This is a genomic window from Aliivibrio fischeri (genome assembly GCF_009727955.1).
GTDB lineage: Bacteria > Pseudomonadota > Gammaproteobacteria > Enterobacterales > Vibrionaceae > Aliivibrio > Aliivibrio fischeri_A.
Map to the genome: position 1 here is coordinate 57,672 of NZ_WOBR01000011.1, position 57,671 is coordinate 115,342.

General features: G+C 36.8%; 44 protein-coding genes (1 of these 44 only partly in view). 25 read left to right on the forward strand and 19 right to left on the reverse strand.

Annotation, left to right across the window (positions count from 1 at the left end; translation table 11 throughout):
- Window positions 1–132, forward strand: the 3' end of a protein-coding gene (gene mlc, locus GNP81_RS15870) for a sugar metabolism global transcriptional regulator Mlc (RefSeq protein WP_005422660.1). 1,083 nt of this gene lie to the left of the window's left edge; only the last 132 of its 1,215 coding nucleotides appear in the window; its start codon lies beyond the left edge, outside the window; the stop codon is at window positions 130–132.
- A 77-nt stretch (window positions 133–209) separates the two neighbouring features.
- Here mlc and ltaE read toward each other — a convergent pair whose 3' ends face one another.
- Entirely contained in the window at window positions 210–1,214 is a 1,005-nt protein-coding gene (gene ltaE, locus GNP81_RS15875) for a low-specificity L-threonine aldolase (RefSeq protein WP_063646392.1), read from the reverse strand.
- A 282-nt stretch (window positions 1,215–1,496) separates the two neighbouring features.
- Here ltaE and GNP81_RS15880 point away from each other — a divergent pair, with 282 nt between their 5' ends.
- Both GNP81_RS15880 and viaA read left to right on the forward strand, forming a co-directional pair.
- On the forward strand, window positions 1,497–3,146 hold the full coding sequence (locus tag GNP81_RS15880) for an ATPase RavA domain-containing protein (RefSeq protein ID WP_155674362.1): 1,650 nt from the start codon (window positions 1,497–1,499) through the stop codon (window positions 3,144–3,146).
- An 18-nt stretch (window positions 3,147–3,164) separates the two neighbouring features.
- On the forward strand, window positions 3,165–4,613 hold the full coding sequence (gene viaA / locus GNP81_RS15885; RefSeq protein ID WP_155674361.1) for an ATPase RavA stimulator ViaA: 1,449 nt from the start codon (window positions 3,165–3,167) through the stop codon (window positions 4,611–4,613).
- On the opposite strand, the gene GNP81_RS15890 is transcribed toward viaA, so the two are convergent.
- Window positions 4,614–4,856, reverse strand: coding sequence for a DUF2960 domain-containing protein (locus GNP81_RS15890; protein WP_005422664.1), 243 nt, complete (start codon window positions 4,854–4,856; stop codon window positions 4,614–4,616).
- A gap of 43 nt (window positions 4,857–4,899) precedes the next feature.
- Complete coding sequence (locus GNP81_RS15895) at window positions 4,900–5,337, reverse strand: DUF3069 domain-containing protein (RefSeq protein WP_005422665.1); 438 nt, start codon at window positions 5,335–5,337, stop codon at window positions 4,900–4,902.
- A gap of 208 nt (window positions 5,338–5,545) precedes the next feature.
- Here GNP81_RS15895 and GNP81_RS15900 point away from each other — a divergent pair, with 208 nt between their 5' ends.
- A complete protein-coding gene (locus tag GNP81_RS15900) occupies window positions 5,546–6,172 on the forward strand; it encodes an OmpA family protein (RefSeq protein WP_155664689.1) in 627 nt (208 codons plus the stop codon).
- A gap of 54 nt (window positions 6,173–6,226) precedes the next feature.
- Here GNP81_RS15900 and GNP81_RS15905 read toward each other — a convergent pair whose 3' ends face one another.
- Window positions 6,227–6,697 carry a CreA family protein gene (locus GNP81_RS15905; RefSeq protein ID WP_155672762.1) on the reverse strand — a complete coding sequence of 157 codons (471 nt, stop codon included), beginning with the start codon at window positions 6,695–6,697 and terminating at the stop codon, window positions 6,227–6,229.
- 373 nt (window positions 6,698–7,070) lie between these two features.
- Here GNP81_RS15905 and GNP81_RS15910 point away from each other — a divergent pair, with 373 nt between their 5' ends.
- From GNP81_RS15910 to GNP81_RS15920, 3 genes are all read left to right on the forward strand, one after another.
- A complete protein-coding gene (locus GNP81_RS15910) occupies window positions 7,071–7,493 on the forward strand; it encodes a DUF3010 family protein (RefSeq protein ID WP_054775757.1) in 423 nt (140 codons plus the stop codon).
- Between the two features lie 42 nt (window positions 7,494–7,535).
- Window positions 7,536–8,021: a hypothetical protein gene (locus GNP81_RS15915; RefSeq protein ID WP_155674360.1), complete on the forward strand. Its 486-nt coding sequence runs from the start codon at window positions 7,536–7,538 to the stop codon at window positions 8,019–8,021.
- Between the two features lie 151 nt (window positions 8,022–8,172).
- A complete protein-coding gene (locus tag GNP81_RS15920; RefSeq protein ID WP_236798273.1) occupies window positions 8,173–9,789 on the forward strand; it encodes an HD domain-containing phosphohydrolase in 1,617 nt (538 codons plus the stop codon).
- A gap of 86 nt (window positions 9,790–9,875) precedes the next feature.
- Here the strand turns inward: GNP81_RS15920 and gltS are convergent, their stop codons facing one another.
- The 3 genes from gltS to GNP81_RS15935 form a co-directional block, all read right to left on the reverse strand.
- Entirely contained in the window at window positions 9,876–11,099 is a 1,224-nt protein-coding gene (gene gltS, locus GNP81_RS15925; protein ID WP_005422679.1) for a sodium/glutamate symporter, read from the reverse strand.
- A 220-nt stretch (window positions 11,100–11,319) separates the two neighbouring features.
- A complete protein-coding gene (locus GNP81_RS15930; protein WP_155653432.1) occupies window positions 11,320–12,315 on the reverse strand; it encodes a Solitary outer membrane autotransporter beta-barrel domain in 996 nt (331 codons plus the stop codon).
- 176 nt (window positions 12,316–12,491) lie between these two features.
- Window positions 12,492–14,318, reverse strand: a complete 1,827-nt coding sequence (locus GNP81_RS15935; RefSeq protein ID WP_155657922.1) for an ABC transporter ATP-binding protein — start codon at window positions 14,316–14,318, stop codon at window positions 12,492–12,494.
- 190 nt (window positions 14,319–14,508) lie between these two features.
- On the opposite strand from GNP81_RS15935, the gene GNP81_RS15940 reads away from it, so the two are divergent.
- Window positions 14,509–15,477, forward strand: a complete 969-nt coding sequence (locus GNP81_RS15940; protein ID WP_155657921.1) for a CobW family GTP-binding protein — start codon at window positions 14,509–14,511, stop codon at window positions 15,475–15,477.
- Window positions 15,478–15,543: 66 nt separating this feature from the next.
- On the opposite strand, the gene ylqF is transcribed toward GNP81_RS15940, so the two are convergent.
- The 4 genes from ylqF to GNP81_RS15960 form a co-directional block, all read right to left on the reverse strand.
- On the reverse strand, window positions 15,544–16,479 hold the full coding sequence (gene ylqF / locus GNP81_RS15945; RefSeq protein ID WP_005422686.1) for a ribosome biogenesis GTPase YlqF: 936 nt from the start codon (window positions 16,477–16,479) through the stop codon (window positions 15,544–15,546).
- A gap of 140 nt (window positions 16,480–16,619) precedes the next feature.
- Entirely contained in the window at window positions 16,620–17,069 is a 450-nt protein-coding gene (locus tag GNP81_RS15950) for a hypothetical protein (protein ID WP_155674359.1), read from the reverse strand.
- Between the two features lie 12 nt (window positions 17,070–17,081).
- A complete protein-coding gene (locus tag GNP81_RS15955; RefSeq protein WP_155674358.1) occupies window positions 17,082–19,193 on the reverse strand; it encodes an LruC domain-containing protein in 2,112 nt (703 codons plus the stop codon).
- A gap of 302 nt (window positions 19,194–19,495) precedes the next feature.
- A complete protein-coding gene (locus tag GNP81_RS15960; protein WP_155657918.1) occupies window positions 19,496–20,296 on the reverse strand; it encodes an EAL domain-containing protein in 801 nt (266 codons plus the stop codon).
- 394 nt (window positions 20,297–20,690) lie between these two features.
- On the opposite strand from GNP81_RS15960, the gene GNP81_RS15965 reads away from it, so the two are divergent.
- The 3 genes from GNP81_RS15965 to GNP81_RS15975 are packed head-to-tail and all read left to right on the forward strand — an operon-like array spanning window position 20,691 to window position 35,263.
- Window positions 20,691–30,776 carry a DUF11 domain-containing protein gene (locus GNP81_RS15965; RefSeq protein WP_155674357.1) on the forward strand — a complete coding sequence of 3,362 codons (10,086 nt, stop codon included), beginning with the start codon at window positions 20,691–20,693 and terminating at the stop codon, window positions 30,774–30,776.
- Between the two features lie 20 nt (window positions 30,777–30,796).
- Window positions 30,797–34,333, forward strand: coding sequence for a TonB-dependent receptor (locus GNP81_RS15970; RefSeq protein ID WP_155674356.1), 3,537 nt, complete (start codon window positions 30,797–30,799; stop codon window positions 34,331–34,333).
- Window positions 34,334–34,342: 9 nt separating this feature from the next.
- Window positions 34,343–35,263, forward strand: coding sequence for an OmpA family protein (locus tag GNP81_RS15975; protein WP_005422695.1), 921 nt, complete (start codon window positions 34,343–34,345; stop codon window positions 35,261–35,263).
- 40 nt (window positions 35,264–35,303) lie between these two features.
- Here the strand turns inward: GNP81_RS15975 and GNP81_RS15980 are convergent, their stop codons facing one another.
- Complete coding sequence (locus GNP81_RS15980) at window positions 35,304–36,131, reverse strand: DUF2797 domain-containing protein (RefSeq protein WP_155674355.1); 828 nt, start codon at window positions 36,129–36,131, stop codon at window positions 35,304–35,306.
- 145 nt (window positions 36,132–36,276) lie between these two features.
- Between GNP81_RS15980 and GNP81_RS15985 the strand changes: the two genes are divergently transcribed.
- On the forward strand, window positions 36,277–37,659 hold the full coding sequence (locus GNP81_RS15985) for a DEAD/DEAH box helicase (protein ID WP_012534711.1): 1,383 nt from the start codon (window positions 36,277–36,279) through the stop codon (window positions 37,657–37,659).
- A 144-nt stretch (window positions 37,660–37,803) separates the two neighbouring features.
- Here the strand turns inward: GNP81_RS15985 and ppnP are convergent, their stop codons facing one another.
- From ppnP to GNP81_RS16000, 3 genes are all read right to left on the reverse strand, one after another.
- A complete protein-coding gene (gene ppnP, locus GNP81_RS15990) occupies window positions 37,804–38,085 on the reverse strand; it encodes a pyrimidine/purine nucleoside phosphorylase (RefSeq protein WP_005422703.1) in 282 nt (93 codons plus the stop codon).
- Window positions 38,086–38,146: 61 nt separating this feature from the next.
- Window positions 38,147–38,959: a phosphate ABC transporter substrate-binding protein gene (locus tag GNP81_RS15995; protein ID WP_155674354.1), complete on the reverse strand. Its 813-nt coding sequence runs from the start codon at window positions 38,957–38,959 to the stop codon at window positions 38,147–38,149.
- 62 nt (window positions 38,960–39,021) lie between these two features.
- Window positions 39,022–39,822: a helix-turn-helix domain-containing protein gene (locus GNP81_RS16000; protein WP_155672771.1), complete on the reverse strand. Its 801-nt coding sequence runs from the start codon at window positions 39,820–39,822 to the stop codon at window positions 39,022–39,024.
- A gap of 126 nt (window positions 39,823–39,948) precedes the next feature.
- Between GNP81_RS16000 and GNP81_RS16005 the strand changes: the two genes are divergently transcribed.
- Window positions 39,949–41,661: an SgrR family transcriptional regulator gene (locus GNP81_RS16005; protein WP_155674353.1), complete on the forward strand. Its 1,713-nt coding sequence runs from the start codon at window positions 39,949–39,951 to the stop codon at window positions 41,659–41,661.
- A 47-nt stretch (window positions 41,662–41,708) separates the two neighbouring features.
- Here GNP81_RS16005 and GNP81_RS16010 read toward each other — a convergent pair whose 3' ends face one another.
- Window positions 41,709–42,674, reverse strand: coding sequence for a coproporphyrinogen III oxidase (locus GNP81_RS16010; protein WP_155674352.1), 966 nt, complete (start codon window positions 42,672–42,674; stop codon window positions 41,709–41,711).
- Window positions 42,675–42,775: 101 nt separating this feature from the next.
- Between GNP81_RS16010 and GNP81_RS16015 the strand changes: the two genes are divergently transcribed.
- The 7 genes from GNP81_RS16015 to mog all read left to right on the forward strand — a co-directional run bounded on the left by GNP81_RS16015 (window position 42,776) and on the right by mog (window position 48,285).
- Window positions 42,776–43,027 (forward strand): hypothetical protein, encoded by a 252-nt coding sequence (locus tag GNP81_RS16015; protein WP_054775761.1) that lies wholly within the window; start codon window positions 42,776–42,778, stop codon window positions 43,025–43,027.
- 128 nt (window positions 43,028–43,155) lie between these two features.
- A complete protein-coding gene (gene vxrA, locus GNP81_RS16020) occupies window positions 43,156–44,601 on the forward strand; it encodes a sensor histidine kinase VxrA (RefSeq protein WP_155672775.1) in 1,446 nt (481 codons plus the stop codon).
- On the forward strand, window positions 44,576–45,232 hold the full coding sequence (locus tag GNP81_RS16025; protein WP_011263415.1) for a response regulator transcription factor: 657 nt from the start codon (window positions 44,576–44,578) through the stop codon (window positions 45,230–45,232). The genes vxrA and GNP81_RS16025 overlap by 26 nt, the downstream gene beginning before the upstream one ends.
- Window positions 45,233–45,237: 5 nt before the next feature.
- Window positions 45,238–46,146, forward strand: coding sequence for a DUF2861 family protein (locus GNP81_RS16030; RefSeq protein ID WP_155672776.1), 909 nt, complete (start codon window positions 45,238–45,240; stop codon window positions 46,144–46,146).
- Window positions 46,143–46,307 (forward strand): YoaH family protein, encoded by a 165-nt coding sequence (locus tag GNP81_RS16035; RefSeq protein WP_176694937.1) that lies wholly within the window; start codon window positions 46,143–46,145, stop codon window positions 46,305–46,307. The genes GNP81_RS16030 and GNP81_RS16035 overlap by 4 nt, the downstream gene beginning before the upstream one ends.
- Before the next feature lie 166 nt (window positions 46,308–46,473).
- Entirely contained in the window at window positions 46,474–47,670 is a 1,197-nt protein-coding gene (locus tag GNP81_RS16040; RefSeq protein ID WP_155672777.1) for a conjugal transfer protein TraF, read from the forward strand.
- A gap of 78 nt (window positions 47,671–47,748) precedes the next feature.
- A complete protein-coding gene (gene mog, locus GNP81_RS16045; RefSeq protein WP_005422732.1) occupies window positions 47,749–48,285 on the forward strand; it encodes a molybdopterin adenylyltransferase in 537 nt (178 codons plus the stop codon).
- Between the two features lie 31 nt (window positions 48,286–48,316).
- Here the strand turns inward: mog and GNP81_RS16050 are convergent, their stop codons facing one another.
- Window positions 48,317–48,541, reverse strand: a complete 225-nt coding sequence (locus GNP81_RS16050) for a hypothetical protein (RefSeq protein ID WP_155672778.1) — start codon at window positions 48,539–48,541, stop codon at window positions 48,317–48,319.
- A gap of 308 nt (window positions 48,542–48,849) precedes the next feature.
- On the opposite strand from GNP81_RS16050, the gene GNP81_RS16055 reads away from it, so the two are divergent.
- Window positions 48,850–50,814 carry a diguanylate cyclase domain-containing protein gene (locus GNP81_RS16055; RefSeq protein WP_155674351.1) on the forward strand — a complete coding sequence of 655 codons (1,965 nt, stop codon included), beginning with the start codon at window positions 48,850–48,852 and terminating at the stop codon, window positions 50,812–50,814.
- Between the two features lie 301 nt (window positions 50,815–51,115).
- Here the strand turns inward: GNP81_RS16055 and GNP81_RS16060 are convergent, their stop codons facing one another.
- Window positions 51,116–53,794 carry a bifunctional acetate--CoA ligase family protein/GNAT family N-acetyltransferase gene (locus GNP81_RS16060; protein ID WP_155672780.1) on the reverse strand — a complete coding sequence of 893 codons (2,679 nt, stop codon included), beginning with the start codon at window positions 53,792–53,794 and terminating at the stop codon, window positions 51,116–51,118.
- Window positions 53,795–54,018: 224 nt separating this feature from the next.
- Between GNP81_RS16060 and GNP81_RS16065 the strand changes: the two genes are divergently transcribed.
- Window positions 54,019–54,579, forward strand: coding sequence for an SPOR domain-containing protein (locus GNP81_RS16065; protein WP_155672781.1), 561 nt, complete (start codon window positions 54,019–54,021; stop codon window positions 54,577–54,579).
- A gap of 51 nt (window positions 54,580–54,630) precedes the next feature.
- The gene (locus GNP81_RS16070) at window positions 54,631–55,623 is read left to right on the forward strand and encodes a D-alanine--D-alanine ligase (RefSeq protein WP_155674350.1); all 993 of its coding nucleotides are present in this window, start codon (window positions 54,631–54,633) and stop codon (window positions 55,621–55,623) included.
- A gap of 32 nt (window positions 55,624–55,655) precedes the next feature.
- Here GNP81_RS16070 and GNP81_RS16075 read toward each other — a convergent pair whose 3' ends face one another.
- Entirely contained in the window at window positions 55,656–56,570 is a 915-nt protein-coding gene (locus GNP81_RS16075) for a tyrosine-type recombinase/integrase (protein WP_155674349.1), read from the reverse strand.
- Window positions 56,571–56,712: 142 nt separating this feature from the next.
- Here GNP81_RS16075 and GNP81_RS16080 point away from each other — a divergent pair, with 142 nt between their 5' ends.
- Both GNP81_RS16080 and yciH read left to right on the forward strand, forming a co-directional pair.
- Window positions 56,713–57,063, forward strand: a complete 351-nt coding sequence (locus GNP81_RS16080; RefSeq protein WP_155672784.1) for a DUF3319 domain-containing protein — start codon at window positions 56,713–56,715, stop codon at window positions 57,061–57,063.
- A 39-nt stretch (window positions 57,064–57,102) separates the two neighbouring features.
- A complete protein-coding gene (gene yciH, locus GNP81_RS16085) occupies window positions 57,103–57,414 on the forward strand; it encodes a stress response translation initiation inhibitor YciH (protein ID WP_005422748.1) in 312 nt (103 codons plus the stop codon).
- Window positions 57,415–57,671 lie beyond the last annotated feature (257 nt).

Here is a 57,671-nt window from a genome sequence, read left to right on the forward strand (position 1 = left end):
TTGCCACTATATGCAAAAGACACGCAATTGGTTGAGAGTCGCTTTTATACTCAAGCAACCATGCCTGGAGCCGCACTGGTTAAGCAAGCAATGTGTGATGGTTCATTGCTAATGAAGGTGATAGAAGGTTAATACTTCACCGTAAAGTAATAAAAAAGAGCAGCGAATTTGGCTGCTCTTTTCTTTTTATATTGATGGAATGGATAAGATTAGTTCTGTTTTAAGAACTCAATTAAGGTATCAATATTTTGTTTTGTGATGTCTTTATGAGTCACAAAGCGAATAGGGTTGCCAGCAGAAAGTAAAATATCCTGTTCAAGTGCTTTATCACAAATGGTTTTGATATCTACTTTGTTGTCTAATTTAGCAAAAACAATATTAGTTTGAATATGCTCAACATTTACTGAAAATCCATTTACCGTATTTAACTGTTCAGCTAAATATTTAGCATTGGCATGGTCCACGGCCAGTTGTGGCACTTGCTCGGTTAATGCGAGTTTTCCAGCAGCAGCAAGAATGCCCGTTTGACGCATACCGCCCCCCAGCATCTTTCTAATACGGCGAGCTTTTTTGATGTATTCTTTTGTCCCAAGTAGCAAAGAGCCAATTGGTGCTGATAGGCCTTTTGATAAACAAATCGTCATACTATCAAAATGTTGAGCAATCTCTTTTATATCAACATCTAACGCAACTGCGGCATTATAGACGCGAGCCCCATCTAAATGCAGAGCAAGTTGATGTTTGTTCACAAATTCTCGAGCTTGAGCTAGGTAGCTTAACGGAAGAACCTTGCCATTAATGGTGTTTTCTAAGCTCAATAGTTTGGTTCTGGCAAAATGGAAGTCATCCGCTTTTATTGCAGCAGCCAGTTTTTCAAAGCATAAAGTACCATCGGGATTATTTTCAATTGGCTGTGGTTGGATTGACCCTAATACCGCTGCGCCACCAGCTTCATATTTATAGTTATGGGCTTGTTGGCCACATAAATACTCATCGCCACGTTCACAGTGAGACATAAGCCCTAATAGGTTTGCTTGTGTTCCTGATGAAGTGAACATTGCCGCTTCAAAACCATGGCGCTCAGCAGCCCATTGTTCTAATTCGTTTGTGGTTGGATCATCTCCATAAACATCATCACCAACCAGAGCATTAGCGATAGCTTCACGCATATTTGGTGTTGGGCGAGTAACCGTATCAGAGCGAAAATCAATCATGGTATATCCTTTACTGCACTTATTTTTATATAGATAGATAACCTAGCACACAGCTTGTATCCATGAAAACAATGTTATTTGGGTTTTACAAAAAAATAACGAGTATGGTGATTTATATATTAAGAAGAGTGCAATTTATTACCTCTAAAGTAGAGGGATTCGACTAATTGATGAGTGTATATGGTTATTAATCAAACAATTGAGGCAATATGTAACTATAACGACTCTGAAATTTACATTATACTCAAGAGAAAGCAGTTATCTTAAGTGTAAGGGAATGTAATGCAAGGAACCTCAACGAGAACAAGCGCTGCACGTGCGCTGCTATCTGAACGAATTCAAAAACTCACTACCGCATTATCTGATGGTGTGTATGAACGTGAAGATACAATGCGACTATGCTTACTTGCCGCTTTGTCTGGTGAAAGCGTATTTTTATTAGGTCCTCCTGGTATTGCAAAAAGCTTAATAGCAAAACGATTAATTAAAGCGTTTGATAACAGTCGTTATTTTGAATATCTAATGACACGCTTTTCGACACCAGAAGAAGTGTTTGGTCCTCTCTCAATTCAAGAATTAAAAGATAACGGTAAATACGTTCGATTAACTCAAGGTTACTTACCTGATGCTCAAGTTGTTTTCTTAGATGAAATTTGGAAAGCCGGTCCAGCAATTCTTAATACATTGCTGACCGTTGTTAATGAAAAAACATTTAAAAACGGTAATGAAGTTTCTCCTGTCCCAATGCGACTTCTTATTTCGGCATCAAACGAATTACCCGATGAAGACAGCGGTTTAGATGCACTCTATGACCGAATGTTAGTACGCGTATTTGTTAACCGTATTCAAAATAAAAATAACTTTAAATCCATGTTGATGACAGGGACGATTCAAGAAACAGAAATCGATCCATCATTAGTAGTAACGGACAGCGAGTACCATCAATGGCAAAAAGAACTGGATGGATTAACCTTATCCGATCAAGTTTTTGAAAAGCTATTTGAATTAAAGACTATGCTTGAGCAAAACAATACGGCTTATGATGAAGATCTGTATGTATCTGATCGACGTTGGAAAAAATCCGTTAAATTATTAAAGGCATCCGCTTTCTTTAGTGGTCGTGATGAAATTAATCCGATGGATTTGTTATTACTTCAAGATTGCTTATGGACGACTCCTGAGAACAGAGAACAAGTACGTGAAAGTATTCGAGTCTTTGCATCAGAAAAAGCGTTTGATCAACAAGCGGTATTAATGAATATCGATATGATCTTAACGGATATGGCGGAAATGGAAGCGGAGATCTTGGCAAAGCACAGTGTTGAGTTGCATATGGAAACGGCCGGTAACCGCTTAATGAAAAAAGAAAGCTATGAGTTCGATTTTCAAAAAGGCAAACGCTTTAGTGTTGGCAACGCGCATCAATTAATAAAATTAGTGATGCTTCAATCTAATATGTCAGTATCCGAAGGTGAAAAAGGCGATAGCCGCTGGGTTTATGTTAACCCTGATGACATCGAAAAACAGATGAAAGAAGGTAAGGCATCGGTATATGGTTACGTAAACCAGAACCCAAGTCTGTGTATGCTTAATTTTGAATTAGATGCAGATTCCAGATTAGTAATCAAAGATATCGCAAATCGTTCTGTTCTTGTCGGTATGGTTGGTCATAATGATCCAACTGAAAGTCAATTTGATGCGTGGGCAGAGCAAGTTTCTGTAAATCAAAAGAAATTAGACGAAGCTGAACATCAATTACTAAAAAGTCGAACACAATTTCACGCAGCGCTACCACATAACTTTATTGAAGAAAGTTTGCCTTCAGTGATTGAAAACAGTCTACAGTTATTAACTCAGCGTATTGAGGGATGTAAAACTCAATTTAATAACTCTAGTCGACGAGTAATGAAATTTAGCGATTATTATTCTTAATAAGTAATAGGGACAAATATGTTAGGTGCTGATGCCTTAAATTTGGTAATGATGGTAGCAGAATCAGGGATGATTGATTCATCGATCGCTGAGATCCTTTCACGTCCGCAATTTCTGACCGCTGCTAAATCAAACCCTAATATAAAACCAACCATTAAGAATCATATTTTGAAATGGCGTGGCAAAGTTAAGCATAAAATGACCAAAGTATGCGAAACAGAGCGTATTCAAGATGAACTGGCTTTATATCAGGATGTGATTCATTGGAGCGAGAACGAGTTTTATCAACGCATTGATGAGATTGTATCTAAGCTCAAATGGCATTCTGCATTTTACGTTGAAGCAAAACAATTAGCTAATGATAACAAAGGGTTAATGAATCCAATGTTCCCTCGATTCTTTTGTGAACGTTGGTATCAAAGTTTATCGGATGCAATCAAAAAAGCGCAGTTAAGTGAATTAAAAGAAGATAAAGAAAAACTCCTTGCTGATTTGTATCAACGAATTGAAACATTAAAAACCATGGAGTCTGTTACTGCTGAAGGTGATGAAGCTCAAATCGGTAAACTGTGGGATATGGCATCAGCAAAACTGACCAAATCTAATGTTGATATCATGAAACTACATGCACGATTTCTGAAGAAAAATAAAGGATTACAAGACATTGCTTCTAAGCTTGGACGTATGGCTAATGAAGCAGAACACCTTGATAAATCACAAGCAATGGCTGAAGAAGTCAAAGTGGTGGAAGAGAAGAGTGATTTTGTAACTGACGATATTGTTGGTGTTCATGAAGGTGACGATTTAAGTCGTCTACTTCCTAATGAAACCTTATTTTTATCGCATCCAGAACTTGAAGTTATTTTTTATCAGCACCTTATTGATAAACGTTTAATGAACTATCGTATGCAGGGTGCTGATCGTAAGTTACGCAAAGTCACAACTCAATCGAGAGCTGCAAGTAATGCGCTTATTGAAAAAGGGCCGTTTGTTGTTTGTGTCGATGCATCAGGTTCTATGAGTGGATTCCCAGAGCAATGTGCAAAAGCGTTAGCTTATGGATTAATGCAGATCGCATTGGCAGAAGAGCGAGATTGTTATGTCATTCTGTTTTCGACTCAGCAAATCACATATGAATTAAGTAAACAGGATGGCTTGAAAGAAGTCGCTGATTTCTTATCGTATAAATTTCATGGTGGTACAGATTTAGAGCCCGTGTTGGAAAAATCAATTCAAATGATGCATGGGGATAAATATAAAAACGCAGATTTAGTGGTATTGTCTGATTTTATTGCACCAACGCATTCAGAAAAAATAGATGCAATGGTAGGGGATTTGAAAAAACATCAGAACCGATTTCATGCGGTGTGTTTATCAAAATATGGAAATCCAGCATTAATGGCGATGTTTGACCACACATGGGCATATCATCCATCAATGCTAGGGAGACTAACGCAAATTCGCTAATTAGTCTTCTTTCACGAAACGTACTTTTGAAAAGCCAAGCTTTGTAAAGTAGCTGTGACGGAAATCTTTAACCGCACCAGGATTATTTGAGGCCATTTCAACTTGCTTTAACATAGTATCGAAATCTGAGATATCAATACCTTCAGCAGCCGCTGCAGCTTCAAATGGGCCGTGAAATTCACGAAAAGAGAAAGGGATCTCTTTTGTTTCAGACTTGTAAGTATAACGAACGATACGAGCCATTATTTCTCCGAAAATGGATGGCGTTAACACCATCCATTATTAATTATTTTTTGAAGATTTCAGCAAGCTCACGCTTCATGATTGGGTCACGGCGAGCTTTTTTGATTTGCTTAACTAGATCTTTCACACAGTTATGTAAAACTTGATCAAGAAGTTGTGAACGGTATTCAGCTTGAGCATCTTCGTCCATGTTTTCTGGTAGGTCTAAGTTTTCGAACTCAGCCATGAAATCATAACCAGCGTAGCTTTGGCTTAGAGAAACTAATGCGTGGAATTGCTCAAAGTTATCTAGAACTTTTTGAGCACTAGCTGGCATTGCATCCCAAGATTCACGAACGGCGATTTCAGCTACTTCGTGCACAGAAACAAGCATGTGCCACATTTCTTCAGGAACGTTTTCAAATTCGATAACTTTTTTAAGTTCAGGAGAGATCGTTTCTAGATCGATAGCTTCTTTTTGTGTGTTTTCAACTTCAGACATGGGAATTTCTCGTCATATAAAAGGGAAATGGTAACTAGACCATCAGAAATGTCAATTTTATTCATTCCTATAAGGGACATTTGATAAGAAATCGTGGTTTTAATAAGCGAAAAGCAGGAATCAACATCACATTTATCACCGTTTTTCATTAAAGAAACGATTATAAACGTCGATATCAAGAGTAGGAATTATATTACTCGGATTGATCATGCTAAGACTTTTACCATTATTTGCTTCATTACTATTTGTTGGGTGTGCACCACAAGGAAGTAGTTTATTAGATACCGCACCAAAGACGAAAGAAGATGCACCGTTCCCTGATTTTGAAAATCCTGAAACCGCACCTGTTGAAGAAGTGGAAACGTCAGAAATGACACGTGCATTGACTGGACCTAATGGTGAGTTAAAAGACGATGACATGCGACAAGTCGCTCAACAATTAACGAATATGGGTATTCAATATCACAAAGTAGGTAATGACCAACTGGTGATAAGCATTCAAGAAAAAGTGCATTTTTCTAGCGCTAAAGCGGAATTAACGCCTCTAGCACGCTCACTACTTAATAAATTAATTGTCGTTATGGCGAGTAAACCAGAGTTAGCTCTAGTACTTGATGGGCATACTGATGTAACTGGTGATCCGATTAAGAATCAGAACTTATCTGAACAACGCTCTAACGAAGTACGTCGCTATTTACTAGCGAATAAACTAAATGCGAGTCAATTATACTCTCGAGGTTTTGGTGAATATCTGCCGTTATGTGATAACGATACGATTCTAGGTCGCAAATGTAACCGAAGAGTGGAAATCACCATCTTAAAAATTCACTGGTAACAGTATAAAAAATGGCCCTCATTATTCGAGGGCCATTTTGTAGATATTTGTTAATTAGTTAGCAGTAACAGGTTGTTCTACGTAAGCCTTTGTTCCCCACAATGGCACCGTTGATAAACTATGCTTAAAGCTGCCTTCTGTTTCTTTTGTTGTGTATGACAAGTACAGTAATGTTTGGTTTTCAGCATCGTAAATACGTCTAACTTTCATTGATTTAAAGAAAATACTTTTAGATTGCTTGAAAACAACCTCACCAGATTTACTTCTGTCAATTTGAGCGATCATTTCAGGTGTGATTTCACCTGTTTGACGACATGAGATAGAGCTGTCACTTGGATCAGAAAGACTTAAATTTGCTTCAACTGATGCGATGTGGCAAGTAACACCAGGGATCTTTTCATCATCCAAGTTTGAAATTTTAATGTCTTTCATGGTGAACATACCTAGTGATACATCACCAACTTCGTTATCAGAACAAGCGCTAAGCATAGTTGTGATAGCAAGTGCAAAAATGATTTTTTTCATTAAAGATTCTCTGATTTTAAACGATATAGAAGAGTGTAGCATAAGGATGTCATCACTTTAGCATAAAGTAAGTAACCTTATGCATAAAAGCATTAATTGGATTTCTGAATTTAGGTGATATGTATTAGTATGCGTTGGATAAAATATATGAGTGGAGATATAACTTGAAAAAACAAATGATTACTGTTGCTTTAATGGTTCTTTTATTAAGCGCTTGTAGCTCTCCATCCCAACCACGCATGTGCGTTCCTGATTTTTGCAATATATGGGGTCAATGATTCAAGTTAGATTGCTTTTATCTTCGATTCAACGTATCAATCTCATCAATTTAAGCCTATAATCAACGGGTTCAAGACATTGTTAGGATTTTAGAATGAAAGTATGTGGCGTAGAGCTTAAAGGTAATGAAGCAATCATCTGTTTAATCAATAAATCAGATGGCATGATCGACTTACCTGATTGTCGAGTAGCTAAATTTGATATTGTTGAGCCATCAAAAACGGAATCAATCCGTGATTTTCAATTTAAATTTAAAAAATTAATGCAAGATTACCAAGTTGAAACGGTTGTTATCAAAGAACGTTTAATGAAAGGTAAATTTGCAGGTGGTGCTGTTGGCTTTAAATTAGAAGCTGCAATTCAACTTATTGAAGATGTTGAAGTAGAAGTTCTTAGCGCTGCTGATCAAAAAGCAAGCCTGAAACGTGCACCAGAAATGATTCGCGTAAAAGAAATTGGCCTAAAAGGCTACCAGCAAGATGCCTACGAAACAGGTTATGCATTTTTGAATTTCTAATTTAAATTAAAGGATGGGGTACCATCCTTTTTTGTAGGTGATATGAGTAGCGAAACATTCAACAAGAACAAGTTATCTTGGTTGGCAGAACAGGTAAATGTTGATTTCCCAACGCCTGAAAGTCTTAGAGGTAAAGATATCTATCTAAGTCAAAATCCATGTGTACCAACTAAGCTTGAATTTGTTAATTCAAATATCTCTGATGGTGTATTTGTTTTACCTGTTACAGAACATAGGCTTACTATTCGTTGGGCAATGATTGTTGCAAAACAATGGGATAAAGAATATGACGATGTACTTGAGTTTTTGACTCAAATCGAATTGTCAGAAGAATATCAGTTATTTGTTGCTTTAAATGGAATGATGCCAATTGCTGCGTGTTTATCGCAAGTTATTGATGGCGAACTATTTATTTCAGATATCGTTATTACGGATAATACCCTTGATGTTGATGGATTCTTAGGATCTGTAATGGAGCAACAATCAAGTTTACATGGGACTACTTTTACAACTTGTATTAAAGCCTAATACATCTTCAGAGTCTTGAAACATGCGTCATTACCTATCTCTAGTTTGTGGTTTTGTTTTTTTATTTGCACCAATTAGTTTGTTTGCACATGAAATGAAACCACTGAATATACTTGTGTTGCATTCATATAGCCCATCTTATGAATGGACAATGAATATACAACAGGGGATTTCAGAATCCATTGCTAAAGTTGATAGGAATGTTCGACTTTCTGTTGAGTACATGGATTCTAAGCGTGTAAACGGTAATGACTACAAAGCGCAATATTTAACATACTTGAAGCACAAATACTCGGAAGGGTATTTTGATGCGATCATTGCCTCGGATGATAATGCACTTAATTTCTTAATTAAAAACGCAAACAAAACTTTTCCTAAGTTACCTATCGTTGCTGTAGGTATCAATAATCTGTCAATCGATTTAGCTGATATAGAAGATAGAACAACTGTCTACTATGAACGCGATCATATTGTTAAAAATTTAAAACTTTCACAATCTCTGTTTCCTGATAGAAAAACTGTTTATCTGTTTAGCGATAACAGCTTGACCTCCCAACTAGTAAGACAACAATTCATAGAAGATGCTAAGGTATTTCCTAACCTTACAATTAAAATTATTGATGATTTATCTTTAAAAGAAGCTGAGCAGTTTTTGGAAAAAGCGGGCGATGACTCGGTTGCGTTTTTAACTCATTTTAATACTGAATTAAAAAAAGGTAATTACTATGACTACGGTGCCATTGCTTCTATTTTATCTAAAAAAAGTAATATTCCTATTTTTGTATTTTGGGAACACTACATTGGATATGGCGTATTAGGTGGTTATGTTAACCGTTCATATGCTTTAGGGATCCAATCCATTTTATCGCTATCAAATAAACTTCATTTTACGGTTAACGAAAAAGTATCAGCATATCCTGTAGCATGGGAAGGTTATGTATTTGACTATGGGATAGTAGATAAATTTAATATAGATAGAGACGATCTACCTTATGCTTCAAGCATTGTTAATGAGCCTGAATCATACTTATATAAAAACAGAAATATCATATCCGTAACAGCTCTGCTTATCATTATGATGTTAGGGATAATTGTTACTCAGTATATTGCGATTTTACGTAAAAAAGAATTAGACGAAAATAAAACACATATTCTCAAATTACAAAAGAAGACATTGAACGTCCAAAAAGAGATGATCAACGTCCTTGGAGAGGCAATTGAAACTCGTTCTGGTGAAACGGGAAATCACGTAAAGCGTGTCGCAAAAATGTCTTCCTTGCTTGGACGTTTATATGAACTACCACAATCAGAATATAAATTACTTGAAGTTATTAGCCCTATGCATGATGTGGGTAAAATAGGGATTCCTGAAGCTATTTTAGATAAACCGGGAAAGCTCACTTTAGAAGAAAGAACAATTATCGAGACTCATACGGTTATGGGATACAAACTATTGATGTCTGGTGATGGAGAAATAATGCAATCAGCGGCTCGAATTGCATTAGAACACCATGAAAGATGGGATGGAAAAGGGTACCCAAACCAGTTAAAAGGTGAAGAAATCCATATTTTTGCAAGAATAACAGCCATTGTTGATGTGTTTGATGCTCTTATGAGTAAACGTTGTTATAAAGAAGCATGGCCATTAGAAAGAGTTATTGAGTTGTTTAAACGAGAACGAGGCCGACAATTTGATCCGGACTTGTCTCAATTATTTCTAGATAACATATACAGTTTTATTGATATTCGACTTGAATACCCAGACTAAAAATAAAGTTAACAAAAGCAAGTTAACTTCTTGGCATAAAAAAAGCCCTAACTCCATGAGAGCTAGGGCTTTTTTCTTGGTTTTTCTTACCCGATAAAACTGATGTAAGTTTGTAAAATAATCAAATTTACGATATCAATAAAGAAAGCACCAACAATTGGAACGACCATAAATGCTTGTGGAGAAGGGCCGAAGCGAGAAACTAATGAACCCATGTTCATTACCGCTGTAGGTGTAGCTCCAAGACCAAAACCACAATGACCACCAGCCATAACCGCTGCATCATAATTTGAACCCATTACTCTGAAGGTCACAAAATATGAGAATAATGCAAGTACAACAGTTTGAATAGAAAGAATGATAAGTAATGGAATTGCTAAGTCAAAGATATTCCACAGCTTAAGACTCATCAAAGCCATTGCTAAAAACAGCGCTAATGAAACTGTACCTAAAATATCGACTGTTTCAGTATCTATTTTATGCACTTTAGTGACTTCGGTAATATTTGTAATGAACACACCAATGAATAGAGCGTATACAAAATCAGGTATTTTTAACCATGCGATGTCAAATGTTGCGATGAAATCACCAAGATGACCAGCACCAACTACACAAAGCAGTAACACAAATAATGTCTCGATCACTTTTTTTGCGGTTACTTTTTCTTCTTCACGTTCATTGTAGGTAACAACTTCAGGGAAGCGTGAATGTGTATCAACGCCAGTGCCGTATTCTGATTCTAAATTATGCTTATGAATTAATTTTTGTGCGATAGGGCTACCAATTAATCCACCCATGATTAAACCAAATGTAGCTGAAGCCATTGCAAGCTCAAGCGTATTTAAATGGTATGTCTCAGCAAATGTATGTGACCAAGCTGCACCTGTACCATGACCGCCAGATAGTGTAATTGAACCTGCGATTAAACCCATAAGAGGGTCAAGTCCCATTAAGCTAGCAAGGCTGACGCCAATACCATTTTGAATAATGATATAAACAGAAGCTACAGCAAGGAAGATAAATACTTTACTTCCGCCTTTAATTAATTGTTTGTAGTTTGCAGCAAGTCCGACTGTACTAAAGAACATCAACATGAATGTGCTTTGTAATGGCAGTGAGAACTTTAAGTTGATCCCTTGGAAATGTAGGATCGTAATGAAAAAAGCTACGATTAACCCACCTACAATTGGCTCTGGGATATTGTATTTTTTGAATAGTACGACTTTTGAATTGATCAAGTGGCCGAGGAATAACACGGCAATTGCAATTAAAAATGATTCAAGCGCACCAATAGATAGAGTGTGTGACATAGTACTCCTAAGTTGAAATATCTAATTTATAGTTTCGTCCACAATTTTAAATTATGCGAAAATAAATGAAGAATACATGTATTTTAATGCATTCTTAATCTAGATATTGTCTGATTTCAGGGACTGATAGTATCATTTTTATTAATAGAGTTGGGTTAGCGCATGGTAAAACATATGAATGCACTGTTAATATTGAAAATAAGTATGAAAAATTTGGTTGCTATTCATCGTAAAAAAGTACAATGCTGCCGCCGCGTAGGGCGCTACCCACGTTAAATGTGAAGCCGATTCCAACATTATCAACTAAAGAAATCCACTTTCTCGTATCGATTAACCATGCAATATTGAACTCATAATAAAAGTCGGTTCCAAGTGGTTCATTTGCGTCTCCACCAAGATCAACTCGTTTGGCTTTTAGGTATAAAACTTGTGCTAAACGATTCCAATGTGCCATGTTATATCGCAGTTGAATGCTGTTTACGAAACGCCAAACCTCAGGATTTGCATCAGAGCTGTAATCTGATGAGCCACCAAAACCTTGTCCATAAGCATAGTGGTAACTATTGTTAAAACGCCATTCACCCCAATCGGTTTCTTTTTTATATTGGAAGGTAATTTTGGGTTCAATAATGAACGCATTACTTGATACGTTGTAGTACAAACCGTCTAAAACGGGAGCGAAACTCTGACTGAAATCAGAATTGTAAGTATGAGTGTTTCTATAATGCATTAAATGAAACGCATTACCGACAGAAATGGTCCAATTCTCATAGAAATCGTAGTTTTGTGCGTATTCTGCATATAAACCAAATATTTCATCTAAATCAGAATCAGGGGAGCTTTTATCTTTGAACTCGACATCAATATCTGTATTAACATATGAAGCTCTTACTGTGAGTTCATGTGACCAACGAGAGTCAGGATCTTCAGTGAGTTCAAAAGTATAAGGTAAAGAATATACCGTCATTTGGTTACGCAGCTGAATGGAATCATTGCTGCCTAAGCCATTATCAGGGTTATTTTCATCTTTAGATAAATAGCGGTTTGGGTTGAAGTCAGCAATACCGAAAGTGATCATATTACTGTCTGATAAAACTAATGATGTAGCGAAGGCTTCTTCAAATTGGCTTGCAGGAGTAAAGTTACGGGCTTCCGCTTTATCGTATGCTAAATAAAGCAATATCATAACAAGCAGTGAAGGACGTAGCCTTATCATTCGTTTATAACCTTATATCGTTAATTTATAAATATCTAGATACAATTTAGTTCAAAATCAAGTATTAATCTACTTTAAATCAGTATCTTAAATGATAATCGAGATAAAATTATTCCAGGTAAGATAAACACGCTACATGAACGTTAGCAGCGTGTTTATTTATCTTAGAACTTATGTTATTCGCTAATGAACCCACCTGTTTGATGGTTCCAAAGTTGAGCGTAAATGCCACCTAATGCAACGAGCTCTTTATGTGTGCCTTGCTCAACAACTTGACCTTTATCCATCACTAATAAGCGATCCATTGCTGCAATGGTAGATAAACGGTGTGCAATTGCGATAACAGTTTTGCCTTGCATTAGTTCATCAAGACTATCTTGGATCGCTGCTTCAACTTCAGAATCTAATGCTGAAGTTGCTTCATCTAAAATTAGTAAAGGTGCATCTTTTAATAATACACGCGAGATAGCGATACGTTGGCGTTGACCTCCCGATAATTTCACACCACGCTCACCAACTTGCGCATCATAGCCTTTGCTACCAAAAGAATCCGTTAAGGTTTCAATGAACTCGTGAGCTTGCGCTTGTTTAGTTGCTGCGAATAGATCTTCATCCGTAGCATCTGGACGGCCATACTTTATATTATCGCGAATAGAACGATGAAGTAGGGAGGTATCTTGGCTTACCATACCAATTTGACTTCTTAATGAGTCCTGCGTGACATCTCTAATATCTTGACCGTCAATAGATATCGAACCTGACTCAACATCATGAAAACGCAGTAATAAATTAACAAGAGTAGATTTGCCAGCACCAGAACGACCCACTAAACCAATTTTTTCGCCTGGTTTAATTTCTAAGTTCAAATCATTAATTACGCTTTTGTTTTCACCATAATTAAAGTTTACGTTGTCGAATTTAATGGTTCCTTTAGATACGTTTAATTCTGAAGCGTTTTCTTTATCTGTAATTTCAATAGGTTTAGAAAGAGTATTAATACCATCTGTAACGGTACCAAGATTTTCAAAGAGAGAACTGATTTCCCACATTATCCAGTGCGACATTCCGTTTACACGCAAAGCTAAACTAATCGCAATTGCAATGGCACCCACACTAAGTACATTGTCTAACCAGAGCGCAATAGAAACGGCAGCAATTGAGAAAACCAATAAGTAGTTAATGATCTCAACAGAGATATTAATCCCTGTTGCTAAACGCATTTGCTTATGAACAGTACCTAAAAATTCTTCCATGCCTTCTTCAGCGTATTGAGTCTCTCGTTTACTGTGGCTAAAGAGTTTGACGGTGTTGATGTTGGTGTAACTATCAACCACACGTCCTGTCATTGTTGAACGTGCATCAGCTTGTTGTTCTGAAATGGCTTTCAGTTTAGGTACAAAATGAAATTGAATCGCTACGTAAGCTGCAAACCAAATGAGCATTGGTAGCATTAATCTCCAGTCTGCTTGACCAACCATGACAACCATGGAAGTAAAGTAAACAGAAACATAAACCAATACATCTAATAACTTCATTACCGTTTCACGAACAGCTAAAGCCGTTTGCATTACTTTTGTTGCAATACGACCAGCAAAGTCATCTGAGTAAAATGAAACACTTTGTTTTAGTAAGTAACGGTGTGCTTGCCAACGAATTGCCATAGGGTAGTTACCTAATAACGTTTGGTGCGTTAGCAAAGAATGTACAAATAAAAGGATAGGAACAATAACAACAATTAAAAAACCAAGTAGTAGTAATGTTTGTCCTTCTTGAGCTAAAAAGGTCTCTCGATCATGAGTTGATAGCCAATCAACGAGCTGTCCCATAAAGCCAAATAATGATACTTCGATCATGGCAATAATGGCACTTAATAGTGACATGCTAATTAATGGAACTTCAAAGCCTTTAGTATAATGACGACAGAATGCATACAAACCTTTGGGTGGTTGGTCGGGCTCTTGTTTTGGAAAAGCAGTCGTTAACCGCTCAAAGAATTTAAACATAATTAAACCTTAAAATTATTAACCAACATTCACTGTGGTGAAGTTGTTTGTACATATTATTAACATAACCTAAATCAAGCGCTTATTGTAATGTTTTTATAGGATAAGTAGAGCTGTTTATTAAAAAAATTAGTAGGTTGAGACTCAGTAGAGGTATCATAAAAAAATACCATCACAACAGAGTAAGAAAATGAAAAAAATACCAACCAATATTATTACAGGTTTTCTTGGTGTAGGGAAAACGACGACCATATTACAATTATTAAAAAACAAACCAGAAAATGAATCTTGGGCTGTTTTGGTTAATGAATTTGGTGAAGTTGGTATTGATGGTGCTTTTCTTGCTGAGGGCGGTGCTATGGTGAAGGAAGTTCCTGGTGGCTGCATGTGTTGCACCGCAGGCCTTCCTATGTCTGTTGGTATTAATGCATTACTGAGACAAAAACCGGATCGTTTAATTATTGAACCAACAGGGTTAGGGCATCCTAAAAAAATCATTGCTATTTTACAATCAGAGAACTATGAAAAGTACATTGATTTGAAAGCAACGATTGGTCTTGTCGATCCTAGAAATCTATCTGACGATAAGTATGTGTCTAATCAGAACTTTAACGATCAATTGGGTATTTCTGATGTCGTTGTCGCGACTAAGATGGATATGGCTTCAGATTACGATGAGTGTTTATTTGATTCATGGGCAAAAGAACTGCCAACTCAACCTAAAACGACGAAGATAAATCATGGTGAGCTACCGCAATCTTGGCTTGATCAAGAGCGTAATATTGAACTAACAATTGAAGAACACCACCATCATCATGCAGAACAAGATATTGTCGAAATGGCTCTTGAACCTGGTCAGAAGTTTTGCAGAAAAGAGAATAAAGGCCAAGGCTATGTAAGTTGTGGGTGGTTCTTTGGTGCAGAGTCAGTGTTTGATTTTGAAGAGTTGTTTTCAATGTTATCAGATTTGAATGCGGAACGAATTAAAGCGGTAATGAATACTGATAAAGGGTGTTATGCATTTAATGTGGCTAACCGTGTTGTCTCTGTTAATCAATTAAGTATTGAAGGAATGGAGTCGAAACTTGAAGTTATCGATACTCAATTGCTTCCATGGGATCAATTAGAAACAATATTGCTAAGTTTGATCATTGAATAATCGATATTGATATATGAATAAAAAGGGGAGCGTAAAGCTCCCCATTTGCATTTTTGTAATGGAAAATTAGCGTTTGTTTTTCAGATAACGTTTACGACGCTCTTCTTTTTTCTTTGCTTTTTCTTCTTCTTTACGAGCGGCATCAATTTCAACTTGAATTAACTCTTCTGTGATCATTTCTGGTAATTCAAGAGTCACTTGACCAAGAACTCCTGAACGTAATTCGTGAAGTAAAATCTCAGACGCTTTGTAAAGGTTGATTCGACCACCAGCTTGTAAACAACCACGGCTGCGACCAATCGCTTCCATTAGTTCTAAATCATTGTCTGGTAGTTCATCTAATTTGTAACGCTCTTTTAAACGCTCTGGGTATTGTTTAGCAAGATATTCAACGGTGTAGAATGCAACTTCGTCATATTCCATTGCTGTATCTTTTACTGCACCAGTTGCCGCTAGACGGAAACCACTGTGTGGGTTTTCAACTTTTGGCCATAAAATTCCTGGAGTATCAGAAAGCACCACACCATTTTGAAGATTAATGCGTTGTTGACGGCGTGTAACTGCTGGTTGGTTACCAGTAACAGCGATAGTTCGGCCTGCAAGGGTATTGATAATTGTTGATTTACCAACGTTAGGAATACCCATGATCATAGTGCGAACGTTTTTGCCCATTGCCTCTCTGTGAGGAACAAGTTTACGACATACTTCCATGATCTTATGAATTTCTTCAGGGTTTTCGGTTGTAACCGCCATTGCAGTTACGCCTTGTTCTTTTTCTAAATGCTCAATCCAAAGTTGAGTCACTTCTGGATCCGATAAATCACGCTTATTAAGTACTTTTACACACGGTTTGTCTTTACGAATAGAAGAGATAAGCGGATTTTCACTACTAAAAGGAATACGGGCGTCAAGAACTTCAATGATAACATCGATTTTTGGCACAACTTCTTCAATCTCTTTACGAGCTTTGTGCATGTGTCCCGGGAACCATTGGATGGACATGGCGTGAATCCTTTAAAAACGAAAAGGGTTATTTTAACGGTAAAGTGGAAAGTGTAAAGAGCTCCTTGTATTGCTTGGCCATTTTGTATAAAAAACGGCCTAAATAGGCCGTTTAAATTAAGACTTAGTTTTAATGATGTTTATAAAGTGGCAACAACAGTATTATCAACGATATCTATCATCTGTTTAATTTCACTACCTAGTGCTGAAGGGTACCAAATTTCCACCCAAACCTTATCAACGTGGTTTGGAAGCATCATGCTGCTTTTAAATTCGGTACTGTCATTCATTGGAGTTAGAATGATTTGAGAAGTATAGTCTACGGCACCTTCATTAAATTCAGTGTAGATAGACATAAAACCTCGATCGCTTTGAGAGCTTGCAACAGAAAGGTCAAAAGTGACTTCTCGTTCTGTTGAGAATGTAAAGCCTTCTGGTACAGACAACTCACTTGTTTTAATACCGCTTTCTTTTTTAGGAACATCCGCAGCCGCTGGTGCTGCTCCCCCCGATGTGCCTGATGAAGAATCACTACATGCAGAAAGAAAAGTAATGATGGCGATACTTAGTAATAAATTAACTCGTTTCATAAATCCTCCTTGTTAGTCAGCAGTTGACCAAGTATTACTAGGTGTAGGGTTAAGGTACCAAGTTGTTTTCTCTGTACCGCCTGATGTTGCCCATTCGGCGAAGTCTGGGTAAGCATCACCAATATCAATATATTCTGATGGATGATCCCAAGGTGATGAAATTAATATTCCCCATGGAAGATTTCCGGTTGTACGGTAGTATTTACTTGTTGCAGGGTCTGAATCATCCTGAGCAATACCATAGAAACTACTGACTAATGTCCCTCTACTTGTTGGTGGGAAATCCGCTGTGTGAATTTCTAAGTCTGTCCCAGGGGCTGTAGAGAAGCTATCACCGTGATACAAACCATAGCCTGCAGCAAATATGAATGGGTCGGCACCATTTAGTGGCAACAGTGAACTTACGCTAGGCTCACTACCATCATTGAAAGGAAGTGAGATGCTAAATGTCATCTGCTCTGATTCAAGTGATGCACTACATGATGGATTTGTACGGTGGAATTTACACTCTTCGTTAATGATTATGTCTTCTCGTAGATTCAATGAAGCAACAACAACCAAGTCTCCACCCGGAGAGCCAATAGATTTATCTTCACCTGTAAATGGTGAAATATTCGCTCGAGTGACGCCATTTTTTTCTAAACGAGCTAACGAAAGGTTTATATCTGATTCAGAGAAACCATTAAGCTTCCAGCCTAAACCGTTACCATAAGATGCACCATATGCCATGATGGTCCCTGTGATATCAAATCGTAATACTTCACCATCTTTACTCACAATGGTAGTACGGTAATAGGCAACCACATCATTTAAGTCAAAATCACCAATTTCAGGCCAGTTATCCTCAAACGCTGCAGTGTAATAACCAGAGTGCTGAATCGTGGTTCCTGGGTCAGTAACATCAAAAACATAGTCTTCGACCTCACCATCACCAACGTAACCAGAGCTTGGTATATTAGGGTTGCTTGATAAACGGAAACGAGTTTGTACTGAACCAATAATTGCGTTGTCGCTGACTCTAATTGGGACGACTTGTACGCCACTCACAACTGGGTGGTTTGTTAAAATTTGTTCGCCTTCATCAAATGAGCCGTTCATATCCCAGTCAGCCCATGCTTGTAGATAACCACTGCCACTGGCACTTACATTTATTAATGCGTCTAATCCTTTTTCTAAACTGGTTAAGATAGTGATACCGTCATCGTCGTTACCGTCAACATCGAGATCATCTCCATTTGACGCTATTCCTGGTTGACCATCTGTATCTGCATCGACGCTACTACCTAAGTAAAGGGTACTTGTCATAGCATGCTCTGCGCCGTCATTTGATTTTAAGGTGTTGTAGCTATCAGGAGCATCACCAAAATCAGATTCATCAGAGCTTCCAATTGGTGAAGTAAAGTCATCAAGATCCCAGTTACCGTCAAAAGCAGAAAAAATTGGGTTTGGCAAAGGACTGTTGCTAGCGGTAACGGTTTCAAATTGAAGAGTAACAATAGAGGTGTTTTTATAGGTGAATTTTACAGCACCTGAAGTATCGGTTTCATTATAGTTTGTTCCTGGGCCTGTGAATAACACTGAAAGACCATCAGAACTTTCTTCTGCTGTTAGACTCGCTCCTGCAGAACCGGTTTGATAGCTGAAAAAACCTTCGTTTTTATATACACGAACTTGTTCTGATTGTACTGGCTCACCATCAATGTCGTAACCAATCATTTCAAATTCAGGAATCGTATAAGGGATTGAAAATGTCCCTGATAATCCATCGGTACCGTCAAAAAATTCAAAAGTATAAATGAGACCAGCAGGACCCGGAGAGTTTGTTTGGTATAGGAAGCCAATGTCACCGCTTGGTTGTGTTGAGCCTTCTTTGTAATTAGGGGTGTGGTATAGGAAAGTGGCATCGCCAATAATTCGGCTGCTTATCTTCGCATCAATAGTTTTACCATTATGAACCCCAACATTTAAGAAGTGCATAACAGGGCCATCATATGAGGGGCCAAAACTATTATTTAAATTCGTCGCTTCAATATGATTTGAGAAATCCAAATCGACGACGGTTGCATGAATAGGAATACTCGCAGTAGCGAGAGCAATAATTGGTATAAGTTGCTTGTATTTCATAGTCAGCCTCTACTCTATCTAGATGAGATGCTCCCAAAAATTGAAAGCTCTAACACGTGAAAAAACTCGATTATTTATGTATCAAGCAATACGCATACCATTTAGAGTAGAGGAAGGGGGGAATATATGTAATCAATTGAAATATAGCTATTAATTTTTCCTTTTCTATGGGTGAGGCGACGTGAGCTATTTCGATAAGTGGAGTTATCCTCAATATAGGAATCAATATGAGAATATAAATTTTACAAGTGATTAATAAGTAACAGATGGATGCTTACCCATCTGCAACTCATTAAGAAATGTTAAGCTGCTTGATGATTTTGTTCGTGTAAAGGTAAGGGTTTTCCAAGCAAAAATCCTTGGAAATAACCAATATTCAATTTTTTCATTAATTCATATTGATGAGGTGTTTCTACCCCTTCAACAATCGTCAAAGCATCTTGTTTTTTTGCTATAGATAGAGCTGATAAAAGAGGGGCTTTGACGCCTGCTTCATACTTTAGTAATAGAGCGCGATCGATTTTAATTACGTTTGGGTTTAATTGTGAAACTCGCTTTGCAGAAGAGGCTTCCGAACCATAGTCGTCAATAGCGACAAAAAAATCGTGCTCTTTGATCATCTCGATAGCATCGATGAGCCTCTTTTCATCTTGGTAATGAAATTCTACTAATTCAAATACGATGTTTTGTGGAGATAGATTTAATGCACTGATTCTTGACTCTAATAGCATTGCATTTATATCAGGTAAATGACTGGTATAAAGAAGCACTGCAGATTCAGGCAAAACATTTAAGAATAGTTTGCAATTTAATGGAGCAAAGATAGAAAAGTTTCGAATATGAATAACCCGACTTAAGCGTTCGATATTTAGTATCTGTTCTAAGGTGCGAGATAAGTCCGAAAAGAAAAGGTCGGGTCTGATTGGCTGATCATTTGAGTCTTGAATTCTAAGTAATGCTTCATAACCAAAAATATTCATTTTCTTATCAAATATTGGTTGGAAAACACTTCTCAAAGTGAAGCCGTCATATTGAGCGCAATATGAACCTGCGTCATCAATGAATAAATGAGTTTGAAACTCTTCCTGTGTTGCCAATAGCATTCGTAACTCCTTATACGTTCAAGTATTGATATCTGAATCAATAGCATTAATCAAATGACCGAAAAAGAATAATCGAGTGAAATCACAGATTTAGTGTTTCATAGTTAAGAATTTGGTGAGTAGGGAACCCAATAAAAGTAAACATAACTGTGATTAATGCATTTGGTTAGTCAATGTATTTAGCTCTTTTTATCAGAAAATTAATACCTTGAGCTCATTTATAAATAATTTATTGCTATAAGTCTTGATTTAACAATTACTCTCACAAATGATACAAAAATTAAGTTAAATTAATATTTAATTGACACCTTTGCATTTCTTGTTCGATTGACGAGTGAAATGGTTAACCTTGAGTTTGAACTTTTAACATGTTGCAGGTTGGATAAATTAAGATATGAAATCATTTTTACGATTGAATTGTACTCTGATAAGTATGATTATCTTTTTTGTGAGTTCTTTGTTGCAGATAAACCATGCTGCAGCTGCAGACCTATCCGTTACTGTAACTTCTAATCCTGTTGTTTATGAAAATAATAGTACAGTGACGTATACCATCACTGTTGATAACTTAACATCGAATTCCATCGACAATATTTCTCTATCGGCTGATTTTTTATCTGTGATGTCAGGCAGTGAACTCGCTTTTCAATCTACCGAGATTTCTGGAAAGGCGACATGGTTCTCTAATAAGGGGGATTTTAATACATCTGGCGACCTTATTGTTTCCAATGCAAAATTAAACTCAGGTGGCACATTAACTTATACCGTTTTAGCAAACGTATCAGAACTTGCTCAAGATGATATTTCAGTTCAGGCTACAGCGACAACAGATACAGAAACAATTGATTCAAATATCGCTATTGTTCAGCCAGCACCATATGAATATTCATTAACACTTTCTTCAGATAAAACTGAATATGGTCTTGGTCAGCAAATAACCTATACACTTGTAGCCCAAAATACAGGTAGCTATAAAGTACAACATTTATCTATTAATCAACTTTTTGCGTCTCTATCTGTTGAGTCCATTGACGGTACATTAATTTCGCCATTTTCATCAGTGACCATTAGTGCAAAGAAGAGTGGGGTAAATAGTGATATTGGTTCTTTTCCTTTGCAAGGTGACCTAGAAGTAATTGATGCTGTAATTGATGTAGGCGGAAGTTTAACTTATACAATTAAAGCCACTGTTGTGGATACGTTGGTTGGTGACATTGTCACTTCTGCAATTTCAAGTACCAAAGATGGTAGTGTAAATAGTAACGAATTAACGACACCCCCTTCGTCTGGCGAATTGGAAATAACATTACATGAATTTGATCAAACTTCGCCTTATTTGATTAATGGTGAAATGCTTATTCGTCTTAGTGTTGAAAATACTGGTGGTGGAATCGTTCATAATTATCGGGTTCAACATAATATTGCTACATTATTATCAACATTAGGTAATGATTTAGATGAAGCAAAGTATGATCATACCGATGTCCAAGGTAACCCTTATCAATCATGGATTGCGAAAGTTGACAATATAGGCTCGCATTCTCTTTCTGCGTTAAATACTAGTGGTTCATTATCAGATGCTGTTTTTGATGACTTAGTATCGGTTTATCCAAATGAAACCATTGATTACTCGATAAAAACTATCATTACTCCTGTAACTGTTGGGACAATCAACAATTTAATTGCAAAGGTGCTTAAATCTGATGGTTCATTAGCCGGTTCAACAAGCCAAATCTCAACGTCGATTGATGCTGAAAGAGTATTACAAACAAGTGATTCGGAAATCAAAATCACCAAAGATACTGCTCAGAGTGAATATGTTCCTGGGGGAGCAGTTGTCTATGACATTACTGTTGAGAATACATCTAATAAATACTTTGCTAATAATTTGATCATTGTAGATAAATTATCATGTATAAAAACAGAACAAGCTGGTGGTGCTGGGCAAGGAAGCGCATTCAAATCTTGGAAATTGGAAGTTACGGATGGTAAAGACAAGATTGGTACTGACGCAGGTAAATTCAATTATGGTGCGAGTCAGACTGGGGATTTAGCCATATCACCTGATATCGCACCAGGTAAGAAAGTTATTTATAAATTAACAGCAATAGTAAATGACACGAGTGTTGGAACTATTATTGATGATGATCCAAGTTGTGTTGATGATGTATCTGAAGGTGGAACAGGGGTTGAAATGCCTGACGATAGTCTTTCTGTAACCAAAGACGTCGATTCTTATTATTACTCAGCAGGACAATTGCTTACTTATACGATTAAAGTAACGAATAATGGTGATGGTTTTGCCAATCAAGTGCCAGTAGTTGATGATCTTGCATCTATCATGGTAGATGACATCAATGGATCTCCTGTACCTGCTTATTCTAACTGGGTAATTACGGCAAACGCTGAGCATATTGATGGTACGCCAGCTACGTCAACAGATACAGGGATTGCAGGAGTCATTATATCTCCAGATATTTTAGATGTTGAAGCAACGATTGAACCAAAAACAATCGTAACATATACAGTAAAAGCGAGAACATCTAATACCGCGAATGGCACAATTACCAATGAAGTGATTGTTGATGGAAAAGCTATTGCGGATAGAGGCTCTGTACCTAGAGATTTTACGGTTTCGATAAACAAATCAGTAAAGGTGAATGGAGCGACGTCATTTAGTGGTGAACAGACTTCTTACTCTAAACCTGCAACTGAAATTACTTATCAGTTGGTATTAAAAAATGATAAATCAAATGGTTATGCTACGAATGTAAATGTGACTGATCCAATATCTACCATTCAAGCTGATATGTTAGAACCAGATAATACATTAATGCCTGTTTTTACCACGTGGACGATTGATGTAGATAAAGAAGTTGTTGATACATCAGGTTTGTCAGCGCAAGAAGAAGCTGATCTGTTAGCTGCGACGGATGTTGGTATTGTTGAAAATAATAAGGATCTTGATACTACAGCCCAAATTCCACCGAATGTTCGTATTATTTATACAATCACTGCACAAATTGATCGTACTAACCCTAACAAAATCGTGTGGGGTAGTTTTAATAACGTTGCCACAGTAACTACGCCAGATAATGGTAAATCAAATAGTGACAATGCTTGGGTTAGGCCCAAAGATCCTGATGTGTTTGTAACAAAAACCAGCAGTAATGAGCATTTTGAAATTGGTAAAGAAGTTACTTTCGATATTTACGTTTTTAATAAAGGCGCAGGTTATGCAAATGATGTTGATGTAAAAGATGACATTATTGGAATGGATGTTTTTGAACCCGGCTGGAAAATAGAGGCATCAACGGAAGGACATCCTAATAGTGGTAGTTTTACAGACGATAAGTTAAATTGGCAAGATGGAAATAACATAAATTCAAACATTGATATTGATCCGCAAGAATCTGCGGGCTCTTTTGGTGGAATGGGATATGTTGTGTATTCTGTAACCGGTATCGTAAAATCAGATTATGCAAAAGAAGAAATATCAAACACCGCTGAAATTCACGATCCTGCAACGGGAACTGATCATTCATCAACTGCTGAAATTGGTAAAGATGTTGTTACCGAAAAATTTAATGTTTCAATTTTAAAAACATCAGATAAAGTAAAAGTGGTGCCAGGTGAGGACATCACTTATACCATCACACTATTTAATAATAGCTCAACGGTCACCGCTGATCGACTAACCGTTGCTGATCTGATGTCAGAAATTAAATCTGTGCTAGCGAATGATAAAGACGATCATTTTCAAGATGACTTGGATAAGTCACCTTTTGAATATTGGCAAATAAAATTAGATGGCGAAACTACATTTGGCCCTACTACTAATGAAGATTTTATTTACCCTGTAAAAGGCTCTGGTGACACGTTAGAGCTTGCACCACAAGAAGCTAAAATCTTTCAAATTAAAGCCAAAGTAAAAGATAACTATGTTGGTACCGTAATATCTGGTTCCGAAACTAACTTATTGCCAAATGATGCGTATGTATATCGTGATTTTGGTGAAGTGGATGAAGCGTCACACGTATCTCATCACGAAAATGAAATCGCTTGGAACGGTGCTGACACGGTTAGAAATTTGCTTGTTAATGGCAGTTCTAACCAATACTACAGTCCTGGTGATGAACTGACTTATACCGTCAAAGTTTTATCTAAAACAGGGTATTTAAATAATCATAAGGTATTGGAAGATATTCTTGGTTTAAATGTTTTATTGATGGACGGCTCGTCTGCTAATCCATTTTTAAATACATTTAGCGTTACCGTAGACAAAGACGATACGAATGGTGGAAAAGGCACAACCAACGGCACTTTAGATGGCGTGGTGGAAGATAATAAGAACATTGATACTACCATTGATGTTGCGGGTGGAGACTACGTTCTTTATACCGTGAAAGGAATTGTTCGTAATGATGCCGTCGGTGATATTACGATTGGTGGAATTACGGTACGTCCAAATGAGTTCCACTTAACCTTCTCTAAAGAAGTGGATGAATTGAACTATAAACCTGGCGAGACCTTAACTTATCACCTGATTATTACTAATGATGGTAAGGGCAATGCTTATGATATCCCTGTTCTAGATGAAATATCAAAAGTACAAGTTGAGTTAGTTGATGGAACGATGGGATCCGCATTTTTGCCGGGTTGGACGATTGATCCTCAAGTGAGTGGCAATGCACCAGGCAGTAATGTTCAGGTTGGAACCACTACGGATGGTAGAGATTTAAATACAAGAGCTTCAATCCCTGCGGGTGCTACCATTGACTATGTTGTTACTACTACGGTAAATCCAACAGCAACAGGCGATATTATTAATATATTATCGGTCAATGGTGATCGTGTAAGTGCATTATCTAAACCAGATGCTCAAAAGTTTGAGTATTCAAAATCGATTCTTGCTTATTATGATACTGATGGCGTGACTAAGTTGAGTAGTGGTCTGGCTGGCTATAAACCTGATGGTTTTATTGAGTATCAAATAGAAATAACCAATGATAATGAGGTTCACTTAAACGACATTACTATCACTGACCGAATTCGTTCAATTAAGACTAATTGTTACAATGTAACAACGGGCTCGATAGAGCAATGTCCAGCGTTTGATAGTTGGCAGATTGTCACTGAAACGGACAGAAGCCCAATATCCAATCCTGGAAGTGTTCAAGATAATAGAGATATTGATACAGAATTTGATTTAGCTGCTAAAAGTTCAGATCCGCTTGGCTCATATGTTAGGTATAAAATTAAAGCTCATATTGTTGAAAATGCAGTAGGCGAATTTAAAAATAGTGCCTTGATTGATGGGCGACATGCTGTGACATCAGATCGTTCAGTGATGCTGCCTGTAACATTAAACAAACTACATAAAGCTTATTCTGATAATGCTCTGACTAGTGTTAAGAAAACCTACAACCATCAAACAGAGCAACAAAAGGTCTTTTATCATCTGCGAATTGAAAACACGGGTGATGGTCTTGAATATGGAAAGGCGCTTATTGAAAAGTTTTCAGAGCTAAAAGTACGATTAGCACAAACTGCTGTAGGTCAAGGCAATAATGATAAAGCGTCTGTGTATCAACCGAATGGCTGGACAGTAACAGCAACAACATCGGGCGAACCAACGACTTCTATTGGTGGTTTTGTCGGCGGAAATAATGCAGATATTGATATTCCATCAGTGTCAATAGCTCCAAATGGATGGATTGATTTTGTGATGGAATCGCAAATTCGTGATGACAGTTTAGATGCGATAAAAATTACGCCAACTTATGGCGGTAGTAATCTTCCAAAATCAAGCATTACTTCAGACCCTTCAGGCTTAGAAGTGTCAAAAACCATTATTTCAGTAGGTGGGAAACCATACAGTAGTGGTGATACTTATAAACCGGGAGATATGGTTGAATATCAATTTATCGTTAAGAATATTCAACCTGTATGGCGTGATAACACCATTATTCAAGATCTGCTTTCTGAGATAAAAGTGGAAGTGATTGGTGGAGGTATCGAATCTGCATTAACCAATACCAACATTACTGATGTTGTAACAACAGGTTTAAATGGTAGCGTTGATACTAAACCTCTTGATTATGATCCCAAAGGGGATGTTGATATAAAAGAAGCTGATGGGCTTGATATCGCACCAATGGAAGAGATAACGTTCACAATCACGGGACAAATTCGTACTGATGCCGTTGGTATTGTTGACGCAAACACCGCTATTGGTGGAAATAATACCGTTAATACGGATCCTATTCCTCCTGTCGCACCAAAACTTGTTTTTGAAAAATTAGTAACCAATACGACAGCAGACAGTAGTACTTGTTCTTTTCCATCATCAACAGGAAGTGGCTGCCAATATAACCCTAGTGGTCAAGTAACTTATGAGGTGATTGTAAGAAATGACGGGGAAGGTACAGCTAATGATGTAGTAATTAAAGATATTGTAAGCTCAATTAAAACATCAGATGGTGGTAGTGCATATTCATTAACTAATGTTCATTTACTTGAGCAACCAGATCCATCTCGTTTTTCTATTACTGGTCAATATGAAGGAACATCTGATCTGAATGCTACATTCGATTTAATGTCAGGTGATACAGTTAAATTTGAAATATCAGGAACGGTCTCGAATGATGCAACAGGGTCGATCACTAATATTGCACAAGTTGATGGTGTTAATACTAATGATGTAACGCTTGATGCTGGAACCGCGAGAATTATCGCAATCAAACAATCTGATATCGATAGTTATGCACCTGGACAGACGATCAATTATACCATTCGGATATTAAATAAATCGGATACCAATACAGAGGTCACCGTTGTTGATCCCATTTCATCATTCATGGTGGAAACGGCAGATGGCACAATGAAATCAGCATTGGAATCTTGGACTATCGCTTCTACGGTTATCTCTGACGGTGATCATGATTCGACACCAAGTTATACGGATATAAGCAGTTTACCTACGAGTGGTGATATTAATTCCGTAATAAAAATGGCAGCAAGACATCTTGATTCAACATTGACTGAAGTTGAAATTAAGATCACAGGGGTAATACGTAAAGATGCTATTGGCCAATTTACAAATACAGTAACGATCAATGGAGCTGATTATCGCGTTGATGTTGGTTATATCGTACCTGAAAAGGGAGAGTTAACCGTATCAAAATCAGCAACAAAAACCCCAGCAACCTATGTTCCAGGTGAAGTAATTGGTTTTGATGTTGAAATTGAAAACATAGGTGGTGGTTACTTAACTAACGTTAATATTAGTGATTTAAGTAAAAGTATTAAAACGGATTTTGCGGGACAGGCTCGTGATGGACAAGTATTCGCACAGTGGGACATAACAAATATAAATGTAGTTGGCACAGAACCGTCATTGTCTAAGCCAATATCGGGTAGTGAAATTACCGGGTCATCAGGTTATGAAGTCAATTATAACATTGCACCGTCGCATAAGATCCAACTGCATCTTGAAGGGCAAGTTAATGATAAGGCAATGGGAGACATTACTAACATCGTTAACGTGACTGATGCTGAAAATAAATTAAAAAGAGCAGAAGCAACATACACACCTGAATTAGCGGCGTTAACAGTAAGTAAAACCGTTGATAAACCGGTGTATGAGGCGGGAGATACGCTGACTTACACCATTAAAGTGACAAACACCACAGGCGCATGGGCGAAAGACGTTCAAATCAGTGATTTTTTATCAAAGATTGAAAGTACAACGATTGACGGTGCAACTATTACTGCTTTTGACCCTAATTCAATAACTATTAGTGGCAACTCATTAACAGGTGAGACAACTATTCCAACTATACATTCAGGTGATATTAATGGAGTCATCGAAATAGCACCAAATGATGAGCTAACTATTACACTGAGTGCAACATTGTTACCTACGATTCACGGTGAAGTAAAAAATACAGTAACGATTGAGCTAGATGGTGTATCACAAACGGCTGAAGCGATCAGTGTTCCGATTATTCCAACTGTGATTTTAACAAAAGAAGCGCCGGTAGAGTTTTATGTTCCAGGGGAATCGTCTGATTTCATTATTACGGTTAAAAATGAAACGAATGGCTTTGCAGATGACATAAAAGTTGATGATATCATCTCAGCATTAACGGTCGAGACGATTGATGGAACAACAGAGCAAGCATTCAGTCATTGGGTATTAGATGTGGAAGCCAATGATCCGAATACTGTTATTACTCGAACAAGTGCCACTATTAATGAAGATATCGAAGTTAATATCGATTTAGCTCCATTAGATACCGTAACCTTCACAGTAAGTGGCGATGTAAATCAAAAAGCAGTAGGCACCATTAAAAATACGGCTGTTATGGATTTTAATGGCGTAACAGTAACTAAAGAAGCAGAGTTAAAACCAGAACTTCAAAGTGTTTCATTTGAAAAAACATTAAAAGATGGCACTCAAGAAGGAAATTATGTTGCAGGAGAAGAAGCTGAATTCCATATTACATTAGTGAACAACGCCGCCAGTTTTGCTCAAAATATTAAAGTAACTGATTTAATTAGCGACTTAAAAGTAACGACTATTTTAGGTGGCACTGAAGATGCGTTCAGCTCTTGGCGTATTGATTATGAAATACAAAATGACAAATATGACACAACAACAATAGATCCACTGCCTATCGGAAATGATCTTGATGTCACCATTAACCTTGCCCCAAATGCTACTGTCGATTTTATTGTTAGTGGTGCTGTTAATCCTGATGCATTAGGTGAAATAAGCAACACAGCAAGCATGGATGATGGCACAACGACTATTGACTCAACCGCCATTTTAAAACCAGAAGAAGTGGTTCTTATGGTTAAAAAAGTGGCAGATAAATCAGAATATACCAATGATGATGATGAAATTACCTTTACTTTAGGTGTCACTAACCGAGGATCATCAGACGTAACGGGGGTTCGCCTAGTTGATGAAATATCAAAACTACAAGGTGCAAATGGCAATCCATTATTTACTGAATGGACGGCAAAAATTATTGAATTTCCAAGTGGCGCTGTTGTAGATACTCAAAGTTCGGTTGATTTAGATTCAACTCAAACGCTAAAAGCATATGAAGGTAACGCATTTGAAATCATTATTGTTGGTCAAATTGGTAAAGGTCTTGATGATGATATAACTAACACATTTACTGTCACGACTCCGAGAGGAATAACGGCGGAAGACAGCGTAACTATTCACGTTAAGAAGTTTGCTGATAATGAAGGTGAACTGCAAGTAACCAAACAAGCGCTTAAAGACTCAGCCCAAGTGGGTGATGTCATTGAGTACGAAGTCATCATTGAAAATCATAATGAAGCTGAATTTAAAGGGGTGAAATTAGAAGATAGATACCCTTCTGGTTTTCAATATGTGGAAGGTTCAACAGAAATAACAAACAGTGGACCTGATGGCCAGTTCGATACATTTGATGATGTATTTAATACTCAAGAACCAAGTATTACTAATGTATTAACATTTAACATTGGCGATATGCTTGCATATGGTTCAAGTGGCTCAACTATTCAAGAAAAGGTACGTGTGCGTTATTTGTTGCGAGTAACCGTTGGTGCGACCTTTGGCAGTTATGTCAATACTGCTTATGCCATGACACCAGCAGAAGGAATGACGAGTGGGCCTCTGCAAATTAAGTCAAACATGAGTAGTGCTACCGTTGAAATTACGCCTGATAAGTTATTTGATACCGCATCAATTATTGGAAAAGTATTTGAAGATCATAACGGCGATGGCTATCAAGCAGAAGCAACGGCTTATGAGATTAAAATTACTGCAGATATACCTAAGTCAGCGTACGTATCAAATTCAACAACTTTAGAGATTCTAGGCCAAGAAGAAAACGTAAGCGAAAGCGATATTGCACCTATCAATAAAAGTATTGTCATTGATCATCTATTTGGTTTATCAAGAAATAGGACTTTGCCAGAAGGCAATAAAGCAGTATTGCAATTTGCAACAATCACTAAAGATAAATTTGATTTTACTGTAGAAACTGAAGATGGCACCCATATCCTGTTTAAAAAAGACGACAGTGTAATAACAAGCCATACAGGAGACAGACAAGAAGGGCTAACTGGTGAAAATCTGAATGTTACTCGTAATCTCTATAAAGATGGCGACCATTATTTGTGGGAAATTATCATCGAAAATATGGGCTTGTATGAAGATGGTATTCCAGGAGTAAGGTTATTAACCGTTGAAGGGATCATTATAGAAACCGATCAATATGGTCGTTATCACGTACCTGATCAATGGGTATTAGATAAAAAAGGAAAACAATTCCTTGTAAAAGTTGATAGCGATTCATTGCCTACAGGGATGACAGTAATTAGTGAAAATCCGAAGGTATTACGAATAACGCCACATGCACTGACTAAATTTAACTTTAGTGTGCAAAGTGAAGAAAAAAATAACTCAAAATAATAAAAAGAAGAGAAGTTATTATGAAAAGCCTAAATATTTTTAAGAAAAAAAGCATAACAGTGTGTGTATTATCAGCATTACCTGTTATGACTTTTGCTAAAAATACCGAGAATTTACAGCAGCTCGATTCTGATACTATGGGGATCTTAATTGATGCTCATGAACAAACAGACAGTTCACGTATTTATTTAGATGAAGGTGCAATATGGGCAAGTCGTGATATCACCAAATTTAACCCTGTATTAGATTTGAGTGTGAGTGATGAGGCCGAGATTGAAAATGGGGCTTTAGTTAATGCACTGAATTTTTCTGTCAATACAAACTACAGTTACTACATAAAGACATGGCAGCTAGAAGTATACCGCGGTGCAGATCGTCATTTATCCGAACCTTTAATCGTAAAAAAAGGTGATGTATTAGCCAATAGTACGGATATCGAGTGGGATGGTTCAACAGAGGTTGATCATCAATTTAGACTAGGTGAACAATTGCTGTTTAGGCTCAAGGTTTGGGATAAAGATGGCAATATGGATGTCACCAGTTTAGGGGTGGTTGATCTTGTTCGACCTAATAAAGATCTTTCTATTGATAAAAACATAAATGAAGAAGACTCGGGACGTCATTTTGGTAAGTCACGGTTGATGCGTCATAACATTCCCACCTCATCAGGTTTGGCAAAATTCATTGGTACAGGGCTTGATGGCGTCGATAAAGTGATTATCGGTGAAGATGAATTTGATGTTGTAGAAGGGGATTTATATGCGGAAATCTTCCTACCAACGGATGCGTATCGATTCCCTACGACGGTTGTTTTTGACTCAGGAGAAGAGCGTCGATTCTCTCTTTATGCCCGTATTCCTGATACCTATTATGCACAAGCTGGTTTAGCTGATTTCTATGTTGGTGCAAATCGTGTAGGTGGTAGTACAGGTGCGTTAGAGGTCAATGAGCAATATGCTCAAGATATCTATAACCAAGGACGTATTGCCTATTTTGGTCAGGGAAAATTTGGTGACAAATTACGAGTTGTTGCTCATGTAGATACCAAGGACAGTGCCGTAAAGGATATGTTCAAAAATCCATTTGCAGCAAATGACGCTTCGACTGTATTTGACATTGTCGATGGTGACGATGAAATGATGTATGGCAATTATGGTGATGGAGCTAATATTCAAAAAGTGGTGAACACAAAAGGTAAAGTTTACCTCGATGTTCAATACGACAAATCTCAATATCTGTGGGGTAATTTTAATACTGGAATTACGGGTACAGATAATGGTGATTACAACCGCAGTTTATATGGTTTTAAAGGAGATTACCGCACAAGAGAAACTACCTTATACGGTGAGGATCGTTTAAATATTGTCGGTTTTGCTTCACAAGCAGATTCACTTTATTCGCATGATGAGTTTTTAGGAACGGGTGGTTCATTATACTTCTTACAGCATGGTGAAGTGCTACCTGGTAGCGATAAAGTCATGATTAAAGTCATGAATAAAGACAGCGGGATTGTAGAGAGAGAAATTCCATTACAATCAGGACGTGACTATGAGATAGACGAATATCAAGGGCGAATTATTTTAACGAGACCGTTATCTGATATTGTTTCTGACAGTTTTGGTTCAGTTATTGATGATTCGCCTCGTGGTGGTTATGAAAACTATTTATCTGTTGATTATGAATATATTCCAAGAGGTAAAGACGCACAAGATGCGATGGCCTATGGTGGTCGAGCTAAAGGTTGGATTAATGATTATATTGGTGTTGGTGCAACTTACATAACAGAAGAAAAAGACAGTCAAGATTACGAACTGTATTCAACAGATCTAACATTACGTGCAACAGAAGGTACTTATCTAAAAACAGAGTTCGGGCACACTACTGGAACACAAGCAGACAGTAACTTTGTTTCATTTGATGGTGGCTTGACCTTTACACCAATTACATCGGGTAATGTAAATGATCGCGAAGGAAATAACATTCAAGTTCTTGGTGTCGCCAGTTTATATGATCTCGCTCCGGATATGTTCGGTGCTGTTGGGAATGATATTAAAGCTTGGTATAAGTCAAAAGATGCGGGGTACTCATACGCGAGTCAAAGTGACGATCTTGAACAAGAGTCTTATGGAACAGAAGTTCGTTTGCAAGTTGGCGATCGAGTTCAAGTATCCACTCGTTTTACATCAATGGAAGAAAAAGAGCTAGACGGTACATTAGAAACAGACAGTGAACAAATTGAGCTAGAAACACAGTTTTTGGTAACCGAACACGTAAAAATTTCATTAGCTGGGAAACATGTTAAAGAACTCAATAGACAGAAAGAGTCAGGAACTGGTTCATTAGCGGGAGCAAAAGCAGAATACCTTTGGGATAGTGAAAATAGCGTTTACGTTAAGGCTCAAACAACTGTGGATGCGACTGATTCCTATGATGATAACGACAGTGTCACTGTGGGTGCAGAAACAAGAATTCTAGAGGATCTGACGCTTGGTGGTGCATACACAACGGGTAGCCGTGGTGATGCTGCAGAAGCCACAGTAAATTATGATGTGACTAAAGATTATTCTACTTATGTTACTTATGTAGAAGATAATTATCAGGATCAAAATAACGTAATTTTAGGGCAAAGAGCAGCGTTAACTCAAACTGTCGATTTCTATCAAGAGAATCAATTTGTTAATGAAAACAATGGAAAAGGACGTATTGATTCATTTGGCTTTGATAATGAATTTACTGATGATATTGATCTTGGTATTGCTTACCAGCAAGGTGAGATTGAATATAATAATGACCCCAATAATACACTAACGGGTCTTGTTCACCGTAAAGCCATCAGTTTTAGTATAAGTTTTGATCTTGATGATGTTCTTTTAAAGAACAAGTTTGAATATCGTGTCGATGAAACTGAAGAAACCAATGAAAAAATTGAACAATGGGTAACAACAAATAGTTATACCCACCACTTAACCAAAGAATACACCTTATTTGGTAAGTTTAATTATTCTCGCTCAGAAAATGAAACTAACAGTGAGTTACTTGAACGCTTTATTGAGTCTAGTATCGGTTTGGCTTATCGACCAATTTACAATGATAGATTGAATTTATTGGCACGTTATACGTATTTAGTGGACTTTGATAACTTAAATCGTGATGTTGAATACTCAGACGAAGAAAGCCATATCATCGAAACTGAGGCGATATATTCTTGGAATGCTCATTGGGATTTTGGCGCGAAATACGCGTATAAAGATAAATATCAACGTTTTGATCGTGCATCGGGTGCTGGGATTGATGTTAATAGCCAAATTTATCTCACTGGCATCAGTGCTTCTTATCGCATAATGAAGAATTGGGATGTAACAGGCCAATATCATTGGAAAGTAGATACTCAATACGATGAAATGGAAGATGGAGCACTTATCTCATTTAATAAACATTTAACAGATAACTTTAAGATGGGTGTTGGGTACAACTTTTCTCGATTCGACGATAACTTAACAAACGATGATGATTATGATGCAAGTGGTGTATTCATTAATCTTATTGGTAAAATTTAAGGAAGAAAGATGCAAATAAAACAATCGCTATTTATTGGATTAGGTCTTCTTTCTTTGTTTGGGTGTAGTACTGATACTTACGTAAGCCAAGAAAACATTGATAAATATGATGAGCGAGTTCAAAAGTTTTTAATTGCAGAGTGTTTAGTACCACAGCGTGAAATACAAATCGGTGTAGCTGAACACTTTGAATTCGATAAATCAGAAATTATGGAGGGAGATTTCCCATCGTTAAATCAGTTTGTTCGTGATATTGAAAAGTTAAAAGGTCGAATTGCTATTGTTGGTCATACAGACTATCAAGGTTCTGAAAAATATAATGAACAACTCTCTCTTAGACGTGCAGATTCAATCAAAACATACCTTTTAAAGCAATTGAATGCGGATAATTATGAATGGGAAATTAAATATTATGGTGAGAAAAAGCCATTAATCGAAGGGCGAACATTAGAAGCAAATGCGGCAAACCGTCGCGCGTATTTGGTTTTTGAACAAACAGTAGAGAAAGAAACGAACCCTGCGTGTTTACCTCCAGAGCCGAAGAGAAAAGTTTATGTAACGATGGCATCACATTTTGATTTTGATAAATCTGTATTAAAAGAGAAAGATAAAATTGAATTAGACAAGCTAGCATTAAAATTAGAAGGACTGACTGGACGCATATTGATCGCGGGTCATACGGATTATCAAGGTTCCGTGAGTTATAATGAAAAACTCGCAAAAGAGCGCTCTATCGCGGTACAAGAATATTTAAAAACTCGGGTTGATCCGACACAATTTGTCTGGGAAGTTAAATCATTTGGTGAAAGTGAACCGATAATTCAAGAGCATACGTTAAAGGCGAATGCTGAAAACCGTCGAGCATTTGTCGTCTTTAAAGAAGGTCCATTACCTGAAGAAAAAATTGAATCATTGACCGATAAAAAATAAAAATAGGGCGTTCATTTAGAGTTAAATGAACGCCTTTTTGTTACGCTGTCACAGTGACTTCATAAGATCCAAATTTTCGGATGTTGATAACACCAGTGTCAAACAGTAGGTACTGACCTTTAATACCATTAAGAACGCCTGTGACTTCAGGGTTTTTATCAAAGTTATGACTTACGATTTTTGTCGGAAACTCATTAACAGGAAACGCAATATCAAGAATGTGCTCGTCTAATAATTCAACAGAATTTTCACCATGCTCAGCTTGAATCTTTGCAATTGCCGCTTCAACTTGAGGCAATAGTTCTAAGGCCGCTTCTTTTAAAGGTAGGGGATCACCGTTACCTTTTAATAGTGTGCGCCAATTGGTTTTATCTGCAATGAGTTTTGCTAACTCAATTTCAACTAGACCTGAAATTAAGCGGTTTTTCACTTTAGCGATAGGCAAACCTTGAGTTGCGCCTTGATCAATCCAGCGTGTAGGAATTTGAGTATGACGGGTAATGCCGACTTTCATGCTTGATGTATTAGAAAGATAAACATAGTGATCAACAAAGCAATTCTCTTCACCCCATTGAGGTTCGCGACATGTTCCTTCTGCGAAATGACATGTTTCAGGTTTCATTATGCACATATCGCAACTTGCTAGCTTTTTCATACACACAAAGCAATGACCTTGAGAGTAGCTTTTTTTCGTTTTCTTGCCGCATGAGCAGCAAAAGATATTACCTGTATGAGTAAGAGTTAGCGTTTTACCAATTAAAGAGTTTAAGTTGATTTCTTCATCTCCGACAGGCAGACGATATTGAACGGTTCCTTCAGATAAAGAAGAACGCATTTTTGCTAATGTTCCAGTAATTTGAATGCTCATGAACTTTCTACTTTTATTTTTATAAATGAATGTTTATTAGAATAAAACCATTGTAACAAAGTCATGAGAGAGTGTAAGAGCTCAAGTGAATATTTATATGCAAGGATAAACGACAGTTATGATATACTCGTCACATTAGACCAGAATGACTGGTTATTTATCAATAATACTCGAAATTGGAGTGCAGCTTTTGCAATTTAAAGATTTAGGTTTAGATAATCGCCTATTAAAAAATCTCGCTCACCAGAACATTAAAAAACCAACTGAAATTCAACGTAAGGCTGTTCCTGTTGCTATTGCAGGTAAAGATGTTCTTGCGTCGTCAAAAACAGGTTCAGGTAAAACATTAGCTTTCGTTTTACCAATGCTTCACAAATCACTGAAAACGAAATCTTTCTCAAAGAATGATCCTCGAGCCGTGATTCTTGCGCCAACACGTGAATTAGCTAAACAAGTATATAGCCATTTACGCGCAATGTTAGGTGGTTTAACTTATGACGCGACATTGATTACTGGCGGTGAGAACTTTAATGACCAAGTGAATGCATTACGCAAGCACCCTAAGTTCATTGTTGCAACTCCAGGACGTTTAGCTGACCACCTTGAGCATCAATCTCTGTACCTTGATGGTTTAGAAACGCTGATCCTTGACGAAGCTGACCGTATGCTAGATCTTGGCTTTGCTGAGCATTTGCAAAAGATTCATAAAGCGGCAAGTCACCGTCGTCGTCAAACGTTAATGTTCTCAGCAACGCTTGATCACGATGCAGTGAATAAGTTCGCAGGTAACATGCTGGATAATCCAAAGCGTATTTCTGTAGGTTTATCGAATGATGAGCACAAAGACATTACGCAACGTTTCTACTTATGTGACCATTTAGATCACAAGCAAGCGATCTTAAACAAAATCATTGAGACAGAAGACTACTTCCAAATCATGATTTTCACAGCAACACGCTCTGATACTGATCGTTTAACTAAGTTATTAAACGAAGAGAATTTAAAAGCAGTAGCACTAAGTGGTGATATGAATCAAACCGCTCGTAATAACATTATGAGTCAGTTTGAGCGTCGTGTTCACAAGATCTTAGTAACAACCGATGTTGCTTCTCGTGGTTTAGACTTAACAAGTGTAACGCACGTAATTAACTTTGATATGCCAAAGCATATGGAAGAGTATGTTCACCGTGTTGGTCGTACAGGCCGTGCAGGTAAGAAAGGTACTGCGATTTCACTTGTTGGTCCAAAAGACTGGGAAAGCTTTAAACGTGTAGAAACCTTCTTACAACAAGATTTGTCTTTCTCTGTATTTGAAGAATTAAAAGGCAAATTTAAAGGATTGAAACCGAAACATAAACGTACGTTTGTGAAAAAAGGCGATCCTAAGAAATTTAAAGCGAAGGGTAATCAAAACAAGCCTAAAGCGCCTAAGAAACGTGATAACTCGTTCCATACAAATGTTGCAGTTGGTGATCAGGTATTTATGCCAAAGAAAAAGCCAAAGCAAATTGTGGTTGATGACGAGTAAGCTATCTAGTTTACTTATATAGAGTAAATCAGAAATAAAAAATGACAAGGGAGCGAACTTCCTTGTCATTTTTTTTAAACTAAAAACGAGTAATAGTTTGAAACCAGTATTGTGAATCAATACTAATTTGGTTAGGTACTCGTATTACAAATACTCACATAAATACGCAGTTTCGATTTCTACTTTTACTTCAAATGAAGAGTTACCTTCAACTGAGAAATCTTCACCAGAAGAGAAAGTAACCCAGTCAGCATCTGTTGAGCGTTTAATGGTAAGAGCACCTGTGATAACACTCATTTTCTCAGCAGCAGCTGTGCCAAAAGTGTAGTTACCCGGTAACATTACACCTACAGAAATTGCGTTACTGTTTTGTTCAAATCCAATAGATTTTACTTTATCTTCAAAATAGCTATTTACGGTTAACATGTGACATCCTTGAAATTAAAATCGAGTAAACAATATGTTATTCGACCATTATTTTCAATAGTTACTTGATATAACCAAGTGATTGAATGGTTTTAGTCGCTTCAGGTGAAGCAATATAATTCATAAATTCAGTCGACTCTTTTGATATTGTTTGGTTTTTGTATACAAATAAAAATGGATGAGAAAGAGAGTACTTGTTTTCCATTATAGCTTCTTGGCTTGGTAAAATATTATCTACCTTTAAAACTCGTAATTGAGCTATATCACCAAGTGTCCCTGCTGAAACATAACCAATAGCATAAGGATTACGTGAAACAATACTCTTCACCATACCCGTACCATTAACAACAAGAGCATTATCGCTAATATCTGACACGGTAAACGAATTGATTTCTTGTGTTAAACCAAAGTGTTTTTCAAACGAAAAACGAGAGCCAGAAGCAATTTCACGCGAGATTACCGATATTTTACGATCTGTCCCACCGACGTCTTTCCAGTTTTTTATATCACCATGATAAATTTTCCAAATATTCTCAGTTGATAATTCAGTTATTGGGTTATCAGGGTGAACAACAATAGCAATGGCATCGTAGGCAATAAGTGTAGAACTTAATGTCTCTTTTTCTTGTTCGGTTAATTCACGAGAACTAATAGCAAGGTTTACGGTGTCATCAACCAACAATTTAATACCAGCACTTGATCCAACGCTTTGTAAATCAATGAGTGGTTTATTGTCTTTATTGTATTGGTCGATAAAAGGTTCTAATAAAGTCGAAACTGAGGTAGAACCCGCAATTACCGTATTCGCAGCAAAAGTTGAAGAGCTAAAAAGTAACGCTGTAAATAAAGAGGTGTAACTAAACGCTTTGAACATGAGCTAAATCCATTGTGAAAAAAAAGCATCATAATCTGGAAGTGTTACACCATTGTGACAAGTTATCCTTGAAGTGAATCACGAAATTCTTTAGGTGTGATCCCTTTGACTGACTTAAAACTCGTACTAAAGTGCGCTGCTGTTTTAAAACCTGTGTCATAGGCGATTTCAGTGATAGTTTTTCGAGTCAGTCTTAGTTGTGTTGCCGCATAATTAATGCGTTTTACTTTTACTAGATGAGCAAAAGAGAGTTTATCTGATTGAAGTTTACGTTTTAATGTTGATGCAGACATTCCTAATTTTGGAGCAACCATATCAATGGTTAAATCTGCTGATATATGCTCTTCAACGTATCTTATAAGTTGTTGAGAGGTCGTTAATACCGATATTTTTTGTATAAAAGGGATTAAACATGGCTGTTTGTTTACCATTTCACTCAACAAAGCTAAGGTTAAAAACTCAAGAGTGTCATTGTTATCATTATTTGCTAATTGTTCTTTTAACAGTTCAAGCAGTCTGACTACAGATGTATCTTGAGCGGTAAAAATGAAAGTGTCAGAATTGCAAGGTGAGTGAGCTGGTGCATTGCTGTATGACAAAAATTTCTGAAATAGAGCAACATCGATAACAACAGATTGAGCTTTAAAATTATTATTATCGTTTGTCATTTTTATTTTTGAAATATCGCCTGAGCTGTATAACAAAAAATCACCAGCATTAAGCGTAATATCATCACCGGTTCTATCGCGATAATGAAATTGACCAGAAGTTACAATGAAAATACCATTACGCTCTACAGGGTAGCGATCTGATTTTCTTCTGGTATGAGTATTAAACTCGTGTAACTGGACTGGAGACATCATGATTTCCCTCTATTATCATTGAAAATTAGTGTAAACTTACTTATTGAAAAATCAAGAGTATTAGTTTGAAGTCTTAAAAATTGAGTAGAAAATTAAGACTTACTTCAACCTACAGAACGGAATTTTATGGGCAGCCCACGATTACGAAAGCAATTCGAAAAATTATACGGTCATTATCACTTATCGTCTGACGGCATACAGATTGATGATATTGCCGATCTATTGTGCTGTACTCGTCGTAATACCCGTATGGTTCTTAAAAAAATGTCCGAAGAAAAATGGATTGATTGGATCCCCGCGGTTGGTCGAGGTAAGAGTTCCGTTCTTGAGTTTTTATCTACGCCAGATACGGTCTATCTGTCCCTCGCTCGACGTAATATTGAAGATGGAAAACTTGATGTTGCCCTTGATATTTTGGATGGTAATCAAGACGCATTACTGGATTTGATCCATAAAGTATTAGGGGTTTCACACGAAAAGGGCAAACAAGTTGTTAAGTTACCTTATTACCGCCAACTGAACCTATTAAAACCATCGTTAGCAATTCGTCGTTCAGAGCAGCACTTAATGCAGCAAATTTTCAACGGTTTAACTCAATGGAATAAGCAAGGAGAAGTGGAGGGTGATATTGCCCACCATTGGGAAATGCTTTCACCTACACATTGGCGTTTTTACTTAAGACCAAGTATCTATTTTCATGATGGAAAACTACTGACATTTGATGACATTAAAGAGACATTTACTCATTTAAAGGCCAATTATGTTTTCAGCCATATTGAGGATGTTTTAAGTCCAAATTTAAATATCATTGATTTTGTATTAAACAAAGATGACCATTATTTTGATTCAAAATTAGCTCAGTTTAATGCGAAATTGGTTCCGGCAACCAGTCATGATAGTGATGAGCAACAACATTTACCTATTGGAAGTGGACCTTATAAGGTCGCGGAAAACACAGATAAAAAATTAATTTTAGTGGCCAATGAACAATATTTTGGTTATCGACCTCTTATCGATTCTGTTGAAGTGTGGACATTACCAGAGATCGCGCCAATTCAACTGAAATTGGGTTTGGAAGTGTATGAAGGAAATGATCAATCACTTGATTCATATGGCGAAACCGTTGATGTCGATCGAGGCTGCAGTTACTTATTATTTAACCGTAAAACTGGCATTGCAAAAGATCAAAATTGGTTAAGTTATTTATTAAATACGATCACTCCATTATTACTATTGAATGAGCTTCAAAATTCAACCATGAATGGTATCGGCCTTTTTAACGCGTATGGGTTATTACCGGGCTTTCAACATTGCTTAAATCGCACGGTTCCACCTTTTGAGTTACCAGAAAGAGGGAGTGTTGTTCATTTAGGATTTGAGAATGAGCATCCGTTATACCCATTACTTGGGAAAATCATTAAGCAACGATTAGATAAAGATGGGATCATTTTAAAGATACATCAATTTGATACTTTAGACTTACTCGATCTAGAGAAGGCTACAACGATTGATATTTGGCTTCGCGGAATGAGTTTGGGGACTCAATGCCCTGAAGCATTATTATCATGGCTATTTGCCTTTGATGAAATTGAACGTGTAATGCCTGAAGCTGATTTCCAAACCATATCGAATATGATTGAAAAATGGCAATCTACGTCACAGTGTCACTTTCCAGTAAACGATATTTGTCGATTTTTGGTTGATTGTGGTCAAATTAATCCATTATTTCATGGTTGGATGGGAATAAGTGAAGACACAAACAACAGTATTCAAAATGCGTCATGCAATGGATTAGGTTGGTTTGATTTTGAGAAGGTTTGGATTAAGCCAACTTTATAATAAGAATGTTTACCACCACGATATGATGCGTGGTGGCACTATGCATGTTATTTTTTGTAAAATGCGCGAATGGCTTGAGCTAGGTTAGCCTTAACTTCTTTTGTTATTGAACATGTATTTTCACAAGGAAGCGCTGCTAATAAGTCTGAAACTAATCGAGCAGTTGGTTGAGGAGTTAAAGCTTGCCACTCTTCCAGAAGGGAGCGGTTAATGTGTGATGGCAAAGATCCCAAAGTGCCAACATCATTTTGATCATGAACCAATAAACCCGCCGTGGTTCCTTTGTCTAGAGTCAATACTTGATAGAAATAAAGTGTGTGGTAATTTAATTGAGCCTGTTTTAGTTCTTTCGTTATTTCACTTTTTTGCAGTAAGTGTGAGCTAAGAATATGCACATAAGTATCAATCACTTTTGTTGCAAATTGTTTTGTAAATACTTCGCCATTTTCTCCTTTTGGATTAAACCCCTCTAAATAAAAATGACTCACACCTCTGCGTTTTTTTAATGCAGGGATATCGAAATATTGATTACCAGTCTTAGTTCCTTCTAAGTAATGAGATTTGGCCGCTACTTTTAATGTTTGATCGAAGTATTCTTTGTCTTCTTTATCAAAGTGAGAAGGATTCAAATCAGCCATGATTCGCCAATAATTAGTACCATCTTTTAATTCAGTTAGACTAAAATGCATATGAATCGATGGTGCGAGAGGGTGATTGGGGTGGATAATCGTTGAGAGGGCTGTCGCGCTATTGTAATGTTTGTTGGCATCGTCTTCATATTGAATTTGTGAAACATTGATGGATGCACGATTAAATATTCCACCATCAATGGCTTCAAAGCGCTCACCACCGCCATGTCTTCCATTGTCTCTTAGCCATTCTACAGCTTTAAATTCAGTTGATTGTGATGTTAGACTGCTTGCTTTTAAAAGCTCTGATTTAAAATAAGATTGAATATCGGTAAGTAATAGTAATGCACTTTTAGCGTCGGGGTTTTTAGCATTAATTCGCATAAAAAGACCTTTATAGACAGATGATAGAGAAAGGGTTAAGTACTTATTAATTGAGTGTAAAATAAAGCCTTTGTATATGGCAACCTAAGATATGGAAAGAAATGGCGAAACCAAATAAGAAAGGCCCAACAAAGACCATTATGATCTTTTGTTCAAAATGCAAAGCGCCCTTATATAAATACAGAAAAGGTGGGAAAGGAGCCTTAGTGAAATGTTTTGTGGAAAGAATCGTCGAAGATCACACCACAACGAAATGTGAATGTCCGCAGTGTCAGTCAATCTTTGCAAGAGAAACGCTTATCAGGGGGACTCCTGCATATAAAATGATAGGTGGTAAAGTCATGGCAAAGTAATACTTTGTCAATTTGAGCCCTCTTTGAGTAAAAGATGAACAGTTGTAAAAATAAAGTATTCGTATTCATTTGGAACTATAATATACTGATAACTTATGCTTTATTATATTTTTTCTTAGGGGTTTACGTTGCTCAATAAGCGCTTTCTACTTACGACTTTATTGCTATTAAGCTTCTCATCATATGCAGATAGCCTAGCAACAAAGATCGATAACTTTAAAAAAGCGTTTAAAAAACAACAAGCCGTCGAAATTTATGACATTCGCTTAATACAAAAAGAATATCCTACCGTATTATTGTCTCCTGATACATTGTTACCACAAACAGCATCTTACCCATTTAAACAATTACAAAGGCTGTATCGTAGTGCGCAAACATGTACTGGTCCTTGGCCTGTAAGTCCGTTGGTGGGAGAGCCTCTTGTTTTGATCAGAGCAATGTGTCGAGGTATAACACTGCCAACAAGATGGTTTGCACGATCTGGAATGATACACCCAGGTGGTGGTTCTTATGCATATCGATATGTTCAATTACATCCCGAAGCAAAAGAACAGCTATCACCGTATATGCATATAAAAGAAAGAGCCATTGCTGGTGAAGGGACATTATTGCACCATTTACAAATGATGGATGATACAGCAATTAGAGCGATTATTAGTGGTTCAGATACCATTATTGCTGATGATTTATTGTGGTTACGCAAAGGCAGCCGCTATTATTTATACCCAACAGAATTAAAGAATAAGTATTTAGAAAATTACCAACTTGAAGCGACCCTATTTAAGCAAGGGGCAAATTGCTATGTAAGAAATGGTAATGTATGTTGGCAAGATCAAACAGACTCAAAGACATTGTCATATATTGTATTGTTTTTGGTGTTCATTAATGTGTGTTTGGCGATAGGTTGGGGTATCTCTCAGTGGAACGGTAAACGCAGAGAGATGAGAAGTCGAATGTTAGTCTTACAAATATTGACGCATGAATTAAGAACGCCAATCGCAAGTTTGGGATTAACCGTTGAAGGATTTCGACGACAGTTTGAAGCATTGCCGGAATCCTTGTACGATGAATTTAGGCGTTTATGTGAAGACTCAAGGCGTTTACGTCAATTAGCTGAGGCAAGTAAAGATTATTTACAATCAGATGATAAAGGGTTCTCAACAGATTGGATACCTTCTGTTGAAGAATGGCTCAGCTATCGTTGTTTGGAGTATACTCAGCCAGTTGAATTTAAAATAAATAAAGATGCCTCCATTAAAGTTAATCTATATTGGTTGGGCAATTGTATAGATAATTTAGTTAGTAATGCTCATAAATACGGTGTACCACCCGTTATTTTGAACGTTACTGTAGAACAGAAAAAATTAAGAATTGAAGTCATTGATGGCGGACAATTAACAAAGCGTGATTGGAAAGAATTAAAAACACCTTTTGTTAGTAAAGCAGGATTAGGCCTTGGTCTAACCATTGTCGAATCAATGATCAAAAGAATGGGCGGAACCATGACTCTTCAGGGGCCACCGACGACATTTATATTGGAGATACCTTGTGAAACAGACAATCCTACTTGTTGAAGACGATAAAAACTTAGCGGACGGACTGATTGTCAGCTTAGAAGAAGCGGGTTATCGCTGTTTACATTCCGAAAATGCCGCAAATGTATCTGGTCTTTGGAGCGAAGCTGATATTGTCATTCTTGACCGTCAGCTACCTGAAGGTGATTCATTAACTTGGTTAAGTCAATGGAAACAAATAAAAGATGTTCCCGTTATTTTATTAACGGCTCTTGTTTCTGTTAGAGATAAAGTAACAGGTCTAGATTCTGGTGCTAATGATTATTTAACTAAGCCTTTTGCTGAAGCTGAATTACTGGCTCGTTTACGTGCGCATTTACGTTCACCAGAAACTGATGAAGTAAAATCTAAATTAGTTGTTGGTAATCTAGCTATTGATACCTCTACACGTGATGTAGTTAATTCAGGTGAGAATGTTACATTAACTCGAACTGAGTTTGATCTTTTGCTTTTCTTAGCATCAAACCTTGGAAAAGTGTTTACTCGTGATGAGCTCTTAGACCAAGTTTGGGGTTACAACCATTTTCCAACTACACGTACAGTAGATACGCATATTCTTCAGTTACGTCAAAAGATTGTTGGAATAGAAATTGAAACATTGCGTGGCGTTGGCTACAAAATGAAAGCGTAATTTTTATGATGTTTATGCGTAAGTTTTTCGTTTTTTGCTCATTAGTTTGTGCATCATATACGTCTTTTGCAAATTCAGTGGATTGGTTTAATGAGCAATCTGCATTGTATACTGCGCATAAGCAATTTTTAGAAGGGCATGCAAGAAAAGGCTTTGCTACTTCGATAGAAGTTTTACAGAACTCGGTTAATGAGAATATCACCAATAATATTGATAAATTACTTAGCTCTGCAATTTCAGTAAATTGTGGTCGAGATTTATCAAATAAAGTGATACCTAACTGGTTAAAATCAGTGAGTGTGCAACGTGTTATTATTCAGAGTCCGGGAAGATTACACCATCGATTGATTGTTAAGTTTGACACAAAAAAGCCTATATCAAGTCTTTCATTTATTAAATGGCCACAAGAAGAACAATTAACTAATCCGTCTATCAAAATAACACCAACACAAGATGAAAGAATTACGCAATACACTTATGCTAGTGAGTCTTTGAATAATCGAATTCAAAATGGATTGTATAAGCTGATAATTATTGCGGATGATAAAGAAAAAACACAATGGGAATCATGGGTTGTTTTAACTACACCAAAAACAGAAATGCAAGTGGCGTGGTTAGGCAAAGATAAATGGAAAACGACACAAACAGGTTTACTTAAATCTAATTGCCCATTACCAGAAATGGCTGTTGGTATTTATGACCATCAAGATAATGAGTATATAAAGTTATGGGAACAGAAGTACGAAGAGAAATTTCCTAAATTATTACCTTCGACAAATGTGTTACCAGGCAGCTATATTTTAAGTGTGTCGTTTAATCATAAAAGATTTCAAGGACCGATTTCCATCCAAGAAATTCAGGCAATAACCAAAGTAATGAATTTTGGTTCAGATGAAAATACAGAGAGTAAATAATGTTAGATTTACCAACATTAACCCATGAAGAACAGCAACAAGCAGTAGAGAAAATCCAAGAACTGATGCGTCAAGGCGTTGGTAGTGGAGAAGCCATCAAAATCATTTCAGACCAAATTAGAGCTGAAATTGCAGAAAAAGAGAAAAACAACTCTAACTAATTACTATTTTAAAGCCGAGCTAACCCCTCGGCTTTTTTGTATGTATTTATCTTTAAGTTAAATTAAAAAAAGACATCACTGCTATCAATATTTTGGTTTATTTCATTAAAGTTAACTTTTTCTATGTCGATAAATAGGGAAGAGATTTTTTTAATGGGTTAATCAAATGAAACAGTGGATAAAAATTGGCTTACTTTCGTGTGCGACGGTAGCTTCTTCTCAAGTATCAGCAACAAATTTCAGCGTTGATGGTCGAATTGATGCTATGGGTGGCGCTGGTACTGCAGCCGCTGACTATCTTACTGGTGTTTTTTATAACCCTGCATTAGTTGCTATCTATAGTCGTAAAGATGATGCGGGTCTTTTGTTACCAAGTGCCGGTCTTCAAGTCATGGATCAAGGCGGTATGGTTGATGATGTTGACCAGGTTCAGAAAGGTTTTAGTAAACTTGCTAATAGCGATCTTTCAGGCGCAGCTGATATTGAAAACGGTCTAAGAAATTTAAATGGTGATGCTCTGAGCTTTAGTATGGGAGCTGGGATGGCTGTTGCAATTCCTAACCGTTATTTATCAATGGCATTTTATGGCAAAACCTCTGTTGAGGGTATTACCTTACCTGATGTTGATGCGCTTGGTTTACCGGCGGATCCATCGAAACCACTTCAACTTGCAGATACTACAGCGGTAGGTACCGTCGCTTTAGGCTTAGCTGAGGCTGGTGTCGCTTTTGCTGGTTACACTAATTTCTTAGGGCAAAACATCACCATTGGTGTAACACCAAAAATTCAAAGTTACTTAACGTATACCTATGTAGAAGCTGTAAACAATTTTGACTTTAAAGACTTTGATAAAAACAAAACAACAGATAATTCATTCAACGTAGATGTTGGTGCGGTTTGGTTTTACGGACCTTGGCGTTTTGCTGCCGCGGGTAAAAACCTAATTAAGAATGAAATTGAAACCAAAGAGATTACGGTTAATTTTGCAAACTCTCAAGGTGGTGGTTCACACGGTAGCAAATCATATAAATATAATTACGAACTTACCCCGACTTACACTGCGGGTGTAGCATTTATGACAAACTACTTTATTGTTACTGCTGATTTAGACTTAAACGAACAAGAACGTTTTGTTGGCTTAGATGATAATGTTCAAATGTTCAGAGCGGGTGCAGAAATCGATTTATTGTACCAAATTCAGCTGCGTGGTGGTTTTAAAAAGGATCTTGCTGGAACGTATGATGATGCATTTACCGCAGGTATTGGTTTCTCTCCATTAAACATGTTCCATTTTGACTTAGCGGCGATCTATTCAGTCGATTCGACGTACGGTGTATCCGTTAACATGGCTTACGAATACTAGATAAAATGCCTTTTTAGTAGAAAAAAGAGTAACCGCTTGTAATAATAGCGGTTACCTTACTTTAAAAAGATACAGATTATGACTCAAAAAGCAAAAATCGGCATTGTAACCGTAAGTGATCGTGCAAGTGTTGGTATTTATGAAGACATTTCAGGGCCAGCAATCATCGAAACACTAAATGATTATCTAACATCTGAATGGGAACCTGTGTATGTGGTTATCCCTGATGAACAAGATGTGATCGAAAAAACATTGATTGAATTAGCAGATGAAAAGAACTGCTGCTTAGTTGTGACGACAGGTGGAACAGGCCCAGCCAAGCGTGATGTGACTCCTGAAGCAACAGAAGCTGTATGTGATCGTATGATGCCTGGTTTTGGTGAGCTAATGCGTGCTGAATCATTAAAGTTTGTGCCAACAGCTATTTTATCTCGTCAAACGGCGGGTTTGCGTAAAGACTCATTAATTGTAAACCTTCCTGGAAAACCAAAATCAATTCGCGAATGCTTAGATGCAGTTTTCCCTGCAATTCCATACTGTATCGATCTAATGGAAGGTCCATTTCTTGAATGTAATGAAGAAGTGATTAAACCATTTAGACCAAAAGCAAAATAATTCATAAAAAGCCAACGTAAAAGTTGGCTTTTTAACATCCTTTTTCTTTCCTTAATTTCTTTAGAGCCTTCTTCTCTTTTAATCTCTCTTTATATTCCTTTCCCTCACTAAAGCTGAGCAATTTATTAACATGTGTTAGTGTTCTATTTAGTGTCTCACAACGTTTTGGTTGATGTTCTTTGTAATATTTTTGAACTGATTTTGCCGATGATGGATAAGAGCATAAAACAGCTAAAAAGATAATGAGAGTGCGCATACGATCGCCTTATAAAATAAGAACTAGTATATAAGAAAGCGATGTAAAGTAAGTTTACATGTCAAAAATTTCGAATGAGAATAAGCATTCAAGTTATGAATGGTAACTGACAAAGCTATAAGTGTTACTTAGATCACTTTGTCAGCGATTTGTTTGTAATTGCTGAACCGTACAGAGTATTTTTAGTTATACTCACCAAATACGATTAAGTTATACCTATTAATAATTTAATTAATACAACTGTATATTCGTTTAAACATCTTGGTTTTTTAAATAATTAAATTGGTTTATGAGGAGAGTCAACGCGGATGAAGTGGATAGAAAATGCATCATTGCGCCAGCGCTTATCTTTACCAATAATCATATTTGCACTTAGTTTATTCGTTATGTTTCATGGCTATAACTACATAAGCACTTATAAAACAGAAAAAGATAATTTAATTAATCGTATTAAGATTTTATCAATAGGGGTTAGTTTGAACCTAAAACCGGCCTTAATTTTAGATGATAAAGAAACTGCCAATAAAATTTTAGATGCGTTCAGTGCTGATGACGCGATATTACAGGCGGTTGTTATAGACAGTGATGGTCAGATATTTATTGAATATAAAAACACGACCGAATCATCACACGCCCCTAATGCTGAATTAAAACAAAAAATATTAACTGACGGGTATGCTATTGGTGATCATTTCATTTATGTAACTATTCCGTTTGTTTTAAATCCACAAGAAACTGCACAAATGAATCTGATTGTTTCAAAAAATATTCTAAATGAAACTCGAGATACCGCATTAAAGATGTTTATTTTTATGCTTCTATTTTTTGTTATTTGTGGTTACTTCATCATTTGTAAAATACAAAAATGGGTTATTACGCCTGTTAGTAGCTTAAATCATGCAATGCAAGGGATAATTACAAGAGGTGTGTTTGATGAACGTCCGCAGGTTGTAACACATGATGAGCTGGGTGATTTAACTGCTTCGTTTAATAAAATGACAAGTAAACTTGAAGAGCGTCAAAAGCAATTAAGTTACGTATTAAAAAAAGTGGAACATGAGAGAGATTTTGGAGAGCAAATTATCACGGCCGTCCAACATGCGCTTTTTGTTATCGATAAAAAAGGTCTTATTATTTTAAGTAATGAAGCATCGAAAGTGATGTTCCCTAGTTTATCGATCAATTTACTTGAAAATTGTAATTTGTTGGATGTAATACAGCCAAGTAATGAACAAGATTTATTCGAGATCATTGATAACCGTAAAGAAGTGGATGATTTACTTATTCAAACATGTGATAGCAAGACATTACAAATCACATCAAGAGTGTTATCGAATCAAAATCAAGTATTACTTTCAATGGTTGATGTGACTGAAGCATTGAGGAGTCGTACTCAACAGAAGTTGGCAGCAAATGTATTCAAAAATAGCCAAGACGGTGTGTTGATATACGATGCGGATGGAAAGTTAACACTGATGAATCCCGCATTTACCGACATCTTTGGTTATCAAATGAGTGAGTTAAGTAAAATTCCAATGCTGACTTTATTCGATGGAAAACACTTTACGACATCAACAAATTTAATTACAGAATCAATTCAACGCTTCGGACAATGGCATGGTGAGGTTTTAGAAAAAGATAAATTTGGTGCCGAACTTCCTTTGTATGTTAAGGCAAGTAAGATCATTGATAATGAACAATATGGCCAAAATAGTTATATCTTTATATTTACTAACTTATCTGATGTTAAAGAAAAAGAGAGGCTGGATCACTTAGCACATCATGACGTATTAACCGGTTTACCTAATAGAGCAAAATTTTATCAAGCAGCGAATGATACGATATTGCTGAAAGAAGGGAGCATAGGGAAGATGGGACTTTGCTACCTTGATCTTGATGGCTTTAAACAAATTAACGACACTTATGGCCATGATGCGGGTGATGAAGTATTAAGAGTGGTTGCAAAGCGTTTAGAACATGCAGTCAGGGCTAATGATTTGGCATCGCGTTTAGCTGGTGATGAATTTGTATTATTTATTAATCCGGTTGCAAATAGAGAGCAATTGATTGAGTTAGCCGATAGAGTTATTTATTCGATACAAGCACCAATTTCATATAAAGGCACTTTATTGTCGGTTAATGTCAGTATAGGGATTACAGTCGCAGATTATAATGACGGCAAAGATGTTGATGCATTGTTAAAAGAATCAGACAAAGCCATGTATGAGGCGAAATTAACAGGCAAGGGAAAGTATATGTTTCACAAAACTTGACAAAAGTTTTACAAAATTGAGTTATATCTATTTAACTAATGTCATATGATGTTATATTAATCAGGTCTTTTAATTTTTAACACAAAATAAGGTAAGTTTAATGGAAATTTTATTATTGGTTGCATTTGTTATCGCTGGTGCAATTATGGTAAAGAAAGAAAAAGCAGAGCAATCTAAATAATATAGATATCCCTTTTTATAAAACAATTTTGTATCTATATTAAACCAAGATAAATCAAGCGTTTATCTTGGTTTTTTTATATTCCAATGGAGTTAATCCAATGATTTACTGCGATTGGTATTATAGTTCCAAAAACATATCAACAACACCGTCACTCATTTGAATGTCTACTGAGAAACCTAGATGTTGTGCAAGCCCAATCATTCCGCGATTTGCAGGCATTGTCATTCCTGTCATCACTTTAATACCAATACTTTGGCAATAGCGAATAATTTTTTCCATTAAGATCTTTCCTAATCCTAAACCTTTTAAGTCTGATCTCACTAATACTGCAAATTCAGTGTTTGTATGATTAGGATCAGAAAGAGCGCGAACAACAGCAATAATAATTTCTTCGCCATCTACTTGTTTGGTAGCAACAAATGCCATCTCTCGGTCGTAATCAATCTGCGTAAAATTGGCAAGTGCTTCGTGATTAAACTCACCAACTTCTGAGAAGAAACGTTTATATAAATCATCATAGGATACTTGGGAAATAAAAGAAGCATGTTTGGGTTCATCTTCAGGAAGAATGGGGCGTAGTAAAACAGAGCTGCCATCTTTTAGTTGTGCGAATTCCTCTAATTCATTTGGGTAAGGTCTTATTGCTAATCGCTTATGAATATCACCGTTAAAGTGTTGTACTTTCATCGAAGAATCTATAATCGTGAGCTCCATACCAGAAACAAGAAGTGGATGAATATCAAGTTCAACAATCTCAGGACAATCAAGTATCATTTGTGACAAGCGAACGAGAAAAGCGCTCAAATCAAATATACTCATTTTGTTAGGGGAGTTGCGGTTATGAATTATATTTTCTTTAATCGCATGTTTAATTAGGTTTTCAGCCAATGCCATATTCAAAGGTGGCAAAGCTACCGCTGCATTATTATTAAGATCCCACTCTGATCCACCTTCACCCAATAAGATCACAGGGCCAAAGACGGGATCTTGGCAGACCTTGATTCTTAATTCCTGTGATCCAGCTCTTGCCGCCATCTTTTGAACACTTAACCCTGAGATTCGTGCGGATGGATAGCTTAATGAGACTCGGTCGAGTATTGATTGCGCAGCGGTTATTACTTCTTCATTGGTGTTTAAGTTTAATACGACACCTTGTATATCCGATTTATGTGGGATATCTGGTGATCGCAGTTTTACAGCAACAGGGTAGCCGATCTTATCTGCGACATAGCCGGTTTCAACGGGATCTTCAGTTATCCATGTATCTAATGTTTTAAAGCCATAGCAAGAGTAAAGGGCTTGGGTTTCATGTGTATCCAGTTCGGTTAAGTTATGTGTAACGCAATTTTCTAACCACTCACGAGCCATTTGTGCGTCATGTTTACTAATATGACCTGATGAGACTGGTGTTTCGATTAATAAACCTTGGTTTCTATGATATTCAACCAGATGCAAAAATGCAGACACAGAACTTTCAGGAGTTCTATATGTTGGTATTCCGGCTTGTGTAAAGAGTAATCGAGCTTCTTTAGAAGAGGTTTCACCTGACCAGTTCGTCAATATTGTAAATTTGGCTTTGCGTTTATGATTTTGAATCAAATGTATTAATTTTTCAGCGGTTCGTGTTGCGTTTGAAACCGCTGATGGACTGTGCATAATCAATATTGCATCACAATCTTCACTGTCTAATAATGCACTTACCGCATCACAATATCGGGTATCATTTGCATCACCACCTATATCTATCGGATTCGAGTGAGACCAATTATGTGGAAGTTTTTCATTTAAGGCGTTAATCAAGGGGTCACTAAATTCGGCAAGCTTCCCACCTTGTTGCATTAGACTATCAACGGCCATAATAGCTGGGCCGCCACCATTGGTCACAATTGCTAATCGATGACCTCTAAATGGGATAGGGTGTGCAAGTGTTTCTACTGCAGCAAAGAGCTCATGTGTATTAGACACCCTAAGCATTCCAGCTCGTCTGATTGCAGAATCATAAACGGCATCTAAGCTTAATTGGCCATTGGTATGTAATTGAGCAGCTTTACTTCCAGCGACAGAACGCCCACTTTTAACCACTAATATACGACGATTACGAGCTGCCGCACGGGCGGCAGACATGAATTGACGGGCATCTTTAATTGAATCTATATAGAGAAGAATGGCTTCTGTTTTTGAATCGGTACAAAGGGTATCGAGCAGTTCACTGAAATCAATATCAAGCCCATCACCTAGTGAAACAAAAGCTGAAAACCCAATGTTTTTTTCATTTGCCCAATCTAAAATTGTCGTACATACAGCAGCTGATTGAGATATAAAAGCAATGTTTCCTTTGTTGGCGTTGATAGGTGAAAATGATGCGTTTAAATTAATCCACGGAAGAATAATCCCTAAACTATTAGGACCTAAGATCCGCATATTATATTTGGTGGCAATACGCTTGGCTTCATAAGGTAAAGGTTCACCGATTCCATTACAGTATAAATTCATATCTGATGATAAGATAATGGCGCAACGAACGCCTTTTTCTCCAAGTTCTTCAAGAATTGAGACGTTCTTTTTTGCTTCTGTACATAGAATGGCAAAATCAGGTGTAATAGGTAATTCAGAAATTTGTTTATATGCCAAGATGCCACAAACAGATTTATAACTTGGGTGAACAGGCATTATTGGCCCATTAAAACCACCTTCTAATAAGTTACGCATTACAATATGTCCTGCTCTATCAGGGTGTATGGAAGCACCAATCACAGCGATGGATTCGGGGCGCAGTAATTGTTTTAAATCTGGCATATAAACGTCCTTTATTCCTTTATATAAGAATAAGATAGCTGAGTAGTATAGATTTGACGCGATTGAAAGCAAATAAACGAAGACCAGCGCACAAAATAACTAAAAAAATCAAGTATTGAGCACAAAGATATGAGTAATTTAGTACTTCATTAGCTAAAGACTTGATTGTATTTACCATCGGGTGCAGAATTACGGTAACAGCATGACTATTATTGTGAATTAAAATGAAAAGAATCATTCCTATTACGTTAACCGCACTGCTAGCAGGATGTACAAGCAGTTCGTATACCACAAACATTACTACTGATTCATCTGAAGAGGTGTATCAAGTTTCTCAGCCGATTGAGCAAGAAGAAACCACTTTTGAAGAAACAGAGGTTGTTGCTGTATCTGAAGCTGAAAAACCTGTTGTTAAACTGACTCCAGAAGAAACAGCAGCACCAGAAGCAAGCGATGCTGCTGTTAAGATTTTACCGCCAACGGAAAAGCAACAAGACATGCATAACCGTTATGGTTACACACTACAAATTTTAGCGTTAAGTCGCAAAACAGATCTGTCGACTTATGCTGCAAAATTATCTGGTGAGCAACCTGTTTGGATGAACCGTAAAACAGTAAATAATATGCCTTGGTATACAATTTTATACGGTGATTACGCAACGCCAGCAGAAGCTCGTGCTGCAATCAAACAACTTCCTGCTGACATTCAAGCGTACGGCCCGTTTGTAAGAAGTATTAATAGCATTAAACAATCAGATAACCCTGAATTACATAAGTTAAATTAATCATAATCGGTGCATCTAAATATGCACCGATTGCTTTTTATAGTGAAAATTATGACTCATATTCTTTTACTTTGTGGCGGTGGCGGCACTGAACACGAAGTTTCATTAGTTTCTTCAAAATATATCTCTCAACAACTCTCTGAACTTGATGCATTTGAAATTACGCATCTTGAGATCAAAGACGAAGGTTGGTTTCATATTGAATCTGGTTTGAAGTACGAATTACGTTCAGACAAAACATTATTTAATGGTGAGACAGTTAGCTCTCGAGTAGATTATGTTGTTCCGTGTATTCATGGTTACCCCGGTGAAACCGGCGATATTCAATCTATGTTAGATATGCTTAGCATTCCATATTTAGGATGTGATGCAGAATCAAGTACAAATAGCTTCAATAAGATCACATCTAAACTTTGGTATGATGCGCTTGGTATCCCAAATACACCGTACTTATTCTTAACTGAGAATAATGAAGAAACTCATCAGTCAGCACTAGCTGCATTTAAGCAATGGGGCGGGCTATTTGTAAAAGCTGCATGTCAGGGGTCTTCAGTTGGTTGTTACAAGGTAACGTCAGAAGCTGAATTATCAAAAGCGATTAATGATGCATTTGGTTATTCACAACAAGTGCTTGTTGAAAAAGCGGTTAAACCTCGTGAACTTGAAGTTGCAGCATACGAAATTGATGGCCAACTATTTACGACGGCTCCAGGTGAAGTAACGGCACCTGATGGTGCTTTTTATACGTATGACGAAAAATACGGCAGCGGTAGCCATTCAACGACATCTTTAGATGCACAGAATCTTACAGAAGAACAAGTTAAGATGATCGATCAATACAGCCGTAAAGTATTCACTCAAATGAAACTTAAAGACCTTTCTCGTATTGATTTCTTCCTAACGGATGATAATGAAATTTACTTAAATGAAGTGAATACGTTCCCAGGAATGACGCCAATTTCAATGTTTCCTAAGTTGTTAGAACATAATGGCGATTGCTTCAAAACTTTCTTGCAAAAAGCAGTGCTTAACGCAATTAAGTAAGTTGGTTAGATTTAAATAAAAAGCCTGATAATTCAGGCTTTTTTTGTTTTAAATAAGGACTTTTGTTTTTCAGAACGTTCAGTATTACCAATGTATTGGTTTGGCATTGCAGGACTTACCCAACGTCCCATCTCTTGTATTTCATGAATAGAATAACCTCGTTGCGAGAGCTCCTTCGTTGCTCCAACACGTGCAGATAAACCTGAAAAGTTTACATCATGATTCAATAATTCATTTGCTCGGCGAAATATACGGTATATGGAAGAATCGTTTAAACCATTAATCGCCACATTTTGATGTCTGTCTATAGCTCTAAATAAATGACCATCATGAATATTGGAATGTTGAAGCCAGTTAGAAAGTAGCTCAGTTGTTTCCTCTGAAATAGCGTAATAATTTTGGTGGATTTGTACCAAACAAGAATTTGTTTCGTCATTAAAACAAATATCGTCAAGTTGTAAGTCTCTGAGTTCGCCGCGCTTTAGTAGAAGTTCAAACATTAAATGCCAGATAGCCAGATCTCGAATGTCTTTAAGTTCAACAGAATTAATTAAATGGTGTTTGAGTTCTTTAAGCATGTCAGAAGTGATACCTTCCGTTTGCTTGTTGTCATTTACTTTATCAACACGTATTTTTCCTAGTGCTGACTTTACGTGAATGGATTGTGTTGGATCTTTATATTCAAATGCAGTATGAATATGAGAGATAGAAATTAACGCGCGTTTAATTGACGCCAGTTTTTTCTTTTTTGCCTGTTTTTCTATAAAGATACGTATTGCTGTTGTAGAGGCGGGTAGAGCAATAACGTTATGCAGCTGACAAAACTCGACAAAATTATTCCAATCATTTTTAAAAGAAATAAGGCTGTTTTGAGAATATGATTTCTTTAAACATGTCGCCAATGTTTCAGTATCTAATTGTGTTGATAGAAAGTGATTTTTATCCATCCTGATGCACCATAACTTATAATTTTTATTAATATAACACAGTTTCATATTTGAGGTAAGATCACGAAAAACAAAGAATTAACTAGCATTTAGTACTGATTTATTTAACCCTTAACTTATGTTGAAACACGAAGAGAAAACTATGAAGAAGACATTATACAAAGGATTCTTTATTGAGAACAAAACAGGTATTCCGGATGACTGGAAGGTTTTGATAAGAACTCATGTGTTACACGGTCACTTAAGTGCGGTTAAAAAAAGTATTGATTGGTGGAATGAAGCTGGCACGATTATCGATCCAAAAGAATTTGGAGACATGGGTGAATCAGCGCTTAATGAAAAGCGTAGTCAATTTAAATCCGAAGAATATAAAGGATTTACCATTAAGAATGATACAGGTGAACCTAAGACTTGGTACTGCTTATATCAAGGTAAATTAGCAAAAGGCTCGTTAACAGCAATTAAAAGCTTTTTGGATAAACATGAAAAATAAATTACAATCTTAATATCTTTAAAAAATCCGAGATTAATTATGTCTTTAGTATATTCAACAGATGTTGGTCGAATCAAACAAGAAGAACCAAAAGCAGAACGCCCAAAAGGCGACGGCATTGTTCGCATTCAACGTGAAACCAAAGGTCGTAAAGGCAAAGGTGTTTGCGTTGTAACAGGTTTGGATATGGAAGATACTCAGCTTAAGTTACTTGCAGCTCAGCTAAAAAAAGTATGTGGCTGTGGCGGCTCTGTAAAAGATGGCGATATTGAAATTCAAGGTGATAACCGCGAAAAGATTAAAGACTTTCTAACTAAACAAGGCCACACAGTTAAATTAGCTGGTGGCTAATAGAACGTTGTTAGAGTTAAGCTAATAATCAAACGATGAATACGAAGTATTATTGAATGATTATTAGCTATTTTATGGTAAATAGCCTTATGGTTAAATACGTCGAGAAGCAATTAAGAACAAAGGGGGAGAATTCGCAATAAGATATTATCCATTACTAAACCCTATTTAACATAAGATATATAATGCGCACTGTGGTGTTTAGTTTTTAAAGGGCACTTTATAGCTTCTACCATTGTTCAAGCACTTAATCTCAT

Excerpts from the sequence above, each read along its gene's own strand:
- ltaE (WP_063646392.1), bottom strand. The coding sequence starts at position 1,214 with ATGATTGATTTTCGCTCTGATACGGTTACTCGCCCAACACCAAATATG.
- GNP81_RS15880 (WP_155674362.1), top strand. The coding sequence starts at position 1,497 with ATGCAAGGAACCTCAACGAGAACAAGCGCTGCACGTGCGCTGCTATCT.
- viaA (WP_155674361.1), top strand. The coding sequence starts at position 3,165 with ATGTTAGGTGCTGATGCCTTAAATTTGGTAATGATGGTAGCAGAATCA.
- GNP81_RS15890 (WP_005422664.1), bottom strand. The coding sequence starts at position 4,856 with ATGGCTCGTATCGTTCGTTATACTTACAAGTCTGAAACAAAAGAGATC.
- GNP81_RS15895 (WP_005422665.1), bottom strand. The coding sequence starts at position 5,337 with ATGTCTGAAGTTGAAAACACACAAAAAGAAGCTATCGATCTAGAAACG.
- GNP81_RS15900 (WP_155664689.1), top strand. The coding sequence starts at position 5,546 with ATGCTAAGACTTTTACCATTATTTGCTTCATTACTATTTGTTGGGTGT.
- GNP81_RS15905 (WP_155672762.1), bottom strand. The coding sequence starts at position 6,697 with ATGAAAAAAATCATTTTTGCACTTGCTATCACAACTATGCTTAGCGCT.
- GNP81_RS15910 (WP_054775757.1), top strand. The coding sequence starts at position 7,071 with ATGAAAGTATGTGGCGTAGAGCTTAAAGGTAATGAAGCAATCATCTGT.
- GNP81_RS15915 (WP_155674360.1), top strand. The coding sequence starts at position 7,536 with ATGAGTAGCGAAACATTCAACAAGAACAAGTTATCTTGGTTGGCAGAA.
- GNP81_RS15920 (WP_236798273.1), top strand. The coding sequence starts at position 8,173 with ATGAATATACAACAGGGGATTTCAGAATCCATTGCTAAAGTTGATAGG.
- gltS (WP_005422679.1), bottom strand. The coding sequence starts at position 11,099 with ATGTCACACACTCTATCTATTGGTGCGCTTGAATCATTTTTAATTGCA.
- GNP81_RS15930 (WP_155653432.1), bottom strand. The coding sequence starts at position 12,315 with ATGATAAGGCTACGTCCTTCACTGCTTGTTATGATATTGCTTTATTTA.
- GNP81_RS15935 (WP_155657922.1), bottom strand. The coding sequence starts at position 14,318 with ATGTTTAAATTCTTTGAGCGGTTAACGACTGCTTTTCCAAAACAAGAG.
- GNP81_RS15940 (WP_155657921.1), top strand. The coding sequence starts at position 14,509 with ATGAAAAAAATACCAACCAATATTATTACAGGTTTTCTTGGTGTAGGG.
- ylqF (WP_005422686.1), bottom strand. The coding sequence starts at position 16,479 with ATGTCCATCCAATGGTTCCCGGGACACATGCACAAAGCTCGTAAAGAG.
- GNP81_RS15950 (WP_155674359.1), bottom strand. The coding sequence starts at position 17,069 with ATGAAACGAGTTAATTTATTACTAAGTATCGCCATCATTACTTTTCTT.
- GNP81_RS15955 (WP_155674358.1), bottom strand. The coding sequence starts at position 19,193 with ATGAAATACAAGCAACTTATACCAATTATTGCTCTCGCTACTGCGAGT.
- GNP81_RS15960 (WP_155657918.1), bottom strand. The coding sequence starts at position 20,296 with ATGCTATTGGCAACACAGGAAGAGTTTCAAACTCATTTATTCATTGAT.
- GNP81_RS15965 (WP_155674357.1), top strand. The coding sequence starts at position 20,691 with ATGAAATCATTTTTACGATTGAATTGTACTCTGATAAGTATGATTATC.
- GNP81_RS15970 (WP_155674356.1), top strand. The coding sequence starts at position 30,797 with ATGAAAAGCCTAAATATTTTTAAGAAAAAAAGCATAACAGTGTGTGTA.
- GNP81_RS15975 (WP_005422695.1), top strand. The coding sequence starts at position 34,343 with ATGCAAATAAAACAATCGCTATTTATTGGATTAGGTCTTCTTTCTTTG.
- GNP81_RS15980 (WP_155674355.1), bottom strand. The coding sequence starts at position 36,131 with ATGAGCATTCAAATTACTGGAACATTAGCAAAAATGCGTTCTTCTTTA.
- GNP81_RS15985 (WP_012534711.1), top strand. The coding sequence starts at position 36,277 with ATGACTGGTTATTTATCAATAATACTCGAAATTGGAGTGCAGCTTTTG.
- ppnP (WP_005422703.1), bottom strand. The coding sequence starts at position 38,085 with ATGTTAACCGTAAATAGCTATTTTGAAGATAAAGTAAAATCTATTGGA.
- GNP81_RS15995 (WP_155674354.1), bottom strand. The coding sequence starts at position 38,959 with ATGTTCAAAGCGTTTAGTTACACCTCTTTATTTACAGCGTTACTTTTT.
- GNP81_RS16000 (WP_155672771.1), bottom strand. The coding sequence starts at position 39,822 with ATGATGTCTCCAGTCCAGTTACACGAGTTTAATACTCATACCAGAAGA.
- GNP81_RS16005 (WP_155674353.1), top strand. The coding sequence starts at position 39,949 with ATGGGCAGCCCACGATTACGAAAGCAATTCGAAAAATTATACGGTCAT.
- GNP81_RS16010 (WP_155674352.1), bottom strand. The coding sequence starts at position 42,674 with ATGCGAATTAATGCTAAAAACCCCGACGCTAAAAGTGCATTACTATTA.
- GNP81_RS16015 (WP_054775761.1), top strand. The coding sequence starts at position 42,776 with ATGGCGAAACCAAATAAGAAAGGCCCAACAAAGACCATTATGATCTTT.
- GNP81_RS16030 (WP_155672776.1), top strand. The coding sequence starts at position 45,238 with ATGATGTTTATGCGTAAGTTTTTCGTTTTTTGCTCATTAGTTTGTGCA.
- GNP81_RS16040 (WP_155672777.1), top strand. The coding sequence starts at position 46,474 with ATGAAACAGTGGATAAAAATTGGCTTACTTTCGTGTGCGACGGTAGCT.
- mog (WP_005422732.1), top strand. The coding sequence starts at position 47,749 with ATGACTCAAAAAGCAAAAATCGGCATTGTAACCGTAAGTGATCGTGCA.
- GNP81_RS16050 (WP_155672778.1), bottom strand. The coding sequence starts at position 48,541 with ATGCGCACTCTCATTATCTTTTTAGCTGTTTTATGCTCTTATCCATCA.
- GNP81_RS16055 (WP_155674351.1), top strand. The coding sequence starts at position 48,850 with ATGAAGTGGATAGAAAATGCATCATTGCGCCAGCGCTTATCTTTACCA.
- GNP81_RS16060 (WP_155672780.1), bottom strand. The coding sequence starts at position 53,794 with ATGCCAGATTTAAAACAATTACTGCGCCCCGAATCCATCGCTGTGATT.
- GNP81_RS16065 (WP_155672781.1), top strand. The coding sequence starts at position 54,019 with ATGAAAAGAATCATTCCTATTACGTTAACCGCACTGCTAGCAGGATGT.
- GNP81_RS16070 (WP_155674350.1), top strand. The coding sequence starts at position 54,631 with ATGACTCATATTCTTTTACTTTGTGGCGGTGGCGGCACTGAACACGAA.
- GNP81_RS16075 (WP_155674349.1), bottom strand. The coding sequence starts at position 56,570 with ATGGATAAAAATCACTTTCTATCAACACAATTAGATACTGAAACATTG.
- GNP81_RS16080 (WP_155672784.1), top strand. The coding sequence starts at position 56,713 with ATGAAGAAGACATTATACAAAGGATTCTTTATTGAGAACAAAACAGGT.
- yciH (WP_005422748.1), top strand. The coding sequence starts at position 57,103 with ATGTCTTTAGTATATTCAACAGATGTTGGTCGAATCAAACAAGAAGAA.